The organism is Maritalea sp. S77, assembly GCF_049801075.1.
Lineage (GTDB): Bacteria > Pseudomonadota > Alphaproteobacteria > Rhizobiales > Devosiaceae > Maritalea.
In genome coordinates this window covers 1255254-1311864 of record NZ_JBNAGG010000001.1, presented here as the reverse complement: position 1 = coordinate 1311864, position 56611 = coordinate 1255254, and the positions used below count along the sequence as shown (strand labels likewise).

Sequence of the window (56611 nt, the reverse complement as noted above, 5' to 3'; positions counted from 1 at the left end):
ATTGAACAAGCTGGCCGTGACGATGTTGAAGTCGTGATCGAAGATGACGCCCGCAAGCCAGACTTGGCCGTGCAAATCGCCGACAAGATGATTCAATCTGAAAAAGTTGACATTCTAACCGGTATCATTTGGTCAAACTTGGCGATGGCGGTTATTCCATCTGCTGTGGCGCAAGGCAAAATCTATGTGTCACCAAATGCTGGCCCATCTGCTTTGGCAGGCAAAGGCTGTAATGCCAACTATTTCAACGTGGCATGGCAGAACGACAATTTGCACGAAGCTATGGGCGCTTACGCCAATGTGGCTGAATACACAAACACCTTTATTTTGGCCCCAAACTATCCGGCTGGCCAAGATGCGCTGAACGGCTTTAAGCGTGAATATCGCGGCCAGTTGGCGGGCGAGGTGTTCACCAAATTGGGCGCAACTGACTACGCCGCTGAAATCGCACAAATCCGCGATTCCGGTGCAGACAGTGTGTTCTTCTTCTTGCCAGGCGGCATGGGCATTGCGTTCATGAAGCAATATGCGGCCTCTGGTGTTGATCTGCCTGTGATGGGCCCAGCCTTCTCATTCGACCAGGGCATTTTGGGCGCTGTGGGCGACGCGGCACTTGGCGTGCGCAATTCGTCACAGTGGAGCAAAGACATCGACAACGAAACCAACAAGGCGTTTGTTGCTTCGTTCCAAGAGAAATATGATCGCTTGCCATCTCTATATGCCAGCCAAGGCTTTGACGCCGCAAATCTGATCCTTTCTGCATTGGACAAAGCCGATGTGAAAGACGCAGAAGCATTCCGCGCTGCCTTGAAAGAAGCTGACTTTAAGTCCACCCGCGGTGACTTCAAGTTTGGCAACAACAACCACCCAATTCAAAACATTTACGTACGTGAAGTTGTGAAAGAGGGCGATGTGTTGACCAACAAAATCTTGGGTCTGGCGCTGACAGATCACCAAGATGCTTACGCTGAAGATTGCGCTCTATAATCATTGCGCTTGAGATGATTGGCGGGGTGTTTTCATCCCGCCAACCTTCAAACCGCTGGGGAAATTATGTCCACCACTCTTTTATTTGAACAGCTCTTAAACGGCCTGCAATATGGTGTGACGCTGTTTTTGATGGCTGCTGGTTTAACGCTGGTTTTCGGCGTGATGGGGCTGATCAATTTGGCACACGGCTCGCTTTATATGATCGGGGCTTTCGCCTGTGCAGCAGTGGCTGCGGCCACTGGTTCGTTCTGGCTTGGCCTTGTGGCGTCAATCGTCGCAGCTGGTTTCGCTGGTGTCTTGATCGAGATGCTTGTGATCAGACGATTATATGATCGCGATCACCTCGACCAAGTGTTGGCCACGTTCGCCTTGATCTTGATCCTTTCTGAAGGCTGCCGGATGGTGTTTGGCTCTTTCCCATTGTATTTGGACGCACCGGGCTTTTTGGCCGGACCCGTCACCCTGTTTGGCGGCTTCCAATATTCTGCTTATCGCTTGGCGATTATCCTTGTCGGCGGCCTAGTGGCGTTGGGGCTTTATCTCCTCATCACCAAAACACGTCTCGGCATCCGCATTCGGGCGGGCGAAGCTGACCGTGAAATGATCGCGGCGCTCGGCGTGAATATCGCCACGCTTTATACCATCGTGTTCGCCATTGGTGCCGCTTTAGCTGGCTTTGCCGGGGCGATGATGGGCGCCATCCAATCGGTGCAAGTAGGCATGGGCGAACCCGTGTTGATCCTGGCCTTTGTGGTGATCGTAATCGGTGGCATCGGCTCGATTAAGGGCGCACTGATCGGCTCCATTCTCGTGGGCGTGGTCGACACGCTCGGGCGGGTAACGCTGCCGGGCTTTTTCAATCTATTTATGGACACAGCAGCCGCCAACTCTGTCGGTGCGGCGCTATCCTCCATGTCAATCTATGTGCTTATGGCGGTCATTCTGATCTTTAAGCCGGAAGGGTTGGTGAGCAACAATGCCTAATCTTTCCAGAGAAACCATCATCAACATCATCATTAGCCTTGGCCTGTTGGTGTTCCCTTTCATTGCCACAGCGATGGATGAACCGTTTTACATCACGCTGGCAACCCGCGTGGCGATTTTGAGCCTTGCGGCGGTGGGGTTGAACCTCGCCCTTGGCACAGGCGGCTTGGTGAGCTTTGGCCATGCAGCATTCTTCGGCATTGGCGGCTATGCCATGGGCATATTGGCCAGCCACGCGCAAACCTACACGCCCATTTTCACTTGGCCTTTCGTGATCGAAGGCACCAACCAAATGCTGATCATTTGGCTGGTGGCGATTGTGATGAGCGGCATTGCGGCCCTGTTTATCGGGCTGTTGTCCCTGCGCACCTCCGGTGTTTATTTCATCATGATCACCTTGGCCTTCGCGCAAATGATCTACTATTTCATGATCTCATGGCCCACCTATGGAGGCGAAGATGGTTTGTCCATCTATGTGCGCAACCAATTTCCGGGCGTGAACACGCTTGATCCGTCGAGCTTCTTTTATATCTGCCTTGCGCTGATGTTTGCAGGATTGGGCCTGTCGGCCATGATCAAAAACTCACGTTTTGGTGCGGCGCTGCAGGCGGCACGGCAAAATGAAGAACGGCTGGCGGCCACAGGCATTCGCCCATTCAACATCAAACTCACAGCCTTTGTGATCTCCGGCATGATCACCGGGTTGGCCGGGGCGCTTATGGCGGATTTGAGCCGCTTTGTGTCGCCCACCATGCTGTCTTGGCACATGTCAGGCGAGATCATGGTGCTGGTGATTTTGGGCGGCGTTGGCCGACTTTATGGCCCTGTGGTTGGCGCGATGATCTATATCATCTTTGAATTTATCTTTGGTGGCATGACCGATCATTGGCAATTCTATCTGGGTCTTGTGCTGCTCGGCGTGGTGCTTTTTGCCCGCGGCGGTGCCATTGGCCTGTTGGCCGGAAAGGCGCGTCATGACTGATCAAACTGTGTTGCAAATTCAAAATTTGAATAAGAACTTTGGTGCGCTGACAGCTACGGATGACGTGACCCTCGATCTGAAAAAAGGTGAAATTCACGCCCTTATTGGGCCGAATGGGGCGGGTAAGTCCACCCTGATCAAGCAGATCTGTGGCCAGCTGAGTTCCGACAGCGGCAAGGTGATCTTTAACGGGAAAGACTTGGCGGGCATGGACGTGGCCGACCGGGCGAAGGCCGGGCTGGGACGCACCTTCCAAGTGTCGTCACTGGTGATGGAATTTTCCGCGCTGCGCAATGTGATGCTGGCCGTGCAATCTAAATTGGGCACCAGCTATCGCTTCTTCAAAAATGTGCGTGGCGACAACAATCTGACCGCGCCTGCCATGGCGGCGCTAAAGCGCGTTAATCTGGAAGAACGCGCACATATCATGACGGCCGAGCTGTCGCACGGTGAACGGCGGCAGCTTGAAATCGCGATGGCACTGGCACTTGATCCCAAAGCCTTCCTGCTCGACGAACCCATGGCAGGCATGGGACCAGAAGGGTCGAAAAAGCTAATTGGCTTTCTGGACGAACTGCGCTATGAAGCGCCGATACTGTTGATCGAGCATGATATGGACGCGGTATTCTCGCTGGCCGACCGCATCTCTGTGCTCGTGTATGGCCGGGTGATCGCCACGGGATCGGTGGACGATATCCGCAATAATCCTGCGGTGCGCGAAGCCTATTTGGGGAGTGCAGCCTAATGTCAAACATTCTGCTTTCCATCAAAGATATTGAGGTGTTCTACGGCCCGTCACAGGCACTGTTTGGTGTGTCGCTTGAAGTGAAAGAAGGCGAAGTGGTGGCGCTGATGGGCCGCAATGGTATGGGCAAAACCACCACCATCCGCACGCTTTGTAAAATGTCTAAACCTGCCAAAGGCGACATTCACTTTGATGGCACATTGGTCAATAAAATGCCTAGCCACAAGGTGGCGAAATTGGGCGTGGGGCTGGTGCCGGAAGGCCGGCGCTGCTTTTCCAATTTGACCGTTGAGGAAAACCTGTTGGCAGCCCAACGCGATGGTGAATGGACGCTGGAAAAAGTCTATCAATTGTTCCCGCGCTTGGAAGAACGCAAAGACCAACTGGCCAACACTTTGTCAGGCGGTGAACAGCAAATGTTGGCCGTTGGGCGCGCCTTAACCACCAACCCGAAATTGCTGGTGCTGGACGAAGCAACCGAAGGGCTAGCGCCCGTGATCCGTGACGAAATTTGGCGGGCGGTGAAAGAGCTGAAAGCGCAAGGGCAATCCATTTTGATCGTCGATAAAAGCCTAAGCGAGCTGCTGCCACTAGCGGATCATTGTGTGATCTTGGAGCGCGGTGAAACCGTTTGGACAGGCACACCGGATGCGCTGACGGACGATCTGGCTGATCGCTATTTGGGGGTCTGATGAGCAAGATTTTCACCCACGATCAGGACATTTTGTTCCAGCATTGTGACCCGGCAGGGATCGTGTTTTACCCGCGCTTTTTCGAGATGATCAATCTCACCATTGAGCGCTGGTTCGACAAGGCGGTTGGCTATTCCTTCGCGCAAATGCATGTGGCCGACCAAACAGCGGTGCCCACCGCCAGCGTGGAAGCAACGTTCAATGCGCCGGGCAAACTGGGCGAAGAATGGCAATGGCACCTGACGGTTGAGCGGGTGGGCCGCACCAGCGTGAAAGTGCACGTGTGGGGCACTCATGACACGCAAACAAAGGTGGAAAGCACCATGACTTTGGTGCACATCACCAAATCCACCGGACGGCCCATCGAATGGTCTCCAGAGCTTAAAGATAAAATGACACTCTATTTGGAAAAAGAATAATGGCACATATTGTTGTACACCCTGAAGGATGGAAGCCCGCAAAAGGTTATGCCAATGGCATGCTTGCTGAGGGGCGCACGCTGTATGTGGGCGGCCAAATCGGCTGGACGAAAGACCAGGTTTTTGAAGCCAAGGACTTTATCGGTCAAATGGAACAGGCCCTGCGCAACATTTTGGATGTTGTGGAAGCGGCGGGCGGCAAAGCCGAACATTTGACCCGTCTCACTTGGTTCGTGACCGACAAGCAAACCTATCTGGATCACCAAAAAGAGGTAGGTGCTGCCTACCGTCGGGTTTTAGGTTACCATTTCCCCGCCATGACTATGGTGGTCGTGTCGGCGCTGGTAGAAGATGAAGCGCTGATTGAAATTGAGGGCACCGCAGTGCTGCCGAATGAATAGTTAGGTCAATTGCTGTTTGGCGAAATTCAGCGTTTGCTGCGGGGTTTCGCCAAAGGCTTCTCGATAATCCTGTGAAAATCGCCCTAAATGGCTAAAGCCTAAATCCGACGCAATTTGTGTGACGGTTTGGTCGCCATGTGCGCCTTGTAGCATATAATGCGCCCGGCGCAGCCGTTCTAGCCGCACCATCTGCATAGGCGTCACACCATAGGTTTCCTTAAACCCATATTGCAGCGCGCGCAGCGATGCACCCGCCGCGTGGGCTACGTCTTGCAAACTGATATCCGATCGATATTCGCTTTTGATATAAGCCATGGCCCGTTTGATTTGTGCGGGTGCGAGATGTACGGGCGCGGCATCAAAAAAACATTGAATGTTGCTGGGCGCTGCTTCCAACAATTGCAGCAGCAATTCCGATAGGCCATGCGGGGCATCGCCTGCGTCTAAATCCGCAAAGATGGACCGCAATTGCTGCCGCCACGGGCCAAGCTGTTTGGCGCGCATGCGCAATTTTGGATCGAACCGAATAGGCGCGTTCAGCGAACGACCCAGCATCAACTCCGCCTGTTTGCGCAGATGCAGCGCATCAATTTGCACCAGCAACATTTCGCAATCTGCATGCCACACCATGTCGGTTTTTAGGTCTGGATTGAGGATGCTGGCAAACTCAACAGTGCTCTCAACTTCCATTTTGCCATTGGTGATGTGGGCACCACCGGCCAAAGGAATTTGGATCAAATAGAACTTCTCCAATTCGCCGGGATTGATGTGCACCGCGCCGCCATAGCGCATATAATTGAACGACAAGCCGGGTAGGGCCACATGGTTATGCACCGCGTCTAACCGCGATTGCGGCGCAACAAAATCTAGCCGATGGGCGCAATATTTCTGCGCCACCATCTCTCGCGCACACTCTAACTCAGCCGATTGAAACAGCCGATATTTAGCCAGTGGCTCCATAAAGTGCCTTCCTCCCGACGACGATATCCGCATTATTTTGCGTTTTTCGGATAGCCGCCTCCCTCTATCTGACATTTAGTTTAGGCATAAAATAATAAATGTTGCAATCGGCTTGGAGGAGGGGACGATGACAACGAAGAAAAAGGTGGCCGTAATCGGCGCTGGGGTAAGCGGTCTTGTGACCGCAAAAACGTTCAAAGAAAAAGGTCACGATGTGACCATTATTGAACGCAGCCACGATTTGGGGGGCGTGTGGGAATTGTCGCGGTCCTATCCCGACGTGCAAACCCAAAGCCCCAAAGATTTGTACCGATATACCGATAAGCCCATGCCGGATGATTATCCAGAATGGCCTAAGGGGCCACAGGTTCATGCCTATCTAGATAGCTATGCCGCAGACTATAATCTGCGCGACCATATCCGCTTCAACACCAGCGTTTCAGAAATGACCCGCCGCGCGGACGGGCAAAAAGGCTGGACGCTACATTTGGTGGACCAAAACGGGGCAGAAAGCACCGAGGATTTTGATTTTGTCGCCGTCTGCACTGGCCAGTTCAGCGAAAAGAACATTCTCACCCACCCCGGCCAGGAAGCATTTGAAGCCCAGGGCGGGCAGGTGATGCACTCATCTGAATATACCGATCCGTCCATCGTTGACGGCAAAGATGTCACCGTGCTCGGCTTCTCCAAATCCGCCACCGACATTGCGGTGAATGCGGTGAAGTCCGGCGCCAAATCAGTCACCATTGTCTATCTGCAATCGGTGTGGCGCGTGCCCTATTTCATCGGCGGGCTGATCAATTTCAAGCGCATCCTTTATATCCGTAAACAGGAGCAAATGTTCCCTAGTTGGGGCCTGAACCCAATGCAGAAGTTTGCGCATGTGATTGGCAAACCCTTTGTGTGGGCCAATTGGCGGGCGCTTGAAGCCTTGCTGACCATGCAGCTCAAGCTGAAAAAGACGGGACTGCGGCCGGAGATCAAAATTGAAGATGAGATCAATTGCTCGGTGCCGATCGTTACCCCCGGCCTTTTCGAGATGATCGCCGATGGCCGCATCAAATGCATTAAAGGCACCTTTAAGGATTATGAAGGCGACAGCGTGGTGCTGACCGGCGGCGAAAAGGTGAAAACAGACCTCGCCATTTTGGCCGTGGGCTGGAAGCTGGGCGTACCTTATCTGCCGAAAGAATATCAGGACAAACTGGTGGAAGAGGACGGGCAATATCGGCTGTACCGCATCATCGCCAACCCCGACTTGCCGGATATGGGCTTTGTGGGCTTCAACTCATCTTTCTGCACGGTGCTATGCGCGGACCTCGCCGCCAACTGGCTGGTGCGCTACGCCGATGGCAAGCTGGCCAAGCAGCCGACAGAACAGCAGATGAACGACAATATCGAGCAAATGCTGCACTGGAAGCGGCACGAAAAACCGTCGGCTAAAGTCTATGGTGGGCTGTGCGTAGCACCGTACCATTTTAAACATTTTGACGAATTGCTGGACGATATGGGCGCGAAGGTGCGCCGCCGCAATCCGCTGGCGGAAAATTTCACCCCGCCTGACGCTGACGCCTATCGCCGCTTTTTGGATTCAACCCCGGACTATCGGGTGAATTAGGAGGAGAAGAAAATGACATTAATACCAGGCATCACAGCCAAAGGGGAAGGCCTTGAAGGCACCAAATGGAATATTTTGGGCCAAACCTATATCCCGAAACTGCATTCGGAAAACGCCATGATCTGGCACGCATTGTTGCCTGCCGACAGCTTTGTGCCGCCACACATTCACCCCACACAGGATGAGTGGATCACCATGTTGGATGGCGAATTGGAGCTGGCGTTCGGCGATCAAATCTTGACCGCCCGAGCGGGCGACACGGTGCGCATGCCCATGGGCATCGCCCACGGCATCACCAACAAATCCGGCAAAGACGCGAACTGCTTTTTCGGCGTGGCACCAAGCCGTAAACTCTTTGATTTGTTTGAAGCTTTGCATGATTTGGGCGACCCAGATGAAGTGGTGCGCCTATCTGCCTTGCACGAAGTGAATTTTCTCCCACCGCCATCTGAATAGGGTTTATTCCTGACGCGTCTTCAACAGATGGCACAAAGAAAAAGGGCGGGGAATTTCCCCGCCCTTATGGTCTCAATGAAGATGACTAGCCTAACAAAAGGCCAGGCAACCACAACACAATGCTCGGGAAAGCAATAAGCACGGCGATGGTGATTGCATCCGCGACAAAAAACGGGGTCGCGCCGCGGAAAACGTCTTGCACTGAGATATCATCGCGCACCCCGGCGACGACGAAACAATTGAGTCCAATGGGCGGGGTGATCAAACACAGCTCTGCCATTTTCACCACAATGATGCCGAACCAGATGGCGCAGCCCCAGCCGCTCATGCCAAAGGCACTTTCCGCAGCCGTAACATCCATGCCGCCATTCAGCGCCATCACAGCGGGGAACACCACAGGCAGGGTCAGCAGCAACATGCCAATCGCATCCATAAACATGCCCAGCACCGCATAGGCCAACAGGATCATGATGAGGATGATCATCGGGTGTTGATCAAGCGAGGTGATCCAATCGGAAAACGCGCCGGGCAAATCGGCAAAGCCCAAAAAGCGCACATAGATCAACACGCCCCAAATGATGGTGAAAATCATCACCGCCAATTTGGCAGACTCGGTGAGGGCGTCTTTAAACTGGCCCCACTTCATGCCGTGGATCAGCGCCATCACGAAGATGATAAACGCGCCAATCGCGCCACCTTCAGTTGGCGTGCCCCAGGCATCGCCGCCAAACGGGTTGTAGATAAAGCAAATGATGATGATCACCACCGCAAAGATCGGCAGGGCAGGGGGCAGCGCTTTAAAGCGTTCGCCCCACGTAAAGCCGCGCACTGGTGGGCCAAGATCTTTGTTGAACGTGGCCAACAGCACCACCAAGCCACCATAAATGAGGGCAGATACAGCGCCGGGCAAGAAGCCTGCAAGCAAAAGGGCGCCCACATCCTGCTCCACAATAATGGCGTAAATCACCAAAATGGCAGATGGTGGGATCAAGGATGCAAGCGTGCCACCAGCAGCCACAACGCCTGCCGCAAATCGCCTGTCATAGCCGACCTTCAACATTTCAGGGATGGCAATGCGGGCAAAAACCGCTGACGTGGCAACAGACGCACCAGACACAGCTGCAAAGCCTGCCGTGGCGAAAACGGTGGCCACGCCCATGCCGCCCGGCAACCAGCCCACCCATTTCTTGGCCGCCTCAAACAGCGCTTTGGTTAGCCCCGCATAATAGGCGAGATAGCCGATCAAAATGAAGGTGGGGATCAAAGAAAGGGCCTGTGAGGATACCTTCGAGTGCGGCACTTGCCCCGCAGTTTTCGCCGCAACGCTCAAGGCCCAAAAGAACTGGTTCGGGTCATATCCCTTTTTTGACCAGAACACCCACACCAGTCCGATAACGCCAGCCATCGCGGCGGCAAATGCCACGCGCACGCCGATCAAAACCATCAGAAGCAGCAGGCCCGTAACGATCAAACCAATATCAATCGTGGTCATTTGCTGTCCTCCTCAAGGCCGGAAACGCTTTCAGCTTCCCGCTGCGCTTGGGTGGCTGCATCTTCAATCAGCGGCACAGCAACAGGATTGGTTGCATCTGTTTTCACGGCGCGGCCAAAGCCCCACAATTGAATGGTGAGACGCAGGGCGAGCACAAAAAACGCAATGGGCGCTAGCAGTTTTGCGGGCCAGAGCGGCAAGCCAATGTCAATTGAGGAGTCGCGGCTCCACATGGGCACGCTAAAATCAAATGAGCGCTGGAAATGGGCCCATGATCCCCACAGCAGCAATAGCGTGAGAACAAGCATCGCAAAAGTGGAAACAAACTCAGCAAGCCACAGTGGACGACCTTTGAGCTGACCAACCAAAATATCCATGCGGATATGGCCACCAACGCGCTGGGTATAGGCGATGCCAACAAACGCGATCAGCGGCATGGCTTGCTCAATCCAATCCACATATCCCGGCAAGGGGCGGTTGAAAAAGTTGCGTCCACCAACCGAAATCACGGCCATAAGCATAAGCGAGAAAATCGCCAAGCCGCCGATCAGGATCAGTATTTTTTCGATGGAAAAGAGCCGTTGATCTAAACGGCTTAAAAAGCTGTCATCCGTTAAAACGGAAGCTGTGCCCGCCATGGTGTCCTCCCCCGAAAACCAATAGCAAAAAAGAAACCGGCCACGACAAGCGTGGCCGATTGTTCAGATTAATTTGCCAATGTTGAATTGACCAAATCCAGCAATTCTTGCGCTGGCAGGCCTTTGGCGTTGTTTTCTTCAACCCAGTTTTTGGCAATGTCACCAGCAGCTGAACGGAAATTGTCCAACTCTTCGTCTGTGTAGGTGATCCGCTCGATGCCACGCTCATCAAGCGCCGGGCCCCAAGCCGCCATGGTTTGGTTGTTGTAGAAATCAACATAATATTGCAGGGACTCTGGAATAGAGCCCAGCAAGGCTTCGCGATGCGCATCAGACAAGCTGTTCAACGCATCGGTGTTGGCCACAACTGGGCAGTTCACTGTGCCCGGGTTCATGTTGGTGGTCCACCATTCGCCACTCTCAATGGTGCCGAAAGACATGTGCGCGTGCGGTGCAAACGACACGGCTTTCACCACACCTGAATCAAGCGCTTGGCGCACTTCAGTGGCGGACATGGAGTTTGGCACAGCGCCAATGCTTTCCATCGCCCGGCCAATGCCGCCAGTGGCGCGCACGGTCAAGCCTTCAAAATCATCCAAGCTGCGCGGTGCTTCGCCAACGCCCACAAAGTTATATTGCGGCAAAGGTGATGGCATCAGCAAAGTTGCATTCCAACGGCCCAAATCTGCTTGTGTGGCCGGGTGATTATAAACCGCCATGGATGCAGCAATTTCTTGCTCCAGCGTGGTTACGCCCAAAAATGGCAGTTCCAACACGGTGATGGATGGGTTTTTATCCGCGTGATAACCCGCACAGAACTGCGCCATTTCAAACGCGCCGATGGAGATGCCATCCAAATTTTCGCGGTTATTCGACAAGCCACCATAAGACAAGTTCAGCGTGAACTCGCCATTAGTTTTTGCGCTGACCAGTTCGGCCAATTTCTCAACATGTTCGGTGAAAGCACGGCGCTGACCCCAAAGGGACACATTCCACTCAACCGCAACGGCTTCGCCCACAAAGGACATGCCCAAAAGCGCAGCAATAGCTGTTTTCGTAATGGTCTTCATCTTGTTCCTCCCAAGAAAACCTAACCCAAATCTGTTTGCACAATTCGCCCCAGCCCATGGCCGAGTCGATGCTGCCAATAGATTAGGTGCGGCGATGAGGCTTGGGTATGAAGAAAACTGCCAATGGGAAAAGCACGGCCCTGCGGATTTCCGCAGGGGGGGGTGGGCACTGTTGGTTGTTGGGCTCAGTCTTTTTCGCTGCCACAGGACACTGCGGTTCCGTCCCCGGCACCCCCGGAGTTTTTACGCGCCGCCACCGGTCGCTACGCTCCCGTCCCCGGCACCCCCGCCATGGGTGCTTCACTCAAAAGCCGTGCGCAGTGTGGCACCACACCCTCACGTCATTACCGGGCTTGATCCGGTAATCCATGTAGTGGGGACATTTGGCGCTTCACCCGGCATGTTGTGCAACTTCACCAAAGCTACGTGGACCCCGGCCAACTTTTTGGCCGCGCCGTCGCAGGCTGGTGCGCAGCACCGAATAGCCGTGAGACAAAACAAACACCCCTACAACAACTCAGACTTATCCAGGTTCAGCTTCACAATCTTCTCATTCAGCGTCCGCCGTCCGATGCCGAGGGCTTCGGCGACCGCGTCCATGCGGCCCTGGTGGGTTTGGATGGCTTTGGCGATTAGGCTCCGTTCGAAGCTGGCGACGGCTTCGCGCAATGTTTCGGGCACATTGCCCATTTCATTATCGAGACGCATGGAGGCGCCGATGGAGCCGCCGCCGCGGCGCGCGGAAAGCACCCGCCGTTCAGCCACATTGCGCAATTCGCGCACATTGCCCGGCCAATCATGCGCCAAAAGGGTAGCAATCTCCTCGGCATCCAATTCAGGGGCCGCGGTTTCGTAAAGCGTTGCATAATGGGAGAGGAAGTGCTGCATCAGCAGCACAATATCGTCCTTGCGCGAACGTAGGTTTGGCAGATCAATCACCACGGTGGAAAGGCGGTAATATAAATCTTCCCGAAAGCGACCCGCGGCGATGGCATCGTCCAAATTTTCATTGGATGCCGAGACAATGCGCACATCAACAGATTGCGGCTTATCTGAGCCGATGGGGGTAATTTCGCGATGCTCAATAGCGCGGAGCAGCTTAGCTTGAATGTCGGGATTGAGCGAGGCCACCTCATCCAAGAACAGCGTGCCGCCTTCGGCCTGCATAAATGTACCTAAGCTTTCATTTTGCACGCCAAACACCATGCGCTCAAAGCTGCTGGCTTCAAAGGTGGCGCAATTCATGGCGATAAAAGGCTGATCTGCGCGGTCGCTCAAATCATGAATGGCGCGGGCCACCAGTTCTTTGCCGGTGCCCGTTTCACCCGAAATCAAAACCGGGGCAGGGGTGGAACTGAAATCTATGATCTGCTCGCGCACGGTTTGCAGTTGCGGTGATTGGCCAAGCAATACCCGGTCAATGCCGGAGAGTTTGGCCAAACGTTCCTGCAAGCGCTGGGTATTTTGTGTCAGGCGATGACGCTCCGCCGCATTGTTCATGATCCGCAACAGGCGCTGTGGATCGAACGGCTTTTCCAAAAAGCTATAGGCCCCAGCGCGCATGGCCTCCACAGCCATGGGAATATCACCATGGGCAGAGATCAGTACGATTGGCGGCGTTTGTTGCTCAAGATGCAGCAACTCCAAACCCGATCCACCGGGCATCCGCACATCAGACAAAATGGCATCTGGCTGCCATTGGTTCAGCTTTTGCTCCACCTGAGCAATGCCGCTGAGCAGTTCCACACGCCAGCCTGCTGCATCCAAAAGGTGCGAGAGCGAAAGGCGCATTTCCTTATCATCATCGATCACAAGCGCGCGGAAGGGGCGTCTTTTTTGCTCGGCGTCGCTCATTCTGTGCTCTCTTCATCAAGGGTGGTGAGGGGCGGCACCAGTACCGTGAAGGTGGCGCCGCCATGATCATTATCTTCAGCAAACAATTCGCCCGCATGTTCTTTCACAATGGACGCGGAAATGGCAAGGCCCAGCCCCATCCCCTCGCCAGACGGTTTGTCGGTGCGGAATGGCTCCTGCAAATCTTCAATCTGCTGGCCTTTAAGGCCGTGCCCATTATCCGCGACAAAAACTACCACCTGGCCATGTTCCAACGTCCAGCCAATCTCGATGCGGGGCGCATCCACATCATCCACGGCGCTGATCGCGTTGCGCAGCAAATTGACCAGCACCTGCTCAAACCGGGCGCTATTGCCCAAAATCTGCGCGCCGGGACTTGGGGCTTTAACCTGCAACTCAATCTCTTTCGCCTGCACATCATGGCGCACCAAGCCCACCGCATTGTCGATGGCGCGGGAAATGTCGAACGGGGATTGCTGGTCTTGCTTCGGCTGCGAGAAAAAACGCAGATCGCGGGTGATATTTTCCATGCGCCGCACCAGTGAGGAAAGGCGGGTGGCCAGACTGTCCGGCTTTTGCGTGGCGCCCATTTCCTCAATCGCAATATAATTGCGCATGGCAGAAAGAGGTTGGCCCAACTCATGCGTCACCGATGCGGCCAACTGGCCAAGGGCGGCCATGCGGCTGGATTTCTCCAGCTCCTTTTGGGTCTTGGCCAGCGCCTGTTCAGTGGCCTTGCGTTCTTCAATCTCGCGCAACAGGCGCTGCCGATCTTGGTGCGAGGCATGGAGCGCACGGCGCAACCGCTCAGACCGCCAAAAGATGAAGAGAATGGCCAAAAGCGCGACAGAGATCGCCGCCAGAAACACGACAAACAAGGCCCGTTCCTGCAACCCTGCGGTGCTGACAATAAAGTGCAATTGCCAAGGCTGACTTTTCACCGGAACGCGCACACCAATATGGCGCTCCCCCGCAAAATCGATCTCGTCATCGTCTAAACGTGCCCAATCCAACGGCTGCAACGCCTCTTGCCCGAATTGGCGCATATTGCGGATATCCAACAGGCGTTCTTCGCTGATGGGCAGCAATGTGCGGTAATGCCAGTCGGGCTGGCTGGCAAGCACAATGATGGTATCCAGATTGGTGATCAGAATTTTCTCGCCGGATGCTTGCCAAGCGGCGACCAGTTCATCCAGTTCGATCTTGAGCGCAATCACGCCGATGATTTTGCCCGCCAAATTGCGCACAGGTTCGGCGACGAAAAAGCCCGGCCGTTTGGTGGTGGCGCCAATGGCGAAGAACTTGCCGCGTTGGCCACTTTTTGCGGTTTGAAAATAGGGGCGAAAACTGTAGTTCTCGCCAATAAAATTCACCGGCTCTGCATAATTTGAGGCAGCGACCGTAAGCCCGGTCAAATCCATCACATACAATGCTTCGGCATTGGCACGGCTAGCAAAATCGGCCAAACGGCGGTTAAGCGCGTCGCGGCTATCTGGATCAGTTAGCCCGCGCACAACCGCTGGGTCTTGCCCGACAATAAAGGGCAAGTGTTCAAGCCGATCCAAGGCGCTTTCCAAGGTTGTGCGATAAAACTCTGCCCGACCTTCAGCCCGCTCCAATTCGCTGGCCTTAAAGGTGGAAAAGGCGGCGGCATAGATCACCAGAAAGGAGACCGCCAGCAAGAAAATCGCGATAAGAACTGCCGCGAGGCGACGCCGCTGATATTGCAAAGAACTGGTGGTTCCTGCAGCAAACATTAGACAATCAAGCTCGACAGAAGGTCGTTTTCAGTAATGTCCTGATAGGAAAAACCAGCGGCGGCCATCTTATCAAACAATGCTTGGAAATTGGCCGGATCGTTGGTTTCGATGCCCAACAGCACCGTACCAAAATTGCGCGCCGACTTTTTCAAATATTCAAACCGGGCAATATCGTCGTCAGGCCCAAGCATGTTCAAAAAGTCTTTCAACGCACCCGGGCGCTGCGGCAGGCGCAGGATGAAATATTTCTTCAGCCCGCGATAACTCATCGCCTTTTCTTTCACTTCCGGTAGCCGCTCAAAGTCGAAATTGCCACCAGAAACGATGCAGACAATATTTTTGCCTGCAATGCGTTCAGCGGGCAAATCCTCGAGCATGTCAATGGAGAGGGCACCGGCAGGCTCCAGCACCAAACCTTCAATGTTCAGCAACGAGCTGATGGTGGCGCACAAGCGATTTTCGGGCACCAAATGCACATGCTCGCTAGGCACATCTTTCAAGATGTCGAAATTCAACTCGCCAATTTGCGCAACAGCAGCGCCATCGACAAAGTTGTCAATTTTGTCGAGCTTCAATTGAGTTTGAGTTTCAAGGCTGCGTTTTAGGCTTGGCGCGCCAGCGGGTTCCACAAACACAAATTCGGTGTCCGGCGCGATCTCGCGGAACAATTGCAACAAGCCAGCGCTCAACCCGCCACCGCCGACAGGCAGGATGATCATATCCGGTGCGTTATCTTCCAACTGCTCCATAATCTCCAAGCCGATGGTGGCTTGGCCTTCAACAATATCTGCATGATCAAATGGCGGCACCAAATGCGCGCCCTGTTCCGCGCAAAATTGCTGTGCGGCAGCGTAGCATTGATCAAAAATATCGCCCGTGAGCTTCACCTCAACAAACTCGCCACCGAAAATCTTGGTCTTGTCGATCTTTTGCCGTGGCGTGGTGACAGGCATGAAGATAGTGCCATGCACGCCAAAATGGGCGCAGCTAAAGGCAAAGCCTTGCGCATGATTGCCGGCAGAGGCGCACACAAAATGCGGCTTTGTTTTACCCATATGAGCAGCAAGTGCCTTGGAGATAAAATTAAACGCGCCGCGCAATTTGTAAGACCGGACGGGGGTCAAATCCTCGCGCTTGAGGTAAATTTCGGCGCCATATTGTTGTGATAGATGCACATTGCGCTGCAGCGGCGTTGCGGGCAAAACGGGTGCCAAATTGTCTTTCGCCTGTTTAACTTGTTCTACAAAACTGCCCACGCCAACCTCTTTGCGCCATCAATACCTTATTTTGTCCTATTGTTTTTCCAACAAAAGATCAATCTGTGGTGGTAGACGCACGTTTGGCTTTGGCAATCAATTGTCGCTTGAAACGTCTTGCGTGTACCAACAAACGCCGCGTACGGTTTTGCTTCTTTGCCCACAAATTGCGCTGCACACGGGTTTTGCCATGGGTTGTCTTTTCCCAACTAAACGGATCAACCGCCAATTGCCACGCGGCACGCAATGTGGCGATTGAGGTGAGTATCCAATAAAGCGGCAGCAACAATTGATAGACAATCAGCAACGGCTTTCGGACCCGAATAAGCCCCAACACACCTGTGATGATCGCGCTACCATAGGTCATGGACAACACGATAAAATAGGGCCACGCATGGGCCAGTCGGGCGGGCAATTCGCCTTGATAATAAAGGGCCTCACACGTGAATTTGACCAGAAAGATGCCATGCATTGGCGCGGCAAACACCATGCCGCCAATATAAAGATAGAAAAACAAAAAATTGCGCCAGCCCAGTTGAATGCTCAGCAATCGCAATTGGCTGGAATGCACCAACAATGTCTGCATCCAACCCTTCATCCAGCGGGTGCGCTGTTTCACCCAAGGCCAAATATTGATCGGCGCTTCTTCGCGCGTGGCGGAAGGCAGCATGGCACAGCGCATGCCGAGCCGCGCGAGCCGCATCCCCAAATCTGCATCTTCCGTTACGTTAAAACTGTCCCATCCGCCGACATAGCGCAAAGAGGCAATGCGGAAATGGTTGGACGTGCCACCAAGCGGCATCGGCATCTTGAACTCTGCCAAGGCAGGCATGATCAGGCCGAATTGGGTGGCATATTCAGTTGCGAACAAAGAGGCGAGGGCATTTTCGCCGCTATTGTCGATCAAGAGCTCTGCCTGAAAGCAATCGATGTCGGGTTCCTGTGCGAAAAATGTGGCGGCCATGCGCAGTTGATTGGGATGTGGAATGTCCTCCGCATCATAAACAACCACATGCTCGCCCCGGGCCAAAGGCAAAGCAAAATTAATCGCCTTGGGTTTGGTGCGCGGCATACCATCGGGCACCTTGACCAGCTCGAATGGTAGATAATCCAATTCGCGCTCGACGGCTTGAACAGTTTGCGGGGAAACAGTTTCGACCACAAATTTGATGTCCAGTTTCTCAGGGGGATAGTTGAGCGCTTTGAGGGCATTTGCCAATTGCGGCACCAAGCTGGCTTCGTCGCGAAGTGGCACAAGAATGCTGTAGATAGGCAAATCATGGTTCGACATTAGACGCGGTTTTTCCGGACGGCCCAGCAATGTGCCATAAAGCGAAGCATAAAGCCGGAAGCTAGCGGGGCTGACATAGAGGAGCGCCAAAAAGGCGAAAATCAAGAATTCAAGCATGGGAGGATCCCATGCAGAAAGGGCGGCCACCGAAAGGACCGCCCCTAAAAACAAAAATCTTCTGAAATGACCTAAGCCCAAATGGGCGCTGGCATGTGGCCAAATCCGCGCGAGCTTTTGTGTCGCATATTGATAAAGCGACGGGTTTTGCGTCTCCTGAATAGCGTGTCGCAATGTTTTTGGGGGCACGATGCAAATCTGCCGGCGCAGATTATCGTTTCGCTGTAAACGCGCGTGCAATGTGACAAAGCCGTCCAAAGTAGGTGCTGCAAAAACCAAATCGCGGTCGAATATCTTGGCTTTGACTTGGCGAATATCAGTGAGATGCTCAAGATGGTCCACTTGTGGCATCTTGACAGCTCCATGTGGCACAGCAGGATGAAACGCCATCCCTATGAGCGTGGACGCGCGTTCATAAAGTTCGGTTTCAGACAGATTATATCGAGCAGCGCACAAGCGGAGTGCATCAAGCTTTTGCACGCGCGCTTCTTCAATCAGTGCGATACAGCGAGGCCGCCCCACTTGATAGGGAGCTAAAATATGTTGCAAAAGATCTGCAGGCTGCAGATCAACGCGCAAATGAACCAAAGTAAATCACTATAAAAATCAAATAAAATAAGGTTTACTGTGCCAAACTATGCGTGATGAGTCAAAATCTGTCGGGATAAGTGTTTGAGACCAATGATAAAATCTGCCTTGGCTACAACCATGGGTTTCTTTTTTGCGGTGTTGGCGAGCTTGGCGAATGCACAAACGCTGCCCAATCATGCAGATGTGCAAGCTCATGAAGACGTGTTTGATCCGGCACAGATCGGCGCCATACGTTTTTTGACCACCAATGATTTTCCGCCGCTAAATTTCCGCGGCGCGGGCGGTGAACTGGCCGGGTTTCATATTGATCTTGCCGCAGCTATTTGCACCGAAATAAGCGTGAAATGCACCGTACAATCATGGCCATGGGAGCAATTGGGCAGTGCAATGGAAAATGGACAGGGCGACGCGGTGATCGCTGCTGTTGCCATCACGCCCGACCGGGCACAACAGATGGATTTTTCCCAAGCCTATCTGAAATTCCCCGCGCGCTTCGTCGTGCGGCAGCAAGGGCAGTTGCCCGCAAAAGAAGAAAACGACAATAAGGTTGGTGTGCGCGAAGGGTCGGCTCAGGCTCAATTTTTGCAGGCGCATTTTAAACAGCTAGAGCTTGTGCCTTTTGCCAATGAGCGCGCCGCGCTGGATGCGGTGAAGTTCGCCGATATTGATCGTGCCTTTGTGGATGGTATGCGAGCATCGTTCTGGCTAAATGAAAACCCAGATTGTTGCACGTTTGATGATGGCCCCTATTTCTCCAGCCGTTATTTCGGGGAGGGGCTCACCATTGCCGTGAAGCGTGGCAGCGACAACACGCGCCGCGCTATAAATATCGCGCTGCGCCGCCTGCAGGAAAATGGAAAATTCGCAGAGCTATATCTTAAGTGGTTTCCTGTGAATTTTTATGACTAGGATTGGACGCATCCGTGTCACCCTTTGACTTCATTTTCAGTTTGAAAAACGGCAAGAGGATCGACCACAAAAATGTCTCCGGCCCTTCTTCCTGTGCATCCTTTTGGCCAATCACCATCTTATCGTGACCCAACTCTGGCTCGACGCTATATACCCGAAATAAGCGGTCCCATATGCTCAGGGCGAAGCCATAATTGGTGTCATGTTCGTGCCGTTCAATCGAATGGTGAATCCGATGCATATCTGGTGTCACGATAATCCAACGCAAAATATGGTCGAGCTTTTTGGGGATTTTGAAATTGGCATGGTTGAAGATGGCCGAACCATTGACCACCGCCTCAAAAATCACCACCACAACTGCGTTGGCACCCAAAAGGATAACGGCAGCAGATTTGATGAAGATCGACAAAATGATCTCCAGCGGGTGGAAACGCACAGCGGAGGTGGCATCCAAATCCTGATCTGTATGGTGCACCCGATGAATTCGCCAAAGGATCGGAATTTTGTGGGTGATGACGTGTTGTCCCCAAATCACAAAGTCGAGAACCAAGAATGTGATCAACCACTCAAGCCAGTTTGGCCAATCCAACCAATAGAAAAGGCCAATTTGATATTGTTGCGCGAACAGGGCGGTGATCACAGCGGTTACTGGGACCAGCAAAACGACTAATGCCACTGCCACATAATCTGAAAACAAAATGCCCAAATTGGTCGACCAGCGACGCAACCGCGTGTGCCGCCGCTCGCGGCGTGGCCACATAGCTTCCAACGCGATCATAACCAACAATACCACGGCAAAGGCACCAAAACGCCAAATACCTTCATTAAAACCAAGCTCAGGCATAGTCACTCCTATTCTGATTGGGTTTTAGCACGGTAAAGGTGGGCGCAAAAAGACAAATGCACGTGAACAGAGTGTGAGTTAAAAAAAACGCGCCCAGCGAAAACCGGGCGCGTTTCAAATTCTAGCAATGTGCTGTGTGGTTATACCGTACGATGACGTGCGCGGGCAGCCATCTCAATGGCGGCACTGGTCAATTTGTCCAAGCCGAATTTCATGCGCAACAAATCGAGCACGCGGCTCTCTTCTGGGCGAATTTGCAAATCAGCGGCAGCAATTTCAACGGCCATTGCATAGGCTGTATCATTCAAATGCGACGGCAAATCTTGGGTGATCGCATTGATCACGCTTTGCAGGTCGCTATCATTGTCGAGCATACGGGCACAATCCGCTGCCACGAGCGGCAAGCTGTCCTCAGAAAAATCTTCAAACACAGGGAGCTGCCGCACCACAGACCCAATGCGCTTCAATTCGGAATCGTCCATCGTCCGATCCGCAGCGGACGTCACGACCATAATATAAATCAGTGCTTCTTGTGGTGACAGTGACATAAAACCCTCTTTGCTTGCCCCATTGTCTAACTCGAATCTAGGGCGCACCTTGGCCAATTACAAGCATTAGGCAACGCCTTTATCCATTTTCAAAAAATCCCACACTATTGACGCCACCCGCGCAACGTGCGAAATGCCGCAGGCACGGGCTTTGGCGGCAAACATTGTTGCCTTGAAATTGCCCATCACAAAAATGATTTGAAACCGGAAAGGGACGCCAAAATGGCAAACACCCCCACACTTTTTGACGCTGATTTTTTTGACGCGGCACAAAATGCCCGCGCATGGCCTTTTGAAGAGGCAAAAAAGGTGCTCAAACGTGTGGAAAAATCCGGCAAGAAAGAAGCGATTTTTGAAACGGGCTACGGCCCATCAGGCCTGCCGCACATTGGCACCTTTGGCGAAGTTGTGCGCACCTCCATGGTGCGTCATGCCTTCCGGCTTTTGACAAAGGATCAAATCCCCTCGAAAATTATCTGCTTTTCTGATGATATGGACGGCTTTCGTAAAGTGCCAGCCAACGTGCCCAACCAAGAGCACTTGGCCCATTATATTGGCAAGCCTTTGACCAAAGTGCCGGACCCGTTTTCAGACGAATATCCGAGTTTTGCGCACCACAACAATGCACGCTTGTGCAAGTTTTTGGATGATTTCGGCTTTGAATATGAGTTTGCAAGCGCCACAGATTACTACACATCCGGTCGGCTAGACGCCGCGCTATTGCGTATGCTTGAAGTCTATGACGACGTGATGAAAGTGATTTTGCCAACGCTTGGGGAAGAGCGGCAAAAAACCTATTCGCCGTTTTTGCCTGTGTGCCCACGCACAGGCATTGTGCTGCAGGTGCCCATGATCGCCCGCGATGTGGAAAAAGGCACGGTGACTTTTATTGATCCGGAAACCAATGAAGAGGTGACCGTGCCCGTAACGGGCGGTGCCGTGAAATGCCAATGGAAAGCCGATTGGGCGCTGCGTTGGTATGCGCTGGGCGTGGATTATGAAATGTCTGGCAAGGATTTGATCGACAGTGTGAAGCTTTCGTCGCGCATTGTGCGCGCCATGGGCGGCACACCGCCGGAAAGCCTGAGCTATGAATTGTTCTTGGACGACCAGGGCCAAAAAATCTCAAAATCGAAAGGCAATGGCCTGTCGATTGAAGATTGGTTGACCTATGCCTCGGACGAGAGCTTGGCATTGTTCATGTATCAAAAGCCAAAAACTGCAAAGAAGCTGCATTTTGATGTGATCCCAAAAGCGGTGGATGAGTATTACACCTTCTGCACAAAGGCGGAAACACAGACGCCCGCAGAGGTGTTGGAAAACCCTGCCGTGCATATTCATGCGGGTATGCCACCAAAGCACGACATACCGCTGACCTTTGCACTGTTGCTGAATTTGGTTTCAGCTGCCAACGCATCTGACGCGTCAGTACTGTGGGGGTTCATCACACGCTATGCACCAGAGGCGACACCGGAAACACATCCAGAGTTGGACCGGATGGTGGGCTATGCCATTCGCTACTTTGATGATTTCGTAAAGCCAACCAAACAGTTCCGCGCACCCACAGACCAAGAGCGAGCAGCAATGGAAAAACTGGCTGTACGCTTGGATGAAGTTGAAGATCAAAGTGATGCGGATGCAATCCAAACGCTTGTGTTTGAAATCGGCAAAGATTTTGAATTTGAACCGCTGCGCAATTGGTTTAAAGCGCTTTACCAAGTGCTGTTGGGCCAAGACCAAGGTCCACGCTTCGGCTCATTCATCGCCCTTTATGGTGTAGATGAAACCAAGCAACTGATTGCCGACGCATTAGACGGCAAATTCGTCTAGTCGCACACGGAGTGGTCATACCACCATTAACCTCTCCCCATCAAAGGGGAGGGGATATCTCTTTGCCTTGCCGATCGTTTTACAGCGCCGCTCCAACTACCGTCGCCACCCCGGACTTGATCCGGGGGCCAAGCAGCATTGGCGTAGGTGCACAAGATGAGCTTCTCCTACCCATTGCCGCCGCTACATGGATTACCGGATCAAGTCCGGTAATGACGTGAGAGTGGGGTGGCTTAGCCCAGCACTGCGTAAGAACAGGGCACCCATGGCGGGGGTGCCGGGGTAGTGAGCACTTTGAACGACGGCGGCGCGTGAAGACCCCCGGGGGTGCCGGGTCAGCCGGTCCGGCGTGAGGACAAAAAATGTGAGCATAGCACCCGGTGGCGACTAGAAAATTTAGCCCCGCGCAGTGGACATTGCGCGGGGCTTTTGCGACTTTTTTTATTTATTCTATGTCGCAAGGGTTGGACGCACAGAAGTCGGGATAATATTCCTGCAGCAGTGGCAGCGCGAAACTCTCCCGTTCCCACTTCTTTGAAAATTGAAAAGCGTTCAGCCCATCATCATTGAGAACGGTTGGATCAACGCCATTTTCTAATAGCGCCCGCACAACCTTTTCATCACGCTGATAAATGGCCCCGTGAAGCGAGGGATCGCCCACCTTGTCGGGCGCATTCAGATCGACCTTTGCTTCAATGAGGGTAAGCGCATGGTCAGTGCGATGGTTCATGATGGCCAATTGCAAGGGCGTCATCACCCAATCGCCGCTCTCAAATTCCGCATCGGCACCACTTTCAAGCAGCAGACTGATCAGGGCAGATGCATCACTGCTGGACACCGCCGCAAGCGAAAGTGGGCGATCCTCACTGCCGGGCCGAACGGGTTGGTTCACGTCCGCGCCTGCTTCGATCAGCAGTTTGGCAATTTCCGCATCGCCTTTATAGGCCGCCATGCCCAGCGCAGTGAAAGCACCTTTTTTGATATAGTTTGGATCAGCGCCCGCGTCCAACGCGCTTTGAACTGTTGCCGCGTCTTGGTCTTGCACGGCTTTATATAGTTCGTCGCTACCAAAGCTGGTTTGCGCCGACGCAGCACAAAAGCTGAGGGCAATGATGATTGATTTCCATTTGTTGATCATGGAATTGAACTCTCCCAATTCGTTTAAAAACAAAAGGGATTGAATTGGTGCGAAAGAAACGGTTCAATTCAGGATGCGTGAGGGACCAATAAAAATTCGGCAACAACCAATGGCACTGCATCAGTTTTTCCAAAGAAGCGATTTTCTTGATGTGCGGCGACTGCTGTTCTTCCTCGCCATTGCCGCCAGTTTGGCGATGACCGGGCCTTTTGGCACCTTTTATCTGCCCTTGCTCACCCGCGCGACCTATTGGACCTTGTGGCTCATGATGATTTGGGCCCCCACCGTGTTGATTTTCGGCGCAGCGCAACGCAGCTTTTTGGCGAACTATGCGTCAAATTGGGCAATAAGCGCTGGCGTATTTCTCATTTCTTGGCCTATCGTCGCTTTTTGTGCGGTGTCTTTGGCCAGCCAATTCTTCGTAGATTTTCCGCTGACAGCACAAAATATCCTGGCTGAGGCCAAGGTGCTTTGGCCCGTCTTGTTCGGCTTGGTTTTACTGTTGCATTTCACCCACGCCAAGGCGGAAACAAAGGACGAGCGCGAAGAGCGACCAATTGCGTTTTTGGCACGACTGCCCGCCAAACTTGGGAAAGATCTAATCTCAATTTCCAGTGCAGACCACTATTTGCAGGTGAAAACAAAGCAGGGCGAGGCGCTGATATTGTTGAGCCTTAAGCAGGCCGAAGCAGAGCTGAATGCTTATCGCGGTCTGCGCATCCATCGCGGCCACTGGGTGGCATTGGATGCCGTTGCCCAAAAAGTGTGGCGCGATAGTCGGCTCTTTCTGGAATTGAAAGATGGCTCGCAGCTGCCTGTCGGCCGTTCCTACCGCTCAGAAGTTTTGGCGCAAATCTGACATTATTGGCTGGCCCACAAGATGCGGGCGATCCAATCTAAATCCATCGATTTGATAATGCGTGGCTCATGTTCGGGATTGATGGAGTGTAATTCAATCTGATTGGCGGTTTGCCGATGCAAAATCTTCGCCATGACTTCACCATCTTGCGTCCGCACCACCACGCGGTCGCCACGGCGCACCTGCTCGGAAGGCGAGACAATAATCACATCGCCATCGCGATAAAGCGGCAACATGCTGTCGCCGCTCACTTCTAATGCATAGGCGTTCGCATCTGGCCCAACGGGAAAGTGAACTTCGTCCCATCCATGACCGACCGGAAAGCCGCCACTATCAAAAAAGCCACCTGTGCCTGCCTGAGCAAATCCCAACAAGGGAATGGGGCTTTCATGCACATCGGGCTGGGTGTAAACACCGCCGCCTGCCAAAAAACTATCCATATCTTCATTGGTTGCATCGAGAATTTTTGCTAAACTCTCAGTAGACGGCCATCGTTCGCGACCATCTTTGCTGGTGCGTTTTGACGGATTGAAACTTGTCGAGTCCAATCCTGCCGCACGCGCAAGCGCAGAAACAGAGAGCCCTTTGCGCTCTGCCAAAGCGTCAATTGCGTTCCATATATTGCGGTGAGAGATCATGGTTGGACCCTGTTCGTTACAGGAATAGTTTCGCAGATGCGGATTAAAATCCTATATCTTGGTAACTATTCTTAATAAATTTGTAAAGTAAAAACGATTTGGCGCGCTTGCACTTTTGGCTATAAAGGACTAAGCCTTTGTTGAATAAACAATTTAGCGTTTAACACCCATGATCATTTACAAAGTTTGCCCTAAAGCAGATTATGAAGCAGCCGCAGATGTTGGTTTTTATCGCGGTATGCCCATTGATCATGAAGATGGCTATATGCATTTCTCCACGGCTGCACAATTGCCAGAAACCTTGGAAAAACACTTCTCCGGGCTTTCTGACCTTGTGCTTTTATATGTGGATGCAGAGCGGGTAGAGAACCATTTGAAATGGGAACCGTCACGTGGCGGCGATCTATTTCCACATCTCTATACCGAATTGAATATGGCTCATGTGCTTCGAACGCACGACCTGAAAACAGATGAGAGCGGCCGGTATATTCTGCCCGACGATATACGATAAATGAAATCCTACATTTCCAAATTATTGAATAACCCGCTGGTTCAAAATCTTACGCGGGACGCTTTGCTGAAAATGGATCCAGAGCAAGCCCACCGCACAACGATTAGTGCGCTGAAGCTGGGCGCCGTGCCAGAGCAGGAAGATGCTGATCCCACTTGCCTCACCACAAGCTTGGCCGGGCTAGAGCTTAAAAACCCAGTGGGTATGGCAGCGGGCTTTGACAAAAACGCGGAAGTGCCAAACCAGCTGATGCAAATTGGGTTCGGCTTTGTTGAAGTGGGCACCATCACCCCACGCCCACAGGACGGGAACCCAAAACCCCGCCTGTTCCGTTTGCCAGAGCATATGGGCGTGATTAATCGCATGGGGTTCAATAATGAAGGCCATGAGGCTGCATTTGAGCGCCTAACCCGCAACAAGCAACCTGGCACCACCATCGGCATCAATGTGGGCGCCAATAAAGACAGCGAAGATTTTGTAGCTGATTATGTGGAAGGCGTGAAACGCTTTGCCCCAATCGCCGATTATCTCACCGCCAATATTTCATCGCCCAACACGCCGGGCCTACGCAATCTGCAAAGCAAAGAGGCGCTGAAGCGGCTTTTGACCGAAGTGCTGGCCGAGCGCAGTCGCGCTTCAGTTCGCGTGCCGGTATTTTTGAAACTCGCGCCCGATTTGAGCGAGACAGAGATGGACGAAATTACGTCTGTTATTGAAACGCTCGATCTGGATGGATTAATCATTTCCAACACCACCATTCGCCGCGATTTGGTGGAGGGTGCTGAGAATGCAGATGAAGCTGGCGGGTTGAGCGGACGTCCGCTATTCAACTTCTCCACCCAACGTTTGGCCCAAATGCGCCAACGGGTGGGCAAGGACATGCCGATCATCGGGGTTGGTGGCATTTATTCTGCCGAAACCGCTTTGGCCAAGTTCGAAGCTGGTGCGGATGCGGTGCAGCTTTATTCTGCTCTAGTGTTTGGCGGCATGGAATTGATGACAAGCATCAAAAAAGGGCTGGTCAGCGAAATGATGCGCCATTCTTACAAGAGTGTTGCAGATATTTCCGGCACCAAAACCGACGACTGGGCCAGCGGCAAGATCGAAATCTAAGCCGCAGCCTGCTCGGGATGATCTTCCTCAAATAAGCTCGGCACGCGCCGCATCAACAGCCACAAAAAGATCACGCTGCGGGCGATGAAAAAGCCATGCAGCGCCAGCCACAGCCCATAAATACCCCAAAGCGGCACCGCAATCGCCCAAATCGCAAAGAAGGCGACGGCGGATAACATCATGCCATTGCGCATATCTTTGCCCATGGCCGCGCCTGCAAACACGCCATCCAACACAAACGCCAGCACCCCAAACACAGGGGCGAGGGCGGCGAGCCACAAAAAGTCGCGTGCGGTTTGGCGCACCACATCACTGGTGGACATAAAGTCGATGATCATCGGCCCGGTGAGGATGAAAATCACCGTCAAGCAGCCTGATAAGATAAAGCCCCAAAGAGACGACAGCTTGATTGCGCTGAAGAAAGCAGGCTTCCACCGCGCCCCAATCGCCTTGCCGCACAGCTGTTCCGACGCGGCGGCAAGCCCGTCCAGAAAGAACGCGGCGACCATCAAAAAGTGCAGCAAAATGCCATTGGTGGCGAGAATGGCGTCGCCTGCCTGCGCCCCTTCGCGGGCGAAGAACGAGAAGACCGCATTGATGGTGACCGAGCGCAACAAAATATTGCTGCTCAAAGAGAGCATTTTTTTGATCTCGGCTTTGTCCAGCAAATTGGCTTCATCCAAGCGCCGCGCCAGTTGGGAAAAACCACCGAGCGTGTGAATGGCAACAAAGACGCCTATGGTCATAAAAATGACAGTAGCGGCAACCGTCCCCCATGCCACGCCAGCAATGCCCATATCGAACTGGAACACCAGCACATAAGACACGATGATGTTGGTGATGTTCAAACCCGCTTGTAGCACCAACGCCGTGATAGATTGACCGCGGCCCAAAAACCAGCCTGCCAACACAAAGTTCATAAGCGCGAAGGGCGCAGCAAAAAGCCGGATGAAGAAATATTGGTCAAAGGCCGCATTCACCGCGTCGCTGGCACCATAAACCACTTTGGCGAACTGGGCGAGAGGACCGCCGAGCAGCAAGATCAATAGTCCCGCCGCCAACCCGATCACCAAACCGCGCGCCAATTGTGCTGTTTGCTTTGCCTCATCCCGTGCGCCGAAGGCTTGCGCAGTGAGGCCCGTAACGGACATGCGCAAAAAGTAGAAAAAGGCGAACATAAAGTCGAACACCAAACCGCCCAACAGCAAGCCGCCCAGCAAATCCACTTCGCCCAAACGCCCCACAATGGTGGTGTCGGCAATGCCGAGCAGAGGCTCAGTAACGAACGCAAGGGCCGTGGGCAAAGCGATGTACCACACATCTTTGTGCCGCACATCAAACGGGTAGGTTTTGGCTGTCATGTCAGACGCTTTCAAGACGCGCCGAAAGGCGCAAGGGAACTAGCCGCGCGTGATGGTGGGCGCGCTTGGTGTTTGGGCAATCGGCATCACTTCAACGCAGTTGATGTTCACATGGGCAGGGCGCGTGGCGAGAAACCAAACAATCTCCGCAATATCTTGCGGCACCAATGGCAACACATCTTCATAAAGCTTTTCATTGGCTTCTTCGCTGCCTGTGCGCACCAAGGTGAATTCTGATTTGGCCATGCCCGGCTCTAGGCTGGTGACACGAATATCGCCGCCTGCAAGGTCGCTGCGCAAATTATAAGAGAATTGATGGGTGAAGGCTTTGGTGGCGCCATAAACATTGCCGCCAGGGTAAGCAAAGCTGCCCGCGATGGAGCCAACATTGACAATGCTTGCGCCTTTACCAGCTTTTTTCAGGTGTGGCAGCAAGTTCAAAGTCACGTCCAACACGCCCATAATGTTGGTGTCAATCATGGTGCGCCATTGCTCGCGCGATACATTGGGAACCGGGTCTACACCAAGCGCCAAACCGCCATTATTGAACAAGCAATCAATGGTGCTGTGGCTTTCAGGCAGGGCATCAATGCCCGCTTTGATGGACGTCTCGTCAGTCAAATCCATCTGAACAATGTGAACTTGCCCGTCAGGAAATTCGCTTTGCAGATCCTTCAGTCGCTCTTCGCGCCGGCCGGTGGCCACGATCTTCCAACCATTTTGCGCAAACAGCCGCGCAGTTGCCGCGCCAAAGCCAGAAGTTGCGCCGGTGATGAAAATGGTTCTTGCGTTAGCAAAATCGTGGTGCGCCATCGTAAACGACTCCGAAAAGTGGTGGGACCACTTTTCTAACAGTGTTTATTTTTGGCTGTAAAGCGTTCTGAACTACTTAAAGGACTTGAGAATGCGAATAAGAATCCAAAGTGGGAAAACAACCGCCGCACCATATCCAAACCAAATGGCAACCGTGCCGATGGTGGAGCCAAAATCAGAGAAGATGGAGCCAACCCAGCGGCCAAAACCACCAAAAATATCACCCGGGGTGAGGCCGGATTGATACATAACAAAGCCAACCAGCAAGGAAGCGAGGACCAGTTTGATGAACTGTTTGCCGTTCGATCTGTTGCGATCTCTCCGATCATCAGCATCATATGTGTGATCATGTTCAGGCATTTTTGTCCCCTTTGTCGAATTTAAGCTGGCGCGTTGGCGTCTCATTTGTGAAATATAAGCACGATGGCGAAAACAACAAGAAATCAATCTGATTCTTTTGCGGCCACTCCAGATTTGTTTTCGCAAAGCTGGGGGCTGCCACCCATTGTGCGCGACTGGTTTTTAGGCCGAAAATGGGCGCCGCGCGCCCACCAGCTTGATATGCTAGAAGCGGACAGAGCCGGGAAATCAGCGCTTTTGATCGCGCCCACCGGGGCGGGGAAAACCCTGTCCGGCTTTTTGCCCAGCATTTGCGATTTGGCCGAAACGCCTCATGAAGGGCTGCATACGCTTTACATTTCGCCACTCAAAGCTCTTGCCGTCGACGTGGCGCGCAACCTGATCAACCCGATTGAAGAGATGGGGCTGGAGGCGCGGGTGGAAACTCGCACAGGCGACACCCCGTCCTCTCGCCGCCAACGCCAGCGCTTTGATCCACCGCATATTTTGATGACCACGCCAGAGCAACTGGCCTTGATGCTCTCGCATCAAGAAGCGCCAAAATTGTTCGGCACTGTAAAGCGGGTTGTGCTGGATGAATTGCACGCGCTGGCCCTGTCCAAACGCGGCGATTTGCTGGCGCTCGGTTTGGCGCGGTTGGGTACGCTTTGCCCTGACCTGAAAGTGTCAGCCCTATCGGCCACCGTGGCGCACCCGGAAATGTTACGCGATTGGATTGTCGCGCCGTGCCCGCAACGAGAGGTGGCGATGGTCACCCATGATGGCGGAGCAAAACCGCAATTGTCGATTTTGGCCAGCGATGATCGCGTACCGTGGGCAGGGCATTCGGCGCAATATGCGGTGCCGGATTTGCTGAACATCATCAAAGACAATGGCACCAGCCTTTTGTTCGTGAACACAAGATCGCAAGCCGAATTGCTGTTTCAATCCCTTTGGGAACTGAACGAAGACTCGCTGCCCATCGCGCTGCACCATGGCTCGCTGGATGTCGAGCAGCGCCGCAAGGTGGAAGCCGCGATGGTGGCAGGGAAATTGCGGGCGGTGGTGTGTACCTCCACCCTCGATCTCGGCATCGACTGGGGCGATGTGGATTTGGTGATGCAAATCGGCGCGCCCAAAGGCTCGTCGCGCTTGTTGCAACGCATTGGCCGCGCCAACCACCGTTTGGACGAACCGTCCCGCGCCATTCTGGTGCCCGCCAACCGTTTTGAAGTACTGGAATGCGAAGCCGCCGTGGAAGCCGCAGAGGAGGGTGCGCAGGACAGCGAAGACCCACAGCCCGGCGGCCTGGACGTATTGGCGCAGCATATTCTGGGCATGGCGTGTAGTGATCCGCTGGTTGCCGATGCGCAATATGAGGAAACTTTGCGCGCATGGCCCTATCGCGAGCTTAGCCGTGATCTTTTTGATCGGGTGATCGAGTTTGTGGCCACGGGTGGCTATGCCCTCAAGGCATATGAACGCTACGCACGCTTGCGCAAAACCGCCGATGGCACATGGCGCATTTCCCACCCGAAAGTGGCGCAGCAATATCGGTTAAATGTGGGCACCATTGTGGAAGAGCCGATGCTCAAAGTGCGGTTGGTGCGCTCCAAAGCCCATAAGCGCGGCGCGACCACTGGCCCGATTGGCCGAGGCGGGCGCGTTTTGGGCGAGATGGAGGAATATTTCCTCAGCCAATTGATGCCCGGCGATACCTTTCTGTTCGGCGGCGAAATGGTGGCGTTCGAAGCCATTCGCGACAATGAAGCCTATGTGTCGCGCTCTTATAACAACAACCCGAAAATCCCCTCCTATATGGGCGGCAAATTTCCGCTCTCAACCTATTTGGCCGAACGAGTTCGGGCGACATTAGCGGACCCCACAAGCTGGAAAGTGCTGCCCGATCAGGTGCGCGAATGGCTGAGCTTGCAGCGCGATGTGTCGTTGCTGCCGGGCAAGGAAAGCCTGTTGGTGGAAACCTTCCCTAAGGCCGATAAATATTTCATGGTCTGCTATCCCTTTGAAGGGCGGCTGGCCCACCAGACTCTGGGCATGTTGCTGACGCGGCGGTTGGAGCGTGACCGCGCCAAACCGCTCGGCTTTGTTGCCTCCGAATATGCGCTGGCCATTTGGTGCGCTACCGACATTGGCCATCAATTCAAATCTGGTCGCCTTAGTTTGGATGAACTTTTTTCCGAAGATATGTTGGGCGATGATCTGGAAGATTGGCTGGATGAATCCAGCCTAATGCGCCGCACCTTCCGCAACTGCGCCATCATTTCAGGGCTGATTGAGCGCCGCCATCCGGGCAAGGAAAAGACCGGGCGGCAAATGACCATGTCGTCTGACCTGATTTACAATGTGCTCTATGAGCATGAGCCTGACCATATATTGATGCAGGCCACGCGGCGCGATGCCGCGCGCGGGTTGCTGGATATTGAGCGGCTGGGCCATTGTTTAAAGCGGATCAAACGGCATATTATTCATCAAAAGCTAGACCGAATCTCTCCGCTGGCGGTGCCGGTGATGCTGGAAATTGGCAAAGAGCCAATCTTTGGCGAAGGGCGCGAAAGCGTGTTGGTGGAAGCGGCGGAAGAATTGATGCGCGAGGCAACTGGACAATGAGCAAAGCTGAAATCCGCGAAATGCGACCTGAAGAAGAAGACCATTGGGCACGCATGCGCGCCGAACTTTTCCGCATCTCATTTGATGAGGCGAAAGAGGAAACGGCAGCCTTTATGGCTGGCGAGCATCTGACGCTCAAAATTGTATTTGTTGGTGTCGTCGATGGCGATGTCTGCGCGTTCCTAGAGATCAGCGAACGCACCTATGCGGATGGCTGTTATGACGGACCAGTGGCCTATATGGAAGGCTGGTTCGTGGGTGAAATAGCACGCGGCATGGGAGTTGGCAAAGCATTGGTCGACGCGGCAATCGCTTGGGCGAAATCCAAAAACTATCCGCATTTGGCATCTGATGCTGAACTGAAAAATATTGATGGCCATCGCGCCCACGAAGCAGTGGGCTTCGAAGAAGTGGACCGCGTGGTGCAATATCGGATGGCGCTGAAATGAACAGCGCTGCCGTGCGGCAAAAACAAGAGCCAGTGATGTTAAGCTTTGGCGGACAAGATTTTGTGCCGCTGCTCTCTGGTGCGCTATATTGGCCGAGCCAAAATGCGCTGCTGGTGGCGGACTTGCATTTGGAGAAGATGTCGTCCTTTGCCAAATCTCGCCAGTTTCTGCCACCTTATGACACAAAGGCCACGCTGGCAAAGCTAGAGCGTGACCTAACCCAGACAGGCGCAAGTCGCGTATTCTCGCTGGGCGATAGTTTCCATCGTGATGAAGGCACAACCACCTTGCTGCCGCACGACCGTGAGTTGGTCACCAGCTTTGTGGCGCATTATGATTGGATTTGGATTGCCGGCAATCACGACCCAAGCGCCCATGATTTGGGTGGCCATTGTTGCGATGAATTGTTTATGGATGGCCTGACCTTATCGCATGAGCCAGATGCAAAGTTCGCCCCGCAAATTGCAGGCCATCTGCATCCCGGCGCACGTATCCGTATCAATGGGCGCTCCACCAAACGCCCATGCTTTGTATTTGATGAAGCGCGGCTGATCATGCCGTCTTATGGGGTCTCCACGGGCAATCTCAATGTGCTGAACCCTGCGTTCAAACCTGTCATCAATAATGATGAGATGCGGATTTTCGCGATTGGCCGCGATCAGATTTATCCCGTGAGCGCGAAATATCTGGTCAAAGGCTAGAGCCGTTTCTGAAAACCAGTTTTATCCTGCGTCAGCCCCGCTTCAATATAAAAATCAAGCGTACCCTGCGTTGTGCTGCCCGTAAGCAACATCACCTTATAACAGCCCGCTTTCTCCGCCCGCTCAAACGCATCATGCAGCACGCGCTTGCCCAATCCCATGCGGCGATATTGCTTGTGGGTGACCACATTTTCAATCAGCGCCATGGGGCGATTGCCGCGGGTAAGGTTGGGCAGAATAAATAGCGTGCAGCTCGCAACAATAAGACCGTCCATCTCAGCTACGATGATTTGGCGATCTGGATCATCCAGCAGCTTTGAAAGGTCTTGCTCAAATTGGGCAGGGCTCACCACAGGATCGTCAGGGTTGAGATGGGTGTAAATATCCTGCAGGGCAATGGCATCGCGAATGGTCGCCAGCCGAATGGCACATCCCATCATTGGCCGACAAGCAACCGTGCGATCAGGATCAACACCAAGGTGACGCACACAAGCCATGTCATCACCAGCCGTAACCGTGCATAGGCGGGTGGCACCCGGCCACGAATGCCGGACCAAACGTCCCAAAGCCCATGAATGCCAAAGCCAACTGTGAGGATAAGCAAGCCGATGGTGAGGGGCAGCAAGAGGGTGATAAACCCGGCCACAGAGCCGAAAATACCCACAATGTAGGTGAGGTCGCTGCCCGCGCCGCCTTGCAGACGAATGCCCCAGCGCACCCCGCCCAAGAAGGACAGGATCAACGCGCCATAGCCGAGCAAAGCTCGTTCAAAAACAACCGGATCAACAGGCGAAAGCCCAGGAAAAATAACGATGAGAAAGCCCATGGCGAACGGCACCCAGCCTGCCAAGGCAGCCAACGAAACAGTGCGTGACCAAAATATGGGAAGAGACATATTATCTCCTAAATACAACCCCACTCAACCAACCGGTGAATATGGCTAGGATGACGCAAACCACGCCATAAAGCAAAGAATATTCTTTCGCGCTGTTCGCAACAAACCGTTCAAATCCGACCGTACGCACCGTGAAGCGCTGCGGGGCATTGTCGATCAACTGCCCTTCTTGAAACACATATGTGTTTGCCAAATAGGTGCCGTTGGGCACATGGGCGGGCAAAGCGATGCGGGCCGAGAAAAATGTGTCCGACAGGAACTGCACCCCATGCTCGTCCAACGAGTAAAGCCCGCGCTTTTTCATCAGGCGAATAAGCTCTTGCGCGAATGGATCAGTGTTCTGCGTGCGGCGCACCGGGCGAATGTGCGGGGCGCTGTCAAAGGCCAATCCGGCGACGCTTAGCACGCCAGGATCAGCGATCTTTTCAAGTGGCGCGCTGGACACCAAAGCGAAGTAAGACGGAAAGCCTTCAAATGCTTCTTGCTCGCCATTCAGCCAAATGCCTGCTTGCCGCGTTTTTTTGCGTGCCACATATGTGCCAGATGGCCCCTTGATGGAAATCACAATATTATAATTATTGGTCACTTGCTCAGCACTGCCGCCAACATCTGGTTCGATGGTGCCAAAAATGGTGATCGTGTCACCAGCAAAGTTTGAGCTGATGGACACCACGGGCTCAGATGTCGACATCACCAAGCGTTGTGCGGAGGCTTCAATCGTGACTGCAGCAAGCGTGAGAAGGGCAAGAAGCAACCGCATTAGCCACCTCCCACGCTGGTCATCACGGCAACCGAGAATGGGTCGCTTGGGGTGAGCAACAATGACAATGCAAAGCGCAGCGCAACCGCCAAAACGATAATGGCCAGCAATGCCCGCAACTGATCACCACGCAGATATTGGCCGGCGGAAACGCCAAATTGTGCGCCAATTACAGAGCCAGTCATCAGCGTGAAGGCCAAAACGATATCCACTGTCTGTGAATTAACAGCGTGCAATATGGTGGTGGCCGCCATAATCGCCAACACTTGCAGTAGCGACGTACCGATAACGATGGAGCCGGGCACGCGCAGCAGATAAATCAGCGCAGGCACAAGAATAAAGCCGCCGCCAATGCCAAGCAAAGAGCCCAAAAAGCCAATGCTGCCGCCAATCAGGATCACAGGAAAGATCGAAACATAAAGGTTGGAGCGCTTAAAGCGAACACGCATGGGCAGCCCATGCACCCAGTTATGTTTGCCGGGCAATTTGGTTGGCGGGCCGTTGCCTTGCTGCCGATGTTTGATGATCGACCGCACGGCTTCCACCAGCATCAGGCTGCCGATGGAGCCCAAAAAGATCAAATAGCCAAGTGAAATCACAAGGTCGAGCTGGCCGGCTTCGCGCAATTGGCCAAATGTCCAAACGCCTAAGAAGGCACCGCAGACGCCAGAAACGATCAGAAATAGAGCCAATTTCAAATCGATGCCGCCGCGCCGCCAATAAGAAAGGGCGCCCGAGGTGGACGCCGCAACAACTTGGCCGGTAACTGAAGCAACGGCGACTGGTGCGGGGATGCCAGAAAAGATCAGCATGGGGGTGAGCAGAAAACCGCCACCTACGCCAAATAGGCCAGATAAAAAGCCCACAGCGCCCCCCAAACCAACCAGCATAAACAGGTTGAGCGAGAGTTCAGCAATGGGCAAATAAAGCTGCACGAGACCGCGATCCTAAAATTCGATGCACACCCAATTGGTGATTTGATGTGCGCCCGGTGTAGGCCGCGCTACAACCGGCTGTCAATCGGTGAGAACCAAGTTTTGGTTCGAATTTTCTAATCCATGGCCTTTTGGCGCAAAATTATATCGGTTGGCTGCTCAAAATCGCCATCAAACGAGGATTGATGGTGCCACTTTCATTCATGCCAAGCGCACGTTCAAAGCCGCGAATAGCATCTTCTGTTTTTGGTCCCATCACGCCATCAGGTTGACCAACAGAGAAGCCAAGCTTCATCAGAGCAGATTGCACACCCAACACAACTTCTTTCTTGTCGATGGATGGGCCAGGATCAAATTCAGGGTCCCAAGTGCCGATCGGCGCATAGTTTGAACCGAGCGCAACTTCTTCGGGTTGCCAATTGGCCAATTGCTCTTTCAAAATTTGCATTTGTGCAGGATCGATAGAGCGCGCCACATCATCGCGTGCGCCTTTTGCGTCTTGGTCGCCCTGCATCGCGGCAAGTGCGAACCAGAAGTAAGACTGGTTCAAATCTTGCTCGACGCCAAGACCGCGTGCAAACAACATGCCCAGATTGAACTGGCTATCAACCACGCCTTGGTCCGCCGCGCGCTGGAACCAAACGCCAGCTTTGCTGAAATCTTGCTGGCTTTCATCAGCAGACGCATAAAGCGCTGCGAGATTGTGCATCGCCATCCGATTGCCGTTCTCGGCCGCGCGCTTATACCATTCTTTTGCCTGCTCAATATTCTGTGGCACGCCAATGCCATGCTCGAAAGCGGCTGCCAATCGATATTGCGCTGGGGCATAGCCTGCCGCTGCAGCATGTTCAAACCACTTGCTCGCAGCTTGTGAATCTTTCGGAACGGCTTGACCTTCCATCAAAATGGCACCCATTTCGAATTGCGCGCGTACGTCGCCTGCCGCTGCAGCCATTCGCAGCCCTTCAGGGCCAACTTCTGGCACAAGCGCTTCAAGCGCTGCCTTTGTTGGCTCTGGCGAAATAGAGGCGGTGGTCAATTGCTGATCCACAGCCTGCTGTTGTGGTGCAACAAGGCCAACATTTTGATTGGCCAAATTATTCTGGTCTGTCAGCGCAGCCAATTCGCCTACCTCAACAGCGGAGGATTGCGCCATATCGATTTGGCGCGGCATCGCCGCATCGCTAAGTGACGACATTTCAGCTTCAGCTGGTTCAGTGATAGCAGGTGCACCACCACTAGCTTGGTTGCCGCTCGAATTGGTGTTCTGATTGATCAGGTTTGCGGTCATGGCGATAATCGCCAAGATTGATGCACCCAACAAGATCGGTTGACGGTTACGGCTCAAGAAGCTTTCTTTGCCTTCATCTTCGTCCAACTCATCATCTTCGGCATCGCGATAATCTGGTTGGCCATCAAGCGCAATGCTGTGCTCATCGTCAAATGCACTCTTTGGGCGTTCAATCTCTTCCGCAGCCGGTGCTTCCGGTGTCTCGTCTTTTTGTTTGCTGCCAAAAGGCATCATGAACCGCTTGCGGCGCTGTTCAGCCGCCACTTCCATTTCAGCCGCATCGTCTTCCATATCAGCGCTGGCGGCATGCAAATGGTTTTCGCCTGCGCTCAGCCGGTCAGACTTCGCTGCGCTATCCACATGTGTGGGGGCGGGCGTTTCAACTTCGGCCTTTTCGTCCTTGCCCGCCTTGATGCGGGCGAAAGCGCGGCCCAACAAGCTGGTGGTTTGCTCAGGCGTGTCATTCTTGGCCACGGCAGCGCTGCGGGCAGCGGCGATAAAGCTTTGCCGCGCATGATTCACAGTGTCGTTCTGCCCTTGCCCTTCATTGGCGCGCAGCTCGCGGTCTGAGAAATCATCAGCAGACGGCGCAGGCGCATCAGCCATTGTCTGGGCCAACGGCGCGGGGGCATCGTCGAAATCGCTAAGTGAACGAGGACCATCATTGAAGTCAGACGGTGCGCTGTCGAACGAGGAGCGCGGCTGAGGCACGTCTTCATGCATTTCTTCAGCTTCTGGCGCCGTTGCCTCGTCTAAGCTGGTTGCTTCCATTGGCGAAGGTTCTGCCAAAGGCGGCACTTCTTCGTGTTGGCCATAGCCAAATGAAGGTTCAGCCTCTGTTTCTTGTTCCTGTGAGAACTGAGCATCACTGCTCTCTTCTCCACCCAACTCGGCGAGGCCAAGTCCAAAAGATTGGTTGTCTTCTGCTGGTTCGTCCGCACCAATGGCTTGCTCAAAAGATGGTGATGCCTGTTCGTACTCATCTTGAGGAGCTGCTTCAGGCGTCCGAGGCATCTCTGGCGCTTCGACTTCGGCTGCTGCATCCCATGCTGCGAAATGATCATCGCGATCTGGGGCAGGTGTCGGCTCTGCCATCGGCAAAGGTGCCATGGCTTGCGGCGCGGCCTGCGCGGACGCAGCATGTAAACGGCTATCAAGCGCGTCAAGTTGCTCCGCCAAGCGCACCTCAATGGCGCGAAGCCCATCCAGGTCAATTGAAGGTGCTTCAGCAGTATGAGGCTGCTCTGTCGCGCTGCGCAAAGCCTGAATAGCGTCAACAATTCGGTCTTCCATGCCTTTTAAGCTCTGGAAGAAATTATCGGTTGGTGCATTGGGGGTGTGCTGTGTTTGATCAATGGCGTCAATGGCAGCATTTAGCCGATCTTCCATTGCGTTTAGCGCGCCCAACACATCTTCATTGTCTTGCGCTGAATGCATCTGTGCGGGCGCATCGCGCACCGCATCCAAACTCGAAATCGCATCGTTCAAACGTTGTTCGATGGCGTGCAATTCACTCAAGTCAGGCTGTGCAGGCTCCATTGGAGCTTGCGCTAGATTTTCCTGTAGCCCTTCAAGGCGCGCTTCAATTGAATCGAAGCGCGGTTCGAACGCACCAGTGACATCCGAGCGAACACCTTGCATTTCGCGGCGAATATGATCGGTCACGCGTGTAGAATGCTTGTCATCCAAAACCGAGATGCGGTCGCCAATTTCCTGCAACTGCGCATAAATCTCAGGTAGCTTTTGCCCCATGGATTCTTCTTGCAAATGGCCAACCGCGCTGGCGATGCCTGCAACTGAGCGGGCAATCGTGTCCAGCTCTTTTGATGGAGCAGCCGCTGTGCGCTCTAACGTGTCCAGGCGCTCATATAAATTGTGAATACCATTCTCCAAGCCATCGAGATTAATCGCAGGGGGCTGGTTGGTTTCGCGAAACTCTTCGAATTGCGCCAACTGCTTAATTTGAATTTCCGCAAGCCGTTCAGTTGACTTCATCAACTGATCAAGCTGCTGTCCCATATCAGCGAGGGCTGGGTCGCTATGACGATCCATAAGATCGCCCAGCGCACTGATGCGCTTTTCGATCTGTGCAAAATTTGCGCTGAATTGCTGCGGATCATTTTTCAAGTTTTGGTTTGCCAGATCGCGCACGCTGCGGTGTAGCCCTTCCATCGCCTGCATAATCTCGCGCGCATAGGCTGGCGGATCTTGTGGCATATGCTGTTGCTGCTGCATGGGCGCAGGGGCAGGCGTAGGCGCGGGGCGATTGTCCTGCCGCGGCGCTGCGGGGCGAATTTGGCCCTGACGCGCCCGAATTTGCGCAACTGCACGGTCAAGGCGCGAGCCAACAGGTTCGCTATCATCATGACGCATGGTGCTGCGGGTTATGTTTTGCTTGCGGCCCATCCGCGCGACAGCAGATTGCACATGGCGCAGCGCGTCTTGCCGACGTGGGTCTTGATGACCAGTATCCTGATGCATGAAATGTTGCGCACCATCATCAGTGCCATAGCGGCGCACGGGTTCGAGATAGTCCTGCCGGGTATCGTTTTGGTGATGATGCTCATATTCTGCGATTTGCCCATGCACCTGATCCAGCAAACCTTCCAACTCGCCCTTAAGGGCATCCCACTCATTCGATTGAGCGTGGCTGGGTTGGTAGCTTGGGTGTTTTGGCGTAGGGAACCGGCGGTTTGGCATCTTCTATCCATATCGCGTGCAGGCAAATCAACACGCATGTTTGAGTTCTCGAACGCCCTTACCTTTTAACATCCTTGGTAAAGAAGCTGTTAATTTGGGCCAAATTTCGCCGCATATTGAGAAAATTCACTGATTTTTGGTAGATTTTCATCACTTCTGGGGGCAGGGGCAACAAGTGTTTGTTAAGATTTTCCCGTCATGCCATAAAGGAGCAGAAGCTGAAAACTGGCCAGTTTCAAAAAGGCCAGAGTAAACCGAACAGGCCCAAACCATGTCGAGTTCAATGCGCGAAATGACCCAAGATGCCCAAAATCTCGCCGGATATGTATATACTATTGGCGATTTGGCGGACTTTTTTGGCATTACCCATCGCGCGTTACGCTTCTATGAAGATAAGGGCATGCTTAAGCCCAAACGCGTTGGGCAAAAGCGACTATATTCCAAAAAAGACCGCACCAAACTGCGCCTGATTTTGAACGGCAAGCAGATCGGTATGACCATACGCGAAATTCAAGATTTCTTGGAAAGCTATGAATTGCGCGATGGCAACGAGCGGCAAATGCGCGAAGCGCTCAACAAAATTCGATCGCAACGCTTGCTGCTCAAACAACGGCGTGAATCCATCGAGATGAGCTTGGCGGAGCTGGAACGGGTTGAGCAAATTATTGCTGGCATGGTGGATGCTGGACTGACCGATGATTAAGCATTTAATGACAGATGAGTGACAAGCTGACCAAAAGGCGACTTGTTTGCCAAGAAAATGTCAGTTAAACCAAAATAATCGGGACCAACCGGATAAGTAAATGGCACAAACGCGCATCATTATCGCCGACGATCACCCGCTGTTTCGTGCAGCTTTGCGGCAAACCATTGAAACACATTATGGCAACGCTCTGATTGAGGAAGCTGGCGATATCGAAGCCCTGACGGGACTTTTGGAAAAAAGTCGCGACTGCGACTTGGTGTTGTTGGACTTGGCCATGCCCGGCGTACGTGGCTTTTCAGGCCTTTTGCTGGTGCGGGCGCAATATCCTGACATTCCGGTGATGATTGTTTCGGCGAGCGACGATCAGCAAACCATGTCCCGCTCAATTGATCTTGGCGCTTCCGGCTTTTTGCCAAAATCAACCAATGCAGATGCAATCCAAGCATCCATGAAAACGGTGTTGGATGGCGGCATTTGGGTGCCAGATGGGTTCACCTTCGATGATGCACAAGCTGAGATCGCCGAATATACCAAGCGTCTCTCAACCCTCACACCACAGCAAGTGCGCGTGTTGATGATGCTCTCTGACGGGTTGATGAACAAGCAAATCGCTTATGAATTGAGCGTATCTGAAGCGACAGTGAAGGCCCACGTTTCGGCCATTTTGCAAAAACTGAATGTAGATAGCCGCACCCAAGCGGTGATTGTGGCATCAAAGCTTGAGCAAGGCCAAATCGAAGCGGTTGCTGGCGCTTAGACAGTTCGACCGTAAACGAACCATCCAACGCTGCGAACCCGCTAAGGTTTCCTTTGAAAAGGAGACCTTATGATTACTTGCTTTATTCAATATCAAATCGACCCCACCAAGAAGGCGCAGTTTGAACAATATGCACGCAATTGGGGCGAAGCCATTCCCCGTTGCGGCGCGGATTTGATCGGCTATTTTGCTCCCCATGAAGGCTCAACCAGCCTCGCCTATGGTGTCTATTCAATCGAAAGCCTTGCAGCTTATGAGGCTTATCGTGCCCGTCTGGCCACTGATCCACAGGGGCAGGAGAACTATCAGTTTGCGCAACGTGAAAAGTTCATTCTGAAAGAAGAGCGCACCTTCCTAAAATTGGCCTCGGCGGGGGAGCAAAAATGATTGCCGTGATCTTTGAGGTGCAGCCCAAGCCTGCCCATGCGCACACCTATTTTGATATCGCTGCGGACCTGAAGGCAGAGCTTGAATTGATCGACGGCTTTATCGGTGTGGAGCGTTTTGAAAGTCTGACTGAAAAAGGCAAGTTTCTCTCGCTTTCCTTTTTTAAGAACGAGGAAGCCGTCGCGAAATGGCGCACCCATGCCCAACATCGCGACGCGCAAACGCTTGGCAAAGATGAGCTATTCGCTGGCTATCGCATTCGGGTGGCGCAAACTGTGCGTGACTATGGCCATGGGGTGCTGGCGCCAACCTCATCCTCTTGACTCCTAACCCAAAAACTTGGCAGCTATGACACTCATTTATTAGCGCTTTGGTTTTTATGTTTGAGCTTCTATTTCTTGTCGGTTTCCTGATCATCATTTTTAGTCATGTTCGCTCAAAGCGAAACGAGCAGGAGATAAAATCTCTTCAACAACGCCTCGTGCAGCACAAGGCTGAGATAGAGATGCTCAAAAACCGCACGTCCCATCTGGCGCAAGAAGAAGCTGAGGCCGGTGCGGCGCCAGATGTGAAGGGTGTTGAAGAAACACGCAACGAGGCGGTCGCGATAAAGGAAGCCTCTGAGCAACCCACGCCGCCGCCATCGACTGCGCCAGAGGAAGCTGCAGAAACTCCAGGGTGGCCCTATCAACGGCCTATGCCTGCGCCGCTTTCGTTTGGTAAAAGCAAAGTGGAAGAACCCACGGCGCCCAAAAAGCGCGTCAAAGAAGGGCCAAGCTTTTTTGATCGGGCGCTCGCAAATTTTAAGGCCAATTGGGTGATTTGGCTGGCCGCCTTATCTCTGGCGCTTGGTGGGCTTTACTTCATTCAATATAGCATTGAAAACAACCTAATTCCGCCAAGCGTTCGGTTGGCCATCGCAGCGTTGTTCGGCTTCGCTTTATTGATCTTCGCCAACCATTTGCGTTCAAAGCCTTTTGCCGAGCTGCATGGATTTTATTCAGTACCCGCAGCATTTGCAGGGGCCGCGCTGGCGATCCTATTTGGCACCGCTTTGGCCACACACATGCTCTATGGCTACACAGAAGGCTTGTTGGCATTCGGCTCTATTGCTGGCGTGGCCGTCGCTGCCATCGGTTTGGGTTTGCGCTTCGGGCCAATTGTGTCGGTAGTCGGTGTGCTCGGTGCATTCGTCTCGCCATTGCTGGTGACCGGCGGGACCCTATCGCCAACCATGATCATATACCTCCTATCCGTATTTTTGGCCGCACTTTTGGTTGAACGGGTGCAAAAATGGATTTGGCTTTCAGCGATCGCCACTGTCCTCGCATTGCTTTGGATCTTGCCACTTCTCAGCCTGGATGGGGAAGGACTTTGGCTATCGATCTATCTCAGCGTCATTGCGCTTTCAGTGATCTGCATACCTGCCTTCAACTTGCCGCCAAAATGGCAAGATACATCTGTGTTGAATGTGCCGAATTTGCTGCAGCTCTCAAAGTCCTATCCTACCGTCTTGGCGGTTTTGGGCGCTGGCTTCAGCATTTTGGTCATTGCATATCTGCCGATCAACGGGCAGATCGAAAGCATAGCGCAATCAACCAGCTTGATCCTATTCGCATTCTTCGCGATTTACATATGCACACGCGCCCAAAATCTAGACCAGCTCGCGGCGATAATTGGTTTCGCATTGCTTGTCGTGATCGACGACAATAACCAGAGTTCCCTATTTAGTCAGTCAGGTGCGGCGGCAAGTCTGTTTCTGATTATCCTGCCAGCGATATTCTATTATGCCGCAGCTTTTGTTCGCGCACCTTCATCAGCGCGACCCAAATATTGGATGGTGCTTGCGGCGCTGTTCCCAACATTGTTTGTGATGCTGCAAACTTCAAACTTGCAACGCTACAATCTCTTGTCCAATCAGGGCGAGCTGATGGCCTTGATGTTGCTCGCATTTACCTACATTGCGGGCATGGCTGCCTTGTTGGCGCGCAAAACGCAGCGTGGAAAATTTGGCGCAGACATGTTCGCCATTGCAGCGCACCTCACGGCACTCACTATGCTGGCCAGTCGCATCGAGGCGGATTGGTTGCCGCATTTGTTCGCTGCACTTTCGATCACCCTTATGGGATTAGCGATCCGCTTTGATTTGAAATTTTCACGCTATCTGGCAAATGGTTTTGTGGGCATGTCTTTGCTTAGCGCGGCAACATTGCTTTATCCCGAATTGCTTTGGGATGCGAGTATCGGCCAGATGCTCACCGCATTGCTGTCGTTGGTGGCGCTTTGTGCGGCTGGCTATGCCATCACGCGCAACAGCAAATATCGAATTGGTTACGAGAGCTATGGCCTGTTTTTGATCGCGTTGATTGTTGCGGGCTTTATCCTGAAAATGATGCAGCCCCGGCCAGATGAGTTCAACTTTTTCAGCTTGAGCTTAATGGCTTGTGCCGCCAGCATTCTAGCAGCAACGCAATATGCCTATGCAGTGGCGAGCGAGGGCATCCTGCGAAAAATTCGCATGTCCATGGCCACCTTCTACGCTGTGATTAGCGGGGCAAATATGCTCGTTTCGCTCCTCTCGGCGCCGTTATTCGGCAGCGTACCCATCATAGGCCCATTCCCACTCGATAACATCATGTTGGCGTATGGCCTGCCCATGTTGGTCATTTATGGTCTTTATAAAACCGTTTTGGGTGAAGATTTACGTGAAAAAATGCTTGTCCACTATCCCCTGACAGGGCTGGCTCTTTTTGTGATGATCCAAGAAGTGCGCCATTTCTGGCACGGCAATCTAATCAGCTTTGAGCGCGGCTTTGTTACGGGCGAACTTTATACCTACACGGTGATGTTGATGGCGCTAACATTCTTCTTTGTTGGTCAAGCGGTGTTGAAGAAAAATGAGAATTTAAAACGCATGGGGCTGATCTTTGCTGGCTGCACCGCCGCAAAAGTGTTTTTGGTGGATACATCCGGCATGGAGGGCATTGCCCGCGCCACCATCATGGTGCTTTTGGGCTTCTCCCTCGCCGCAATTTATTGGTTGCTGCAGGTGAGCTTCAAATCCAATGAGGAAACAGAAGGCGCGAGCTAATGCGAAAGATAGAGCGGGCTGCGCCTAACTTAGGCGCGACATCAGAGCTCTCAGTGCAGCAGGCTTTAGCGGTTTCGGCAGCACTGAAACATTGCGCTCTTCAGCCAAGGTTTGCACCTGTGTGCTGCGGTCGGCAGTGATCAAAATGGCAGGCAAATGGCCGCCCACCGTTTGCCGCAGCCATTGAATTGCATCAAGGCCGGAGGATTGGTCCAAGTGATAATCCATCAGCACCAAATCCGGCACCCAGCCTTCCAACAAATTTGCCTGCGAGATATCTTTAAGCGAGCGCGCCACGCGCACATCACATCCCCAGCCCTGCAAAAGCGCCTGCATGGCCTCCAAAATATCCGGCTCGTTATCAACGCATAAAATCTGCTTGCCGGTCACCGAGCTGCTCAACGGTGCATTTGTATGTTGTGCGGCTTGCGGTAGCGGAATTTCAGCGGATGGGGGCAGATAAATCGAAAAGCGCGATCCACGACCGGGCACGCTATCCAGTTCCACATCCAGCTTTAGCGCCTGCCCAAATCGTTGCACGATGGAAAGGCCAAGGCCCAAGCCTTGTGCAATTCGGGCGCCGGGTTCCAGCCGCGAAAACTCGGTGAAGATCAACGAATGTTGGTCTTTGTCGATCCCAATTCCATTGTCGATCACATCAAGTCGAATGCGATTGCCTCGCTTGCGACAACCCACCAAAACCGCGCCGCCTTCTGCTGTATATTTAATAGCATTGGATACAAGGTTTTGCAGCACCCGTGCCACCATGCGTCGATCCGTGCTCACTGTTGCATCGGCACCAACCAACCGCAGTTGAATGTTTTTGGCCGCGGCAGCAGGTTCAAATTCCACCTTCACCTTTTTAAGCAGTTCGCGGATGGAGAAAGCTGAATAGGCTGGCTTTATCGCGCCGCTATCTACACGCGAAATATCCAAAAGTGCCGACATGATCTCTTCGACAGCAACCAGTGAATCATCAACATTTGCGGCCAAACGGGCCAAATCGCTGCCATGGGCGCGCTCCACCATGGTTGACGTATAAAGCCGCGCCGCATTTAATGGCTGTAAAAGATCGTGGCTGGCGGCAGCAAGAAAACGGGTTTTGTCCAAATTGGCGGCATCCGCTTTGGCGCGGGCGCGTTCCAATTCTGTATTGAGATGGGTGAGGGCCTTTGTGCGTTCTTGAACCCGCTTCTCAAGGCTCTGGTTCACCTGCGCCAAGGCGCGTTCCGCCTCTACCCGAGCCGAGATGTCATTGTAGCTGATCACAAGTCCATCATTGGGCAGGCGGTGTGTCCGTACCTCCAAATATTGGCCCTTCGGTCCCGAACGTTCCAAATGGCCTGACTTGTTTTGCTCGATATCGTCTAACCGACTCTGCGCCAGCGTTTCAATATCGCCCTCGCCAAAGTCACCGCGTTCCGCAAGGTGGCGCACAATGTCCGTCAATGCGGTGCCGGCCTTACATAGGGCAGGCGGCAAATCCAAAATGGTTTGAAATTGATCGTTGGATACATCCAGTGCGCGCTGTTGGTTGAACACAGCGATGCCCTGCCCAAGATGCTCCACTGCCAAACGCAATGCGGTTTCATCGCATTTGTGATTCTCATGTTCCGCCATGCGCACTCCAAAACTCTTTGGCGCAATTTATAGCCCATTCATCTTAAAGGAAAAAGACCGACGAAAGGGCAAGTGCAACCGACAGCCTCGACATTGGTTCAATTCCCAAATTGCAACTTGAATACAATTAAAGGTTGTGTTATCGATATAGGAAAATAAAGGCGATTATTCATTTGACAAACCCAAATTAGAATCGGGTATTATTCTCGAATTCAGCAAAAAAGGAATTCGAGAAATGGGATATAATCTCTTCATTGCGTACGATCTAATGTCGCCCGGCCAAAGCTACACCGAAGTGAGTGATCGAATAAAACAGCTTGGCGATTGGCATCAGTTTCAACTCTCACTCTTTTACGTCCATACCAGCAGCAGCCCCGCCGAGGCTTACGCCCATGTTGCGGGCGCTATAGACTCCAACGACAGACTTGCTGTCATTGAGGCTACGAGCGGAGTCGTCACGAATTGGGATCAACCGCCCATCGATGCTATAAACGCCATTTGGCATAGGCCTTAATGTGAACCTTTCGGCGTTACCGTCACCGGAAATCGGTTTGAACATTGTACTTTCTCCATAAAAAAACCCGCCTATTTGGCGGGTTTGTTGTCTTTGTCTTTTTTTGCCGGGGGCGGCGATTTCGCTATCTTCTTTAGCTTTCTGTCGAATGCATCCTCGTCTTTACTGCATCCAATTTCCTGCGCAACGGCGATGAATTTAGCGTATTGATTGTTGTGTTTAGCACTCATAGTTTTAAACTACCCTCATGAATAAAATTTGTATAGACCAGCCTTATGCATTTTTTGTAGACGAGTCGGGAATCACCAAGGACAGGTTTACAGTTGTTGGCGGCGTTTGTGTGGCCAAAGAGGGTGCAAAAGTAGCGTACAACTCGATTCAGAAGTACCGAGACAAGTTCGGAATGCACGCCGAATTGAAGTGGTCTAAAGTATCGAATCACAAGCAAATTGAATACGAAGCCTTGGTGGATTTGTTTTTCGCATTGAACAATAATAACCGGATACAGTTTCACGCCATAGTTTTTGATAACCACACATGGAACCATAAAGAGTTCAACGGTGGTGATAGAGACGTGGGACTCTCAAAACTGTACTATCAGCTAGTATACCACCAATTTGTCAAGCGATGTTACAGTCGTGGCAATTTGTCAGTCTGCCTAGATCGTAGAAATAGCAGCACTTCCCTGCATGACTTCCGCCGCATGATAAACGCGCAAGCTAAGAAAGACTTTGGTATACATCACGACCCATTGAGCGTGTTGGTTGCCCAGGATTCTAAAAAAGACGACCTGCTGCAACTGAATGATGTAATTCTCGGTGCTGTTTGTGCGGCGAGAAACGGACGACATCTTTTAGCTGGCGGCAAATCGTCCAAACGAGAAATTGCGAACAAAGTCCTCACATCGTCTGGATTAACCGATTTTTCGGTCAATAGTATGCCAAAGGTAAACAGGTTTACTATTTGGAATTTTCAAAGTGCTCATAAAAAAAGTAGGGCCGACTAGATCTACGTCCGAAACGGATTACGCATTTAGCGTTCTCTTAACATCATTAAGATTTTCAACCTAGAATGACCCTACTCACAAACTATACATCTTTGCCCCATTTGACTCAAGTTATTTGTTTGTGCTAGGTGGCCTTTTGCGAATCAGGCCCTTGATATGTCAATCGCTTGCCAACCACACCCAATAGTGCATTTTTTGCACGTTCTTTATCATCAACACCCAGCTTCACACGGTTATTATAACGGAAATCAAATTCCGCAAGATAGCGATGCAAGTGCTTTTCACTGCAATGCTGATAAACACCCTTCATGCCGCGTTTGAAGATAGAAAACACGCCTTCAACTGTGTTTGTATAGGCTTCGCCCTGCACATATTCATTTACAGAGTGATTGACTTTATCATGACGGGCAAATTCGGTGCCGATCTGCGTATAAAGGCGGCTTTCGTCTGTGTTCAGAACTGTTTCATTGTGTACGTTAGCGGCAACGATTTGGCTCACGTTAGTTTTTGTTGCGCGATCAACGTGGAAGGAACGGACATTGCCGCCACGCTCTACCAACGCAACAACTGCGCGCTTACTGGCTAAACCAGACTTGCCGCGTTTAGTGCGCTTTGTTACCACTTCTTTATCGCCAAAATATGTCTCGTCGGCTTCAACTGTTTTGCCGCTGCCACCCAACGGTGCCAATTCGCCAGAACGCATTGCTTCACGAATGCGGTGCGCCAAAAACCACGCTGTTTTGTACTGCACTTCCAAAACGCGGTGCAATTGATGGGCGCTAATGCCTTTTTTGCTGGAAACCATCAAATAGATTGCTTGCAGCCACTTATGAAGCGGTAGGTGGCTTTCCTCAAAGATAGTGCCAATTCGTACTGTGAACTGTTTGCGGCACTGGCCGCACTTCTTTAAGCCATGACGAACCACGCCTTCGGGGTTCTTCTTAGAAGGCTTAGTGCGAACATTCTTCAATGCGTAAATGCGCTCTACACCGCCACAATGGGGGCAAATAGGATTATTATCCCAGATGATAGACTCCACATGCTCAAATGCAGCTTCTTCATCGTGAAAATATTTAGCGCTTAGTACAGACATCGTTGTTTCTCCTAGGCTTTTAACCTAGCAAAACATCATGGGTTTGTCAAATACATAATCGCCAAAATAAACCTATAGAGGAAATTAATCATTAAATCCGGAGAAATACCTACGAATATAAACCTAGATATTTGTCCGATCTGTTAATCAAAATCTGAGCAAGCATAATTGCGCATATAGCGATGTTCCGTATTTTAAAGCATTGAATTCATACTTTTTTCTATATTGGGGTAAAACACAATGGTGACAAAACCTACTTCGCTTAAACAAGCATTTTTTCCTAGAGGCTTGGCGCGATGACCAGCACAATCTATTATCCCAATGCTTTAAACCGTGATTTGATGGTGAAAATCGTAGATGCAGACCCGGCCACCTGCGAAGCGCTCGGTGTTCTGTTCCGTCTCGAAGGGTTTCAAACCAGTGCTTCTACCAGCGTTGCTGAATTCCTCGCCTCGATAGAGCGCAAGCTACCTGACGTGGTGATCATCAATATGACGGTTGGGGAAGAGGACACGCTACCAACGGTGGCACGCTTCAAAAATATGCGCACGGGTGCGCCCATATTCATGCTGACGGAATCACAAAATATCGGCGGTGCTGTCGACGCTATGAAGGTGGGCGCGGCGGACGTAATCACCAAACCCATAGATACTGAACATTTGGTGCGGTCTGTGCGTCAGGCGCTTCAACGCAATGTGCATATTGGTGCGGTTCAATCTGGTTCCCATCGGCCAGTTGAAGTACGCGGCTTTAGTCAGCTCACCCCGCGGGAGCGCGAGGTGCTGCAATTGATCACCAATGGCCAATCCAACAAAGAGGCTGGCCGCGAACTCGGCATTTCCCCCAGAACCATCGAAGTGCATCGCGCACGGGTGATGGAAAAACTAGGCGCACGCAACACAGCCGATTTGGTGCGCATTGTCTTGACCAGTTGATCTTGCTTCCTCTCGACTGATCTCAACTGGCGGTCCTGTTAAAGGGCCGCCCTTTTTTTCTTGCGCTTTCGACATTGTGTTTTTAAGTTTGATCTGTGGGACGACCCACCGCTGAACTTTCCTTCAGGACGACCTGACCCAATTGAAAGCGGAGGTATCATGTCCGATCAATCCACCAATGGCGAAACCGATTTGAACAAATTGCTGGCAGAAATGACGCCGCAATTGGATGAGCAGATTTGGGTTTTCCTCAGCCTAAAGGCGCGTGATGCGGCGCTGGAGGAAAAGGCGTTGCTGCGTTTTGATGAGGAGGAGGGGGCGACTTACATCCTCAAAGAAGCGGATGCGAAAGGCTATGACGCAACATTTCGCTGCCGGCGCATCACGCTGCAAATTCACTCGGCTTTAGAGGCAGTTGGATTTTTGGATGCCATCTCGACCGCGCTAGCGCTCAATGGGATTAGCTCAAATGTGGTCTCGGCATTTTACCATGACCATTTGTTTGTGCCGATTGAGAAAACGGCACAAACCATGTCGGTGTTAAAGGCGCTGAGTGCGTCCGCGCGGGAGTGAGGGGTTAGCCACCAATCGTCGGCAGCACCAAATCCCCTGAATTGAGCGCTTGGGCGGTCAATTGCGAGGTGTCGATGTTTTTCGGCAAGCCAAGCACATCCCACACCTGCAACAAGGCATCGCGCAATTCAAAGATCATCTCATCATTGTGCAACGGTGTTGGGGTGATCCGCAGCCGCTCTGTGTCTTTCGGCACAGTTGGGTAGTTGATCGGCTGAATATAGATATTGTGCTTTTCCAAAAGCATATCGCTGGCCGCTTTGCAGCCGCGTGCTTCACCCACAATCAGTGGCACAATATGCGTTTCAGTTGGCATCACCGGCAGGCCCGCTTCGGTCAAAATTTCTTTTGTCCGCTGCGCCTGGCGCTGTTGACCTTCACGCTCAACACTGGATTGCTTCAAATGATCGATTGATGCACGTGCCGCGGCGCAAAGCGCAGGCGGCAAAGCAGTGGTGAAGATAAATTCAGACGCATAAGAGCGCACCGCATCCACAATCGGCTGGCTCGCAGTGATATAGCCGCCCATCACGCCAAAAGCTTTGGCCATGGTGCCTTCAATAATATCAATGCGGTCCATCAAGCCTTCGCGTTCGCAAATGCCTGCGCCGCGGGGGCCATACATGCCAACTGCATGCACTTCATCGATGTAAGTGAGGGCGTTAAACTCTTCCGCAAGATCGGCAATCTGCTCAATCGGAGCAACATCGCCATCCATAGAGTAAACTGATTCGAACACGATCAATTTCGGACGATCTCTGCCAGCCGCTTCCAACAATTCGCGCAAATGCGCCATATCGTTGTGGCGGAAAATTTTCTTCTCCATGCCAGACTGGCGTACACCAGCAATCATGGAGGCGTGGTTCAACTGGTCAGAAAGCACCAAGCAATTTGGGATCAGTCGCGCAATGGTCGAAATCGCCGCTTCGTTGGACACGAAACCTGAGGTGAACACCAAAGCCGCTTCTTTCTTGTGCAGGTCAGCGAGCGAACGCTCAAGCTCAACCAGCGGGCGGTTTGTGCCAGAAATATTGCGGGTGCCACCGGCGCCAGCGCCGAGCTTGCCTGCAGTTTCCTGCATGGCGGTGATCACTTTATCATTCTGGCCCATGCCCAAATAATCGTTGGAGCACCAAATCGTGATTTCCCGCGCGTTGTCTGCCGCATCGCGGAACACCGCGCGTGGAAACTTGCCCGCAACCCGTTCCAAATCAGCAAATACACGATAGCGTTTTTCACGACGTAGTGTGTCGATGGCGTCTTCAAAAAGTCCGCGATAATCCATCAACTCGTCCCCTATTTCTCATGCCCTTGTTGGCCCTTATTCACAAGGCCAACTTAGCCGCAAATTATCATGCAAGCGATCCGGCAACATGACGCAGGTCAATTGATGAGATATTTTTTCGCGACCATATATGCAATAACGCGAACCCGTTAACGATTGCAATTGATTTTGGCTAAAAACCAGCAATCTCCGGGGCCTAATCCATCAAATAGATGTGAGGGAGGACTCTATTCGTCCTCAGATGCAGGCACATATTCGAGCAAATCACCTGGCTGGCACTCAAGCACATCGCAAATCTTGGACAATGTTTCAAACCGCATGCCCTTGGCTTTGCCGGTTTTGATCATCGAGAGATTCTGCTCGGTCAGTTCCACCCGCTCAGACAATGTTTTAAGGCGCATTTTTCGCTTGGCCAGCATCACATCAAGATTTACGACAATGGGCATAAAGCGGGCCTAAACAAATGATTGGTTCTCTTCATAAGCGGTTTTGCCAGCAGCAAAAATGTGCGCCACAACCAGAATCGCCAAGGCAATAAACAAAGCGGTGAAAAACTCTGTGGTCAACCCAAACATAAAAGAGATCTGGTTGGGAATCTGTTGCAAGCGGATATAGGTGACCAAAAATGCACCGCCAAACACTTCATAGCATATCAGTGCTAAATTGGCCCATGCAAAGCGCTGAAAGCCAGCGACAGACTTTTCTGAAAGCCACCGCGCTTGCGCCGCTTCGTCAAATGTTTGCTTCAATCCCATAAAGCCCACCAGAAGGGGTGTGAGATAACCAATGGCAAACAGACCCAAAATCGCACGCATCACCGGGGTGAAATCATCTTTTTGCAGTTCAACATCTGCATTGCCCAGCAAAGACAGTTCGAGCGAGTCGCCGATGGTGACAAAAGCAAAAATCATGGCCGGGATCAGCACTGAGGCGATCACCAGAAAAATGGACAGCGAACGGGCTAAAGTTGAAATTGCGCGCGGCGACATGGTGCACTCCCTAAAGGCTCGAAATTCAACTATTACTTTAATTTTTAAAAGTCAACAATCGGGCGGAAGGCAAAAAATGGCCCGCTAACCAGCGGGCCGTGAGGTGAGGAGGGAGGATGTCTAACCGTTCAAGATGAAAAAGCCAGCATTAAGCGCCGTGGCAAAGCCAATCCATGCCATATAAGGCGCCGCCAGCCAGAAGCTGATCCGGTCACGTGACCAGAGCAAATACATGGTGCCCAGCAGCACAATATCGAGCGCGCTGATATAGATAAGTGCAATACCCAAATTCTGCGCCCCAAAGAAACTAGGCGTCCAAATGGTGTTCAACGCAAATTGCAACGTCCAAAGCGCAATCAATACCGGCTTAAGATGGCTCTGCGGCGCCATCACAATGCGATAAGCAATGGTGGCGATAAAGATGTAAAGGATCGTCCAAACCGGACCAAACAACCACGCAGGCGGCGCAAAGAATGGCTGCTCCAGCGCAAAATAATACGATTGTATCTCCCAAAGCGCCGCACTGCTTGCAGCAACAATGGTGGCCAAATAAAAAATGATCCAGATAAATATCTTGCGTGCCATAATAAACTCACTTTCATTTTATCAACGGCTGGTGCCTGATTTCGGATCATAATGATTGAGATAAGGCACGAATTGACCTAATTCATTGACCCAACATTTTATTTGTCAGGGCCGTTGCATGTCGATCTCGATTAAAAAACTCAATCTTAAGTTGGCCGAGCGGCTTGAGCCATATTATTTTCGAATGGTCAGGGGTTTTGAGCGTTCAAACGCGATCCGCAAGCTGCAAAGTTTGGAGCCTTATACGATAGGAGTTACTGGCAGTTGCGGTAAATCCACCACAACAAAATTGCTGTCTGAATTGTTGGCTGAAGCCTACAATGAAGATGTTTATTCAGGGCTTGGAAACAATACCAAGCGCTGGGTTTATCGTGGATTGCGTAAGCTCGAACGCCCAAATCAAACTTGGGTGCAGGAGATTTCAGGCGGTGAACCTGGCTACCTAGAGTATTTGGTGAATGACATCCCGCTGGATATCGCAATTCTCACAACAATCGGGGGCGATCATATTTCCGCATTTGGTAACGAGCAGGCCATTTTGGATGAGAAATCTAAGCTCATAACTGCGCTAAAGCCAGAAGGCGTCGTGTGCCTAAATATGGATGACAAGCATTTGGCAGGCTTAGTCACGCAGCATAAAAAGCAAAAGAACATCATTACTTATGGCCAGCACAAAGATGCACAAATGCGTGCGGAAATCACAAGTACGGATTGGCAATCGCGCTTGCAATTTGAACTTTTCGTAGGTTCGGAGCAATTCGAAGTTTCGACGAGATTTGTCGGCAGTTTATTGTTGACCAGTATTTTAGGCGCGCTTGCGGCAATCCATGCAAAGGGGTTGCCGTTGAAGCCAGCCGTTGAAAAATTGGCCACGCTCGAACCGATGATGAACCACATGAGTGTTCACCAAACATCAGATGGCCAAACTTATTTGATGGATGCGTTCAAAGCGCCATATTGGGCGACAAAACTATTCGCAACAGATGTTGCCCAAATCAAAAAGGGCAAAACGGTTCTAGTGCTGGGGCAAGTTTCGGACACAGGAAATACCGGCTCTCGTGCCTATCGGCAAATCATTCGTGCTGTTGCGCCGTACTGTGACTTTATCGTCGGCATGGACGGTGCCTTCCGCGCGGCGGAACGTTTGGAACACGAGTTTGATCACTGTCAAATCATTGCCAGCAACGATATTCTGGAAGTTCATCAGCTCTTAGAACAGCATAAAGATGCATTGATCATCGTAAAGTCTGGCCGACGGTCAAAGCTATGGCGTCTCTGGGAAATGGCACAAGCACCAATTGATTGTCACATTATGCCCTGTGATCTTGAGACGGGTTGCCCCCTGTGCCCCAAATTACGCGACAAATCTTGAAAGTGATCCAACCATCAATTTTTGTGACTAAGATATTCAAAATGATCATATAAAACGGCTATTTGATTAATGACACTGATACATTGACGCGCTAGCCTGCCCTCAACATCACAGCATTTTCGCAAGTCAAGCGGACTAAGGGCAGGGGATAGGATGTCGTTCGATCAGGTTTTGAACCAAAAAGCATTTATCAATGGCAATTGGGTTGAAGGCAGTGGCAGTAAACAGTTTGCTGTGACCAATCCAGCAACAGGCGAGACCATTATTGAGGTCAGCGATTGCACTGCGCAAGATGCGGAAAATGCCATTGCTGCAGCCAAAGCCGCCTTTAAACCTTGGGCATCTAAAACCGCAAAAGAGCGCTGTCAAATCATGCGGCGCTGGTTTGAAATTGTAATTGAGCATGAGCAGGAATTGGCCGAACTCCTGTCTACAGAGCAGGGCAAGCCTTTGGCCGAAGCGCTTGGTGAAATCCGCTATGGGGCGGCTTATATTGAATGGTTCGCGGAAGAAGCCCGCCGCACTTATGGTGATATCGTGCCGACGCCAAAAGGTGACGCGCGCGTGTTGGTGATGAAGCAGCCCGTTGGCGTTGTTGCCGCCATTACCCCGTGGAATTTTCCAAATGCAATGATCGCCCGAAAAGCTGCGCCAGCATTGGCAGCTGGTTGCTCAATTGTGATTAAACCGGCGGAAGATACACCCTTATCGGCGCTCGCATTGGCACAGATGGCAAAACTTGCAGGCATTCCTGACGGGGTGATCAACATTGTGCCAACAAGCGATGCGCAGGCGGTTGGCAACGTGCTGACCACGCATGAAGATATTGCGAAAGTGTCATTCACAGGGTCAACTCAAGTGGGGCGCTTGATCATGCGAAATGGGGCTGAAACCATCAAAAAGCTCTCGCTGGAGTTGGGTGGCAATGCCCCTTTCATTGTATTTGACGATGCAGATTTGGATCGCGCAGTTGATGGTGCGGTGACCTCAAAATATCGCAACTCCGGGCAAACATGCGTTTGCGCCAATCGCCTCTATGTACAAGCCGGGATTTACGATGCTTTTGTCGAGAAGTTCAGTGCCAAAGTGGCTGAACTTAAAGTTGGCGGTGCGTTTGAGAGCGATGTGGCGCTTGGTCCATTGATCAATAAAGCGGCCGTGGCGAAAGTGGAGGAGCTGGTGGGTGACGCGATTGACAAGGGCGCAAGCGTAACCATCGGTGCGAACCCAAGCGACAAAGGCGAGTTGTTTTACAATCCGACCATTTTGCGCGATGTCAGCCGCGATGCTAGGGTGTTGCGCGAAGAGATTTTTGGCCCTGTAGCCCCGGTGATCAAATTCGACGACGAAGCAGATGCGATTGCCTTGGCCAATGACTCCGAATTTGGCTTGGCAGGCTATTTCTTCTCTAAAGATTTGGGGCGTGTTTGGCGCGTTGCTGAGGCGCTGGAATGCGGCATTGTTGGCGTAAATGAAGGCGTCACATCCGCCGTGGAAGCCCCGTTTGGCGGCATCAAGCAATCTGGCTTGGGCCGTGAAGGTTCGCACTATGGCCTCGACGACTATCTTGAATTAAAATATGTGCTGATGGGTGGATTGGCTGAATAGGCAAGACAATGAAAATATTGCTGACTGGATTTGAACCCTTTGGAGGTGAGACCTCCAATCCGGCGCAGCAATTGGCCTTGGCGCTGGATGGCGAAACACGTGATGGCGCTGAAATTGTTAGCGCCATTTTGCCTGTCGCACGATTTGAAGCGCTCACGGCTTTGGATGGCCTTCTCGCACAGCACAAACCGGACATGGTGATCGCGCTCGGCGTCGCTGCAGGGCGCGAAGGCATCACGCCAGAGAAGGTTGCCATCAATTTTGATGATTTCCGCATTGCCGACAATAAGGGTCAACAGCCATTAGGCGAGCCGGTTTCTGAGAACGGGCCTACAGCCTATTTCTCAACTTTACCGATCAATTTGATGGTGCAGGAAATGGCGTATTTGGTGCCGACCAATATTTCCTTCAGCGCGGGCACATTTGTGTGCAATCATTTGATGTATGGCCTGCAGCATCGGTGCGCTAATGCCTATCCGCACATTCGATCCGGATTTGTTCATGTGCCGCAA

General features: G+C 52.4%; 56 protein-coding genes (2 of these 56 only partly in view). 28 read left to right on the top strand and 28 right to left on the bottom strand.

Annotated features, from left to right (window positions below):
* From ACP15Y_RS06305 to ACP15Y_RS06275, 7 genes are all read left to right on the top strand, one after another.
* Positions 1-987 carry the 3' portion of an ABC transporter substrate-binding protein gene (locus ACP15Y_RS06305; RefSeq protein ID WP_424982151.1) on the top strand. 159 nt of this gene lie to the left of the window's left edge, so 987 of the gene's 1146 nt are visible here — the last part of the coding sequence; its start codon lies off the left edge, out of view; the stop codon is at positions 985-987.
* Positions 988-1053: 66 nt separating this feature from the next.
* Complete coding sequence (locus ACP15Y_RS06300) at positions 1054-1974, top strand: branched-chain amino acid ABC transporter permease (RefSeq protein WP_424982150.1); 921 nt, start codon at positions 1054-1056, stop codon at positions 1972-1974.
* Positions 1967-2956 carry a branched-chain amino acid ABC transporter permease gene (locus ACP15Y_RS06295; protein WP_424982148.1) on the top strand — a complete coding sequence of 330 codons (990 nt, stop codon included), beginning with the start codon at positions 1967-1969 and terminating at the stop codon, positions 2954-2956. Before ACP15Y_RS06300 ends, ACP15Y_RS06295 begins: the two co-directional genes overlap by 8 nt.
* A complete protein-coding gene (locus tag ACP15Y_RS06290; protein ID WP_424982147.1) occupies positions 2949-3701 on the top strand; it encodes an ABC transporter ATP-binding protein in 753 nt (250 codons plus the stop codon). Before ACP15Y_RS06295 ends, ACP15Y_RS06290 begins: the two co-directional genes overlap by 8 nt.
* A complete protein-coding gene (locus ACP15Y_RS06285) occupies positions 3701-4393 on the top strand; it encodes an ABC transporter ATP-binding protein (protein ID WP_424982146.1) in 693 nt (230 codons plus the stop codon). The genes ACP15Y_RS06290 and ACP15Y_RS06285 overlap by 1 nt, the downstream gene beginning before the upstream one ends.
* On the top strand, positions 4393-4812 hold the full coding sequence (locus ACP15Y_RS06280) for an acyl-CoA thioesterase (protein ID WP_424982145.1): 420 nt from the start codon (positions 4393-4395) through the stop codon (positions 4810-4812). The genes ACP15Y_RS06285 and ACP15Y_RS06280 overlap by 1 nt, the downstream gene beginning before the upstream one ends.
* Positions 4812-5213, top strand: a complete 402-nt coding sequence (locus ACP15Y_RS06275) for a RidA family protein (protein ID WP_133572773.1) — start codon at positions 4812-4814, stop codon at positions 5211-5213. The genes ACP15Y_RS06280 and ACP15Y_RS06275 overlap by 1 nt, the downstream gene beginning before the upstream one ends.
* On the opposite strand, the gene ACP15Y_RS06270 is transcribed toward ACP15Y_RS06275, so the two are convergent.
* On the bottom strand, positions 5214-6173 hold the full coding sequence (locus ACP15Y_RS06270) for an AraC family transcriptional regulator (protein WP_424982144.1): 960 nt from the start codon (positions 6171-6173) through the stop codon (positions 5214-5216).
* A gap of 127 nt (positions 6174-6300) precedes the next feature.
* Between ACP15Y_RS06270 and ACP15Y_RS06265 the strand changes: the two genes are divergently transcribed.
* Positions 6301-7791, top strand: coding sequence for a flavin-containing monooxygenase (locus ACP15Y_RS06265; RefSeq protein ID WP_424982143.1), 1491 nt, complete (start codon positions 6301-6303; stop codon positions 7789-7791).
* A gap of 12 nt (positions 7792-7803) precedes the next feature.
* Entirely contained in the window at positions 7804-8247 is a 444-nt protein-coding gene (locus ACP15Y_RS06260) for a cupin domain-containing protein (RefSeq protein ID WP_424982142.1), read from the top strand.
* 85 nt (positions 8248-8332) lie between these two features.
* Here the strand turns inward: ACP15Y_RS06260 and ACP15Y_RS06255 are convergent, their stop codons facing one another.
* The 7 genes from ACP15Y_RS06255 to ACP15Y_RS06225 all read right to left on the bottom strand — a co-directional run bounded on the left by ACP15Y_RS06255 (position 8333) and on the right by ACP15Y_RS06225 (position 18313).
* Positions 8333-9739, bottom strand: a complete 1407-nt coding sequence (locus ACP15Y_RS06255; protein WP_133572769.1) for a TRAP transporter large permease — start codon at positions 9737-9739, stop codon at positions 8333-8335.
* Positions 9736-10377: a TRAP transporter small permease subunit gene (locus tag ACP15Y_RS06250; protein ID WP_424982141.1), complete on the bottom strand. Its 642-nt coding sequence runs from the start codon at positions 10375-10377 to the stop codon at positions 9736-9738. Before ACP15Y_RS06250 ends, ACP15Y_RS06255 begins: the two co-directional genes overlap by 4 nt.
* 68 nt (positions 10378-10445) lie before the next feature.
* On the bottom strand, positions 10446-11447 hold the full coding sequence (locus ACP15Y_RS06245; protein WP_424982140.1) for a C4-dicarboxylate TRAP transporter substrate-binding protein: 1002 nt from the start codon (positions 11445-11447) through the stop codon (positions 10446-10448).
* A gap of 507 nt (positions 11448-11954) precedes the next feature.
* On the bottom strand, positions 11955-13301 hold the full coding sequence (locus ACP15Y_RS06240; protein ID WP_424982139.1) for a sigma-54-dependent transcriptional regulator: 1347 nt from the start codon (positions 13299-13301) through the stop codon (positions 11955-11957).
* Positions 13298-15058 (bottom strand): sensor histidine kinase, encoded by a 1761-nt coding sequence (locus tag ACP15Y_RS06235; RefSeq protein ID WP_424982138.1) that lies wholly within the window; start codon positions 15056-15058, stop codon positions 13298-13300. Before ACP15Y_RS06235 ends, ACP15Y_RS06240 begins: the two co-directional genes overlap by 4 nt.
* Positions 15058-16317: a threonine ammonia-lyase gene (gene ilvA / locus ACP15Y_RS06230; protein ID WP_424982137.1), complete on the bottom strand. Its 1260-nt coding sequence runs from the start codon at positions 16315-16317 to the stop codon at positions 15058-15060. The genes ACP15Y_RS06235 and ilvA overlap by 1 nt, the downstream gene beginning before the upstream one ends.
* Before the next feature lie 58 nt (positions 16318-16375).
* Positions 16376-18313 carry a glycosyltransferase family 2 protein gene (locus ACP15Y_RS06225; RefSeq protein ID WP_424982135.1) on the bottom strand — a complete coding sequence of 646 codons (1938 nt, stop codon included), beginning with the start codon at positions 18311-18313 and terminating at the stop codon, positions 16376-16378.
* 120 nt (positions 18314-18433) lie between these two features.
* Here ACP15Y_RS06225 and ACP15Y_RS06220 point away from each other — a divergent pair, with 120 nt between their 5' ends.
* On the top strand, positions 18434-19225 hold the full coding sequence (locus ACP15Y_RS06220) for a transporter substrate-binding domain-containing protein (RefSeq protein ID WP_424982134.1): 792 nt from the start codon (positions 18434-18436) through the stop codon (positions 19223-19225).
* Here the strand turns inward: ACP15Y_RS06220 and ACP15Y_RS06215 are convergent.
* Both ACP15Y_RS06215 and ACP15Y_RS06210 read right to left on the bottom strand, forming a co-directional pair.
* Positions 19194-20069, bottom strand: coding sequence for a sterol desaturase family protein (locus ACP15Y_RS06215; protein ID WP_424982133.1), 876 nt, complete (start codon positions 20067-20069; stop codon positions 19194-19196). The genes ACP15Y_RS06220 and ACP15Y_RS06215 overlap by 32 nt on opposite strands.
* Positions 20070-20209: 140 nt before the next feature.
* The gene (locus ACP15Y_RS06210; RefSeq protein ID WP_424982132.1) at positions 20210-20617 is read right to left on the bottom strand and encodes a tellurite resistance TerB family protein; all 408 of its coding nucleotides are present in this window, start codon (positions 20615-20617) and stop codon (positions 20210-20212) included.
* A 222-nt stretch (positions 20618-20839) separates the two neighbouring features.
* Here ACP15Y_RS06210 and ACP15Y_RS06205 point away from each other — a divergent pair, with 222 nt between their 5' ends.
* A complete protein-coding gene (locus ACP15Y_RS06205) occupies positions 20840-22447 on the top strand; it encodes a lysine--tRNA ligase (protein WP_424982131.1) in 1608 nt (535 codons plus the stop codon).
* Positions 22448-22892: 445 nt separating this feature from the next.
* Here ACP15Y_RS06205 and ACP15Y_RS06200 read toward each other — a convergent pair whose 3' ends face one another.
* On the bottom strand, positions 22893-23585 hold the full coding sequence (locus tag ACP15Y_RS06200) for an ankyrin repeat domain-containing protein (RefSeq protein WP_424982130.1): 693 nt from the start codon (positions 23583-23585) through the stop codon (positions 22893-22895).
* 109 nt (positions 23586-23694) lie between these two features.
* Between ACP15Y_RS06200 and ACP15Y_RS06195 the strand changes: the two genes are divergently transcribed.
* Positions 23695-24444, top strand: a complete 750-nt coding sequence (locus ACP15Y_RS06195) for a LytTR family DNA-binding domain-containing protein (protein ID WP_424982129.1) — start codon at positions 23695-23697, stop codon at positions 24442-24444.
* Positions 24445-24446: 2 nt separating this feature from the next.
* Here ACP15Y_RS06195 and ACP15Y_RS06190 read toward each other — a convergent pair whose 3' ends face one another.
* Positions 24447-25082 carry a S24 family peptidase gene (locus tag ACP15Y_RS06190; RefSeq protein WP_424982128.1) on the bottom strand — a complete coding sequence of 212 codons (636 nt, stop codon included), beginning with the start codon at positions 25080-25082 and terminating at the stop codon, positions 24447-24449.
* A gap of 169 nt (positions 25083-25251) precedes the next feature.
* Here ACP15Y_RS06190 and ACP15Y_RS06185 point away from each other — a divergent pair, with 169 nt between their 5' ends.
* Together ACP15Y_RS06185 and ACP15Y_RS06180 are read left to right on the top strand one after the other, a co-directional pair.
* Positions 25252-25593, top strand: coding sequence for a DUF952 domain-containing protein (locus ACP15Y_RS06185; protein WP_424982126.1), 342 nt, complete (start codon positions 25252-25254; stop codon positions 25591-25593).
* Positions 25594-26706: a quinone-dependent dihydroorotate dehydrogenase gene (locus tag ACP15Y_RS06180; protein ID WP_424982125.1), complete on the top strand. Its 1113-nt coding sequence runs from the start codon at positions 25594-25596 to the stop codon at positions 26704-26706. It begins immediately after the preceding gene.
* On the opposite strand, the gene ACP15Y_RS06175 is transcribed toward ACP15Y_RS06180, so the two are convergent.
* From ACP15Y_RS06175 to ACP15Y_RS06165, 3 genes are all read right to left on the bottom strand, one after another.
* The gene (locus ACP15Y_RS06175; RefSeq protein WP_424982124.1) at positions 26703-28067 is read right to left on the bottom strand and encodes an MATE family efflux transporter; all 1365 of its coding nucleotides are present in this window, start codon (positions 28065-28067) and stop codon (positions 26703-26705) included. The genes ACP15Y_RS06180 and ACP15Y_RS06175 overlap by 4 nt on opposite strands.
* A gap of 39 nt (positions 28068-28106) precedes the next feature.
* Positions 28107-28880 carry an SDR family NAD(P)-dependent oxidoreductase gene (locus tag ACP15Y_RS06170; RefSeq protein ID WP_424982123.1) on the bottom strand — a complete coding sequence of 258 codons (774 nt, stop codon included), beginning with the start codon at positions 28878-28880 and terminating at the stop codon, positions 28107-28109.
* A gap of 72 nt (positions 28881-28952) precedes the next feature.
* Positions 28953-29240 carry a DUF6460 domain-containing protein gene (locus ACP15Y_RS06165; RefSeq protein WP_133572751.1) on the bottom strand — a complete coding sequence of 96 codons (288 nt, stop codon included), beginning with the start codon at positions 29238-29240 and terminating at the stop codon, positions 28953-28955.
* A gap of 63 nt (positions 29241-29303) precedes the next feature.
* On the opposite strand from ACP15Y_RS06165, the gene ACP15Y_RS06160 reads away from it, so the two are divergent.
* Genes ACP15Y_RS06160 through pdeM form a run of 3 tightly spaced genes read left to right on the top strand, consistent with a single transcriptional unit; the run spans position 29304 to position 32997 of the window.
* On the top strand, positions 29304-31847 hold the full coding sequence (locus tag ACP15Y_RS06160; protein WP_424982122.1) for a ligase-associated DNA damage response DEXH box helicase: 2544 nt from the start codon (positions 29304-29306) through the stop codon (positions 31845-31847).
* Positions 31844-32296 carry a GNAT family N-acetyltransferase gene (locus tag ACP15Y_RS06155; RefSeq protein ID WP_424982121.1) on the top strand — a complete coding sequence of 151 codons (453 nt, stop codon included), beginning with the start codon at positions 31844-31846 and terminating at the stop codon, positions 32294-32296. The genes ACP15Y_RS06160 and ACP15Y_RS06155 overlap by 4 nt, the downstream gene beginning before the upstream one ends.
* Complete coding sequence (gene pdeM / locus ACP15Y_RS06150; protein WP_424982120.1) at positions 32293-32997, top strand: ligase-associated DNA damage response endonuclease PdeM; 705 nt, start codon at positions 32293-32295, stop codon at positions 32995-32997. Before ACP15Y_RS06155 ends, pdeM begins: the two co-directional genes overlap by 4 nt.
* Here pdeM and ACP15Y_RS06145 read toward each other — a convergent pair.
* From ACP15Y_RS06145 to ACP15Y_RS06125, 5 genes are all read right to left on the bottom strand, one after another.
* Entirely contained in the window at positions 32994-33494 is a 501-nt protein-coding gene (locus ACP15Y_RS06145) for a GNAT family N-acetyltransferase (protein ID WP_424982119.1), read from the bottom strand. The genes pdeM and ACP15Y_RS06145 overlap by 4 nt on opposite strands.
* Positions 33434-33892 carry a DUF3429 domain-containing protein gene (locus ACP15Y_RS06140; protein WP_133572747.1) on the bottom strand — a complete coding sequence of 153 codons (459 nt, stop codon included), beginning with the start codon at positions 33890-33892 and terminating at the stop codon, positions 33434-33436. Before ACP15Y_RS06140 ends, ACP15Y_RS06145 begins: the two co-directional genes overlap by 61 nt.
* A 1-nt stretch (position 33893) precedes the next feature.
* A complete protein-coding gene (locus ACP15Y_RS06135; RefSeq protein ID WP_424982118.1) occupies positions 33894-34652 on the bottom strand; it encodes a TIGR02186 family protein in 759 nt (252 codons plus the stop codon).
* On the bottom strand, positions 34652-35587 hold the full coding sequence (locus ACP15Y_RS06130; RefSeq protein WP_424982117.1) for a sulfite exporter TauE/SafE family protein: 936 nt from the start codon (positions 35585-35587) through the stop codon (positions 34652-34654). The genes ACP15Y_RS06135 and ACP15Y_RS06130 overlap by 1 nt, the downstream gene beginning before the upstream one ends.
* 142 nt (positions 35588-35729) lie before the next feature.
* A complete protein-coding gene (locus ACP15Y_RS06125; RefSeq protein ID WP_424982116.1) occupies positions 35730-39578 on the bottom strand; it encodes a peptidoglycan-binding protein in 3849 nt (1282 codons plus the stop codon).
* A 271-nt stretch (positions 39579-39849) separates the two neighbouring features.
* Between ACP15Y_RS06125 and ACP15Y_RS06120 the strand changes: the two genes are divergently transcribed.
* The 5 genes from ACP15Y_RS06120 (at position 39850) to ACP15Y_RS06100 (ending at position 44519) form a co-directional block, all read left to right on the top strand.
* Complete coding sequence (locus ACP15Y_RS06120) at positions 39850-40281, top strand: MerR family transcriptional regulator (RefSeq protein WP_424982115.1); 432 nt, start codon at positions 39850-39852, stop codon at positions 40279-40281.
* Positions 40282-40381: 100 nt separating this feature from the next.
* Positions 40382-41041, top strand: coding sequence for a response regulator (locus tag ACP15Y_RS06115; RefSeq protein ID WP_424982114.1), 660 nt, complete (start codon positions 40382-40384; stop codon positions 41039-41041).
* Positions 41042-41110: 69 nt separating this feature from the next.
* Positions 41111-41428 (top strand): NIPSNAP family protein, encoded by a 318-nt coding sequence (locus ACP15Y_RS06110; RefSeq protein ID WP_424982113.1) that lies wholly within the window; start codon positions 41111-41113, stop codon positions 41426-41428.
* Complete coding sequence (locus ACP15Y_RS06105; protein WP_424982112.1) at positions 41425-41751, top strand: antibiotic biosynthesis monooxygenase family protein; 327 nt, start codon at positions 41425-41427, stop codon at positions 41749-41751. Before ACP15Y_RS06110 ends, ACP15Y_RS06105 begins: the two co-directional genes overlap by 4 nt.
* Before the next feature lie 182 nt (positions 41752-41933).
* On the top strand, positions 41934-44519 hold the full coding sequence (locus ACP15Y_RS06100; protein WP_424982111.1) for a DUF2339 domain-containing protein: 2586 nt from the start codon (positions 41934-41936) through the stop codon (positions 44517-44519).
* 24 nt (positions 44520-44543) lie between these two features.
* On the opposite strand, the gene ACP15Y_RS06095 is transcribed toward ACP15Y_RS06100, so the two are convergent.
* The 3 genes from ACP15Y_RS06095 to ACP15Y_RS06085 all read right to left on the bottom strand — a co-directional run bounded on the left by ACP15Y_RS06095 (position 44544) and on the right by ACP15Y_RS06085 (position 46883).
* The gene (locus ACP15Y_RS06095) at positions 44544-46139 is read right to left on the bottom strand and encodes an ATP-binding response regulator (RefSeq protein ID WP_424982110.1); all 1596 of its coding nucleotides are present in this window, start codon (positions 46137-46139) and stop codon (positions 44544-44546) included.
* A 343-nt stretch (positions 46140-46482) separates the two neighbouring features.
* Positions 46483-46698, bottom strand: a complete 216-nt coding sequence (locus ACP15Y_RS06090) for a hypothetical protein (protein ID WP_424982109.1) — start codon at positions 46696-46698, stop codon at positions 46483-46485.
* Between the two features lie 26 nt (positions 46699-46724).
* Positions 46725-46883, bottom strand: coding sequence for a hypothetical protein (locus ACP15Y_RS06085; RefSeq protein WP_424982108.1), 159 nt, complete (start codon positions 46881-46883; stop codon positions 46725-46727).
* A 17-nt stretch (positions 46884-46900) separates the two neighbouring features.
* Here ACP15Y_RS06085 and ACP15Y_RS06080 point away from each other — a divergent pair, with 17 nt between their 5' ends.
* Positions 46901-47659, top strand: a complete 759-nt coding sequence (locus ACP15Y_RS06080; RefSeq protein WP_424982107.1) for a DUF3800 domain-containing protein — start codon at positions 46901-46903, stop codon at positions 47657-47659.
* Between the two features lie 124 nt (positions 47660-47783).
* Here ACP15Y_RS06080 and ACP15Y_RS06075 read toward each other — a convergent pair whose 3' ends face one another.
* Positions 47784-48752 (bottom strand): IS1595 family transposase, encoded by a 969-nt coding sequence (locus ACP15Y_RS06075; RefSeq protein WP_424982106.1) that lies wholly within the window; start codon positions 48750-48752, stop codon positions 47784-47786.
* A 296-nt stretch (positions 48753-49048) separates the two neighbouring features.
* On the opposite strand from ACP15Y_RS06075, the gene ACP15Y_RS06070 reads away from it, so the two are divergent.
* Entirely contained in the window at positions 49049-49687 is a 639-nt protein-coding gene (locus tag ACP15Y_RS06070) for a response regulator transcription factor (protein ID WP_424982105.1), read from the top strand.
* A gap of 159 nt (positions 49688-49846) precedes the next feature.
* Positions 49847-50260, top strand: a complete 414-nt coding sequence (locus ACP15Y_RS06065; RefSeq protein WP_424982104.1) for an ACT domain-containing protein — start codon at positions 49847-49849, stop codon at positions 50258-50260.
* A gap of 4 nt (positions 50261-50264) precedes the next feature.
* On the opposite strand, the gene hemA is transcribed toward ACP15Y_RS06065, so the two are convergent.
* The 4 genes from hemA to ACP15Y_RS06045 all read right to left on the bottom strand — a co-directional run bounded on the left by hemA (position 50265) and on the right by ACP15Y_RS06045 (position 53119).
* Complete coding sequence (gene hemA, locus ACP15Y_RS06060; protein WP_424982103.1) at positions 50265-51545, bottom strand: 5-aminolevulinate synthase; 1281 nt, start codon at positions 51543-51545, stop codon at positions 50265-50267.
* A 227-nt stretch (positions 51546-51772) separates the two neighbouring features.
* Positions 51773-51991, bottom strand: a complete 219-nt coding sequence (locus tag ACP15Y_RS06055; RefSeq protein WP_424982102.1) for a helix-turn-helix domain-containing protein — start codon at positions 51989-51991, stop codon at positions 51773-51775.
* A 9-nt stretch (positions 51992-52000) separates the two neighbouring features.
* Positions 52001-52534 carry a DUF2975 domain-containing protein gene (locus ACP15Y_RS06050; RefSeq protein ID WP_424982101.1) on the bottom strand — a complete coding sequence of 178 codons (534 nt, stop codon included), beginning with the start codon at positions 52532-52534 and terminating at the stop codon, positions 52001-52003.
* Between the two features lie 120 nt (positions 52535-52654).
* Positions 52655-53119, bottom strand: a complete 465-nt coding sequence (locus ACP15Y_RS06045; protein ID WP_424982100.1) for a TspO/MBR family protein — start codon at positions 53117-53119, stop codon at positions 52655-52657.
* A 118-nt stretch (positions 53120-53237) separates the two neighbouring features.
* On the opposite strand from ACP15Y_RS06045, the gene ACP15Y_RS06040 reads away from it, so the two are divergent.
* The 3 genes from ACP15Y_RS06040 to pcp form a co-directional block, all read left to right on the top strand.
* Positions 53238-54491: a Mur ligase family protein gene (locus ACP15Y_RS06040; RefSeq protein ID WP_424982099.1), complete on the top strand. Its 1254-nt coding sequence runs from the start codon at positions 53238-53240 to the stop codon at positions 54489-54491.
* A gap of 153 nt (positions 54492-54644) precedes the next feature.
* Positions 54645-56099 (top strand): NAD-dependent succinate-semialdehyde dehydrogenase, encoded by a 1455-nt coding sequence (locus ACP15Y_RS06035; RefSeq protein ID WP_424982098.1) that lies wholly within the window; start codon positions 54645-54647, stop codon positions 56097-56099.
* Positions 56100-56107: 8 nt separating this feature from the next.
* On the top strand, positions 56108-56611 hold the 5' portion of the coding sequence (pcp, locus tag ACP15Y_RS06030; protein WP_424982097.1) for a pyroglutamyl-peptidase I. Its footprint extends 147 nt past the window's final position; only the first 504 of its 651 coding nucleotides appear in the window; the start codon lies at positions 56108-56110; its stop codon lies off the right edge, out of view.

Bases quoted from the DNA above. Each gene is read 5' to 3' on its own strand.
- ACP15Y_RS06300 (WP_424982150.1), top strand. From the start codon at position 1,054: ATGTCCACCACTCTTTTATTTGAACAGCTCTTAAACGGCCTGCAATAT.
- ACP15Y_RS06295 (WP_424982148.1), top strand. From the start codon at position 1,967: ATGCCTAATCTTTCCAGAGAAACCATCATCAACATCATCATTAGCCTT.
- ACP15Y_RS06290 (WP_424982147.1), top strand. From the start codon at position 2,949: ATGACTGATCAAACTGTGTTGCAAATTCAAAATTTGAATAAGAACTTT.
- ACP15Y_RS06285 (WP_424982146.1), top strand. From the start codon at position 3,701: ATGTCAAACATTCTGCTTTCCATCAAAGATATTGAGGTGTTCTACGGC.
- ACP15Y_RS06280 (WP_424982145.1), top strand. From the start codon at position 4,393: ATGAGCAAGATTTTCACCCACGATCAGGACATTTTGTTCCAGCATTGT.
- ACP15Y_RS06275 (WP_133572773.1), top strand. From the start codon at position 4,812: ATGGCACATATTGTTGTACACCCTGAAGGATGGAAGCCCGCAAAAGGT.
- ACP15Y_RS06270 (WP_424982144.1), bottom strand. From the start codon at position 6,173: ATGGAGCCACTGGCTAAATATCGGCTGTTTCAATCGGCTGAGTTAGAG.
- ACP15Y_RS06265 (WP_424982143.1), top strand. From the start codon at position 6,301: ATGACAACGAAGAAAAAGGTGGCCGTAATCGGCGCTGGGGTAAGCGGT.
- ACP15Y_RS06260 (WP_424982142.1), top strand. From the start codon at position 7,804: ATGACATTAATACCAGGCATCACAGCCAAAGGGGAAGGCCTTGAAGGC.
- ACP15Y_RS06255 (WP_133572769.1), bottom strand. From the start codon at position 9,739: ATGACCACGATTGATATTGGTTTGATCGTTACGGGCCTGCTGCTTCTG.
- ACP15Y_RS06250 (WP_424982141.1), bottom strand. From the start codon at position 10,377: ATGGCGGGCACAGCTTCCGTTTTAACGGATGACAGCTTTTTAAGCCGT.
- ACP15Y_RS06245 (WP_424982140.1), bottom strand. From the start codon at position 11,447: ATGAAGACCATTACGAAAACAGCTATTGCTGCGCTTTTGGGCATGTCC.
- ACP15Y_RS06240 (WP_424982139.1), bottom strand. From the start codon at position 13,301: ATGAGCGACGCCGAGCAAAAAAGACGCCCCTTCCGCGCGCTTGTGATC.
- ACP15Y_RS06235 (WP_424982138.1), bottom strand. From the start codon at position 15,058: ATGTTTGCTGCAGGAACCACCAGTTCTTTGCAATATCAGCGGCGTCGC.
- ACP15Y_RS06220 (WP_424982134.1), top strand. From the start codon at position 18,434: ATGGGTTTCTTTTTTGCGGTGTTGGCGAGCTTGGCGAATGCACAAACG.
- ACP15Y_RS06215 (WP_424982133.1), bottom strand. From the start codon at position 20,069: ATGCCTGAGCTTGGTTTTAATGAAGGTATTTGGCGTTTTGGTGCCTTT.
- ACP15Y_RS06210 (WP_424982132.1), bottom strand. From the start codon at position 20,617: ATGTCACTGTCACCACAAGAAGCACTGATTTATATTATGGTCGTGACG.
- ACP15Y_RS06205 (WP_424982131.1), top strand. From the start codon at position 20,840: ATGGCAAACACCCCCACACTTTTTGACGCTGATTTTTTTGACGCGGCA.
- ACP15Y_RS06200 (WP_424982130.1), bottom strand. From the start codon at position 23,585: ATGATCAACAAATGGAAATCAATCATCATTGCCCTCAGCTTTTGTGCT.
- ACP15Y_RS06195 (WP_424982129.1), top strand. From the start codon at position 23,695: ATGGCACTGCATCAGTTTTTCCAAAGAAGCGATTTTCTTGATGTGCGG.
- ACP15Y_RS06190 (WP_424982128.1), bottom strand. From the start codon at position 25,082: ATGATCTCTCACCGCAATATATGGAACGCAATTGACGCTTTGGCAGAG.
- ACP15Y_RS06185 (WP_424982126.1), top strand. From the start codon at position 25,252: ATGATCATTTACAAAGTTTGCCCTAAAGCAGATTATGAAGCAGCCGCA.
- ACP15Y_RS06180 (WP_424982125.1), top strand. From the start codon at position 25,594: ATGAAATCCTACATTTCCAAATTATTGAATAACCCGCTGGTTCAAAAT.
- ACP15Y_RS06175 (WP_424982124.1), bottom strand. From the start codon at position 28,067: ATGACAGCCAAAACCTACCCGTTTGATGTGCGGCACAAAGATGTGTGG.
- ACP15Y_RS06170 (WP_424982123.1), bottom strand. From the start codon at position 28,880: ATGGCGCACCACGATTTTGCTAACGCAAGAACCATTTTCATCACCGGC.
- ACP15Y_RS06165 (WP_133572751.1), bottom strand. From the start codon at position 29,240: ATGCCTGAACATGATCACACATATGATGCTGATGATCGGAGAGATCGC.
- ACP15Y_RS06160 (WP_424982122.1), top strand. From the start codon at position 29,304: ATGGCGAAAACAACAAGAAATCAATCTGATTCTTTTGCGGCCACTCCA.
- ACP15Y_RS06155 (WP_424982121.1), top strand. From the start codon at position 31,844: ATGAGCAAAGCTGAAATCCGCGAAATGCGACCTGAAGAAGAAGACCAT.
- pdeM (WP_424982120.1), top strand. From the start codon at position 32,293: ATGAACAGCGCTGCCGTGCGGCAAAAACAAGAGCCAGTGATGTTAAGC.
- ACP15Y_RS06145 (WP_424982119.1), bottom strand. From the start codon at position 33,494: ATGGCTTGTGTGCGTCACCTTGGTGTTGATCCTGATCGCACGGTTGCT.
- ACP15Y_RS06140 (WP_133572747.1), bottom strand. From the start codon at position 33,892: ATGTCTCTTCCCATATTTTGGTCACGCACTGTTTCGTTGGCTGCCTTG.
- ACP15Y_RS06135 (WP_424982118.1), bottom strand. From the start codon at position 34,652: ATGCGGTTGCTTCTTGCCCTTCTCACGCTTGCTGCAGTCACGATTGAA.
- ACP15Y_RS06125 (WP_424982116.1), bottom strand. From the start codon at position 39,578: ATGCCAAACCGCCGGTTCCCTACGCCAAAACACCCAAGCTACCAACCC.
- ACP15Y_RS06120 (WP_424982115.1), top strand. From the start codon at position 39,850: ATGTCGAGTTCAATGCGCGAAATGACCCAAGATGCCCAAAATCTCGCC.
- ACP15Y_RS06115 (WP_424982114.1), top strand. From the start codon at position 40,382: ATGGCACAAACGCGCATCATTATCGCCGACGATCACCCGCTGTTTCGT.
- ACP15Y_RS06110 (WP_424982113.1), top strand. From the start codon at position 41,111: ATGATTACTTGCTTTATTCAATATCAAATCGACCCCACCAAGAAGGCG.
- ACP15Y_RS06105 (WP_424982112.1), top strand. From the start codon at position 41,425: ATGATTGCCGTGATCTTTGAGGTGCAGCCCAAGCCTGCCCATGCGCAC.
- ACP15Y_RS06100 (WP_424982111.1), top strand. From the start codon at position 41,934: ATGCTCAAAAACCGCACGTCCCATCTGGCGCAAGAAGAAGCTGAGGCC.
- ACP15Y_RS06095 (WP_424982110.1), bottom strand. From the start codon at position 46,139: ATGGCGGAACATGAGAATCACAAATGCGATGAAACCGCATTGCGTTTG.
- ACP15Y_RS06090 (WP_424982109.1), bottom strand. From the start codon at position 46,698: ATGTTCAAACCGATTTCCGGTGACGGTAACGCCGAAAGGTTCACATTA.
- ACP15Y_RS06085 (WP_424982108.1), bottom strand. From the start codon at position 46,883: ATGAGTGCTAAACACAACAATCAATACGCTAAATTCATCGCCGTTGCG.
- ACP15Y_RS06080 (WP_424982107.1), top strand. From the start codon at position 46,901: ATGAATAAAATTTGTATAGACCAGCCTTATGCATTTTTTGTAGACGAG.
- ACP15Y_RS06075 (WP_424982106.1), bottom strand. From the start codon at position 48,752: ATGTCTGTACTAAGCGCTAAATATTTTCACGATGAAGAAGCTGCATTT.
- ACP15Y_RS06070 (WP_424982105.1), top strand. From the start codon at position 49,049: ATGACCAGCACAATCTATTATCCCAATGCTTTAAACCGTGATTTGATG.
- ACP15Y_RS06065 (WP_424982104.1), top strand. From the start codon at position 49,847: ATGTCCGATCAATCCACCAATGGCGAAACCGATTTGAACAAATTGCTG.
- hemA (WP_424982103.1), bottom strand. From the start codon at position 51,545: ATGGATTATCGCGGACTTTTTGAAGACGCCATCGACACACTACGTCGT.
- ACP15Y_RS06055 (WP_424982102.1), bottom strand. From the start codon at position 51,991: ATGCCCATTGTCGTAAATCTTGATGTGATGCTGGCCAAGCGAAAAATG.
- ACP15Y_RS06050 (WP_424982101.1), bottom strand. From the start codon at position 52,534: ATGTCGCCGCGCGCAATTTCAACTTTAGCCCGTTCGCTGTCCATTTTT.
- ACP15Y_RS06045 (WP_424982100.1), bottom strand. From the start codon at position 53,119: ATGGCACGCAAGATATTTATCTGGATCATTTTTTATTTGGCCACCATT.
- ACP15Y_RS06040 (WP_424982099.1), top strand. From the start codon at position 53,238: ATGTCGATCTCGATTAAAAAACTCAATCTTAAGTTGGCCGAGCGGCTT.
- ACP15Y_RS06035 (WP_424982098.1), top strand. From the start codon at position 54,645: ATGTCGTTCGATCAGGTTTTGAACCAAAAAGCATTTATCAATGGCAAT.